Origin of the sequence: Desulfosporosinus youngiae DSM 17734, from assembly GCF_000244895.1 — a bacterium.
Taxonomy (GTDB): Bacteria; Bacillota; Desulfitobacteriia; order Desulfitobacteriales; family Desulfitobacteriaceae; genus Desulfosporosinus; species Desulfosporosinus youngiae.
This window is the reverse complement of record NZ_CM001441.1, coordinates 5,309,417-5,367,087: the sequence shown is the minus strand read 5'-3', so window position 1 is coordinate 5,367,087 and position 57,671 is coordinate 5,309,417. Positions and strand designations below refer to the sequence as shown.

Here is a 57,671-nt window from a genome sequence, read left to right as displayed (position 1 = left end):
CTGCGTTACCCTGCACAATGTGAGGGAGCTCCGATTTATCAGATTTTCTCCGAAGATATTTAATAAAGTGCGATATGAGCAGCTATCAGAGTGCTGCACTCTGATAGCTGCTTTTTGATAGAAGTCAAAGCGAGAAAGATCGCCGATACCTGAAAAATTGGGATGATAATGTCCATAATCACTGCAAAAGCTGTAAAAGCTGTAAAAGTGCTGATGTAGGATTATGTTTAGCTAGATACATCATTAATTTACGAGGAGTGGAGATTATGTCTTTGCAACAACTAAATTCGAGCCGTTTTGAAGAAATAATTTATGATAATTGTGAGCCTTGTTTGGTGATCTTTTCAAGAAAAGACTGTCATGTATGTAAAGAAGTTGTTCCCATGTTAGAAGAATTGCAGCCTCAATATGAAGGTAAATTTGGTTTTTATTATGTTGATGTTGAAGAAGACAAAAATTTGTTTCAGCGGTTTTCTTTAAAAGGTGTACCTCAGATCCTTTTCTTCAATAATGGTGAGTATCAAGGTAAGCAAGCCGGTGCAGCAGAGGAAGAACAAATTGAAGAGAAAATTGCAGAAGTTCTTGAAGCATAATCATTTAAAGGGATGTGGAAGCAGTGGCAAATAGTTTTGATTTGATTATTATTGGAGGGGGGCCCGCTGGACTTTCTGCAGCCATCTACGGCGGTCGTGCCAAGCTTAGAACCTTAGTTATCAATAAAGGCACCATTGGCGGCTTAGCGGATACCACAAGGGAGATCGTCAATTATCCTGGCTACATCCAGGTCTCCGGGCCGGATCTTATGAAGGATTTCCATAAGCACGCCCAAAGTTTTGGGGTCGAATTCTTAAAAGAAGAGGTCGTTAGTGTTGATTTTTCTAAGGAAGATAAAATCATCAAGACCAAAAAAGGCAAAGAATTCTTCGCCAAGGCCGTTATCATGGCCTGCGGCAGTGAGCCGAGGCTTCTGAATATCCCAGGGGAAAAAAGACTGCGCGGGAGTGGAGTAGCGTATTGCGCAACCTGTGATGCAGAGTTTTTCGAAGGGGAAGATGTTGTTGTTGTCGGGAGCGGTGACCAGGCTATCGAAGAGGGTATGTATATTACCAAGTTTGCCCGCAAAGTCACCGTGATTGTTTTACATGATGAAGGGATTCTCGATTGCAATAAAGTAAGCGCTGAAAGAGCATTTAATAACGATAAATTGAAGTTTATATGGAACTCAACCGTTGAGGAAGTCCTTGGAGATGAGAATGTAGAGGGAGTAAAACTTAAAAACCTAAAGACTGGCAGTACATCTGAACTACCCTGTCAGGGTGTATTCTTCTTCGTCGGAATGATTCCTTCTACCCGTTTCCTCAAGGATAGCGGACTTGATATGGACAAAAGAGGGTATGTTCCAGTTAATGAGAGCATGGAAACAAACCTTGAAGGAGTCTATGCGGCCGGAGATAATCGGGTGAAATATTTAAGACAAGTTGTCTCTGCAGCAGGTGATGGGGCGACAGCCGCTGTAGCAGCTGAACGCTACATTGAGGAACTCAAGGATTTTAACGCCAAGATTCTGCAAAACGATAAAAAAACATTATTAGTATTTTTTAATGTCCTAGTCAATGAAAGCCTGGAATTCGGCACTTTATTAGAAGGAATCTTTAACGAAACTGTTAACGATTACAAAATCTTCAAAGTCGATATGGCAACCAAGAAGACTCTTGCTCAAAAATATGGGATAGATAAGGTACCTGCAGTTGTTGTTCTGGATAAAGGGGAAGAAATTAAACGACTGGATTGCAGCATGGATAAAGAAAAACTAAAAGCCCAATTATTATGCTAGCTATAGTCTTTTTAGAGATAGGCAAAAAAGAGAGCTTAGCGAAGAACTACAGCTCTCTTGCCTGGCTTTAAAACAGAGATAATGCTTTTTGATTTAAGAAACAAACATTCCGGCTCAAGAGCGGAATTTTATATACAATTTGTCAAGCTCCAATAATTAGTTCTAAAAGCAATTATGTGTTTATTATTCCGGGAAACGTCTAAAATGCTCTAATATGAAGACCAAGTTATTATTGGTTAAAGGATTATTTATAAAGAAGAGGAGTTGTTTCGATGAAATACTCCGGAGAAGAGGCCTTAGGTCTTATTGAAACAAGAGGAATGGTTCCTGCTATTCAGGCAGCGGATGTCATGTGTAAAGCCGCTGATGTTGTTCTTGTTGCTTACGAAAATATGGGGTCAGGGCTTGTCACGGTCATGGTTAAAGGAGATGTGGCTGCGGTAAGGTCGGCTGTGGAAAAAGGCGCAGCAGCAGCAGCCGCTATTGGTGAGATGACCGCCTCCCATGTCATTCCGCGTCCCATTAGCAGAGTAGGAAAAATTGTTTCAAGACATGACATTGATGCGGACTGATATTGATTAGTGGAAAGGGGAGTCCGTGTGAACAAAAATGGTGCCTTAGGATTCATAGAAACCTATAGTCTGGTTTCAGTGCTGGAAGCTGCGGATGCCATGTGTAAAGCTGCGGATGTCGAATTGGTTGGTTATGAAAACGTGGCATCCGGTCTGGTTTCCGTTGTTGTTCGCGGGGATGTAGGAGCGGTAACAGCGGCTGTCGAGGCAGGTGTTATAGAAGCAGGCAAAGTGGGCCGGGTGTATAGCTCCCTTGTTATTGCCAGGCCGCATGCGGAAGTAGAAAAGATTATTGCTAAATACGTTCTTGACTGGTAATGACCCAAGGTTAGTTGATTGATTCTGCGGGTGGAAAGGGGGGAATTGAGCATGAATAGAATCGATAATGATCTGCTCTCCGTCCAAGAGGCTCGAATTCTCGTGGAAAATGCGCGCGAGGCTCAAAAGATACTGGCAGCTTTTCCTCAGGAAAAGCTGGATAAAATTGTCCGGCATATGGCTGAAGCGGCCTGCAAATCTGCCAAAGAGCTTGCTCTTTTGTCCCATGAAGAAACAGGGTTTGGCAAATGGCAGGACAAGCTTGTTAAGAATATCTTTGCCGGTGATTTTCTCTATAAGAAAATCAAGAACATGAACGTTGTCGGTATTATCAATGATGATAAAGTTAACAAGACCATGGATATTGGGGTTCCTGTTGGTGTGATCGCGGGCTTGCCTCCTTCCACCAACCCAGCATCTACGACAATCTATAAAGCACTGCTCGCCGTAAAATCCGGAAATGGGATTGTCTTTTCTCCTCATCCCAAGGCCAAAAAGACGATCTCCAAGACCCTTGATATCCTAATCCAGGCTGCGGAGGAAAGCGGATTACCAAGCGGTGCCATCGGCTATTTGCGTACCCTGGCTGTTGACGGTACGGTTGCCTTGATGAACCATCAAGACACATCCCTGATCCTGATTACCGGTGTGCCAAAGATGGTCAGGGCGGCCTATACATCCGGTAAACCAACCATTTATGGCGGCCCGGGTAACGGACCGGCCTTTATTGAGCGATCGGCCGACATAAAAAAGGCCGTAGAAGATATTATTTTCAGCCGGACCTTCGATAACGGGATTGTCCCTGCTTCGGAACAATCCATTGTTGCAGAGAGCTGTATCGCCGCTGAAGTAAGACGGGAGCTTAGGGAAAATGGGGCTTATTTTATGTCCGAACAGGAATCAGCCCGGCTTAGTAAGCTATTCTTCCGTTCTGATGACAGCTTAAATCCGGAAATTGTCGGTAAATCCGCCCTGGAGTTGGCATGGCGAAGCGGCCTGGCTGTCCCGGATGATACAAAAGTATTGATTTCCGAACAAAAATATGTCTCTCCAAATCATCCCTATTCCAGAGAGAAACTTTGCCCGGTTCTGGCATTTTACGTGGAAAAAGACTGGATGAATGCTTGTGAAAAGTGCATAGAGTTGCTGATTAATGAGGGGCGGGGACATACCTTGGTCATTCACTCCAAGAATGAAGAAGTGATTCGGGAGTTCGCTTTAAAGAAGCCGGTATCCCGAGTGTTGGTGAATACTCCGGCTGCATTAGGGGGTATAGGAGCCACAACGAATTTGTTCCCGGCCTTGACTTTGGGGTGCGGCGCTGCAGGGGGCGGGTTAACCTCGGATAATGTATCCCCCATGAACTTGATTAATATACGAAAAGTTGGTTACGGTGTGCGGCAGATAGAGGATATTACCGCTGGTGTACCGGCGGTTGAAACTGCGGAAATAAGTAAGGCTCCTGGCCCGACCAGTCGGAATTCCATTGAAAGTACACATGATCTGAAAGAGTTACTCCAGGAATTAATGAAGCAGCTTAAGTGGTACGGAGATTATTAAAGTAGAGGGAGGAAAGAACGTGGATATCAGAGAGTTTTCCAATAGATTTGCGGAGGCAACAAAACACTTATCCCCGGAGGAAACGGCTGCCATCATGAAGCTGTTTCAGGGAATTTCCAAGGAGTTGTCCGCAAACAGTCCCTCTTCGAACAGTGTGACGAAATCGCCTGCATTTGAAGGGGAAATCACCGGACTTACACCGCGCTTAGAACGACTAAGGGCAGCCTATTTAAAGGTTAAACCAAGTGTCAGCATTTATCGGGCCCAAGCCTTCACCCAAGTAACCAAAGAAAATCCGGGGCTGCCTAAAATTCTCCTCAGGGCCAAGTGCTTCAGAAAGGCCTGTGAGACCGCCCCATTGGTGATTCAAAAGGATGAATTGATTGTAGGGCATCCCTGCGGGAAACCCAGAGCCGGCGCCGTGTCTCCGGATATTGCCTGGAGATGGATTCGGGACGAACTGGATACTATGTCAACCCGGCAGCAGGACCCTTTTCAAATCAGTGAGGAAGACAAGCGGATTTTGCGGGAAGAGATCTTCCCCTTTTGGGAAGGCAAAAGTGTGGATGAGGTTTGTCAGACCCAATATGAGGAAGCCGGCGTGTGGTCATTTTCAGGCGAATCCTTTGTCAGTGACCTTTCTTACCATCAGGTCAATGGCGGCGGCGACACCTGCCCGGGCTATGATGTGATCCTGATTAAAAAGGGCATTAAGGGGGCTAGACAGGAAGCCGTCGATAGATTGAGCAAACTGTCCATGGAAAATCCGGAGGACCTGGATAAGATTTACTTTTATAAAGCGGAGATCGAGACTTGTGATGGAATTTTGGCTTATGCCCAAAGGCTTTCGGATTATGCAAGAGAGCTGGCCGAGAGAGAGCATGATTCAGCCCGGCAGAAAGAACTCTACAAAATTTCCGATTGTCTGACTTATGTGCCGGCCAATCCTCCCCGCACCTTCCAGGAAGCGCTCCAGTCCATCTGGACACTGGAATCCCTGTTTGTCGTGGAAGAAAACCAGACGGGTATTTCTCTGGGACGGTTGGATCAATACATTTATCCCATGTTCAAAGCTGACATGGAAGCAGGCAGAATAAATAAACTGGAAGCCTTTGAATTAATAAGCAGCTTTATTATTAAATGCTCAGAAGTTATGTGGTTGTCCAGCGAACTGGGAGCGAAGTATTTTGCCGGGTATCAGCCGTTTATTAACTTGACCGTTGGCGGACAGAAGCGAACCGGCGGGGATGCCACCAATGAACTGACTTATCTGATCATGGACGCCGTTCGTTTTACCAAGATGTATCAACCCTCTCTGGCCTGCCGGATTCATAATAAATCTCCCCAGCAGTATCTCAAGAAAATCGTGGATGTTGTCAAAGCGGGGCTGGGATTCCCGGCATGTCACTTTGATGATACTCATATTAAAATGATGCTGGCCAAGGGATTCGGTATCGAAGATGCACGGGATTATTGCCTCATGGGCTGTGTGGAACCGCAAAAATCCGGCAGAATCTATCAGTGGACATCCACCGGTTATACCCAATGGCCCATCGCTATAGAATTTGTCCTGAATCGCGGGATGATGAAATGGCATGGCACTTTGGAAGGGATTGACACGGGGGAGCTTGACAATATTAAGACCTATGAAGAATTTGACGCTGCCTGCAAAAAACAACTTGAGCATATCATCCGCTTGTCTGCCATCGGAACCATCGTCAGCCAGCGGATTCATCGGGACCTTGTCCCTAAACCCTTAATGTCCCTGCTGGTAGAAGGGTGCATGGAAAAAGGCACGGATGTTACAAACGGCGGCGCTCTGATCAATTGCGGCCCGGGACTGATCTTCTCCGGCTTGGGAACCTATGCGGATTCGATGGCCGCCATTAAGAAATTAGTCTTTGAGGACAAGAAATACACTCTAAAGCAAATCCGGGATGCCTTGGATGCGAATTTTGAAGGGTATGAAGCCCTTCGGACGGACTGCCTGAATGCACCGAAATACGGGAATGACGACGACTATGTGGATGAAATCGCTTCAGATCTCATTATCTGGACCGAACGGGTTCACAATACCTTTAAAATGCTCCATTCCCATTTCACTCATGGCACGCTTTCTATTTCCAACAACACGCCCATCGGGGAAATTACCGGCGCGACGGCTAATGGGCGGTTGGCCTGGACTCCTCTGTCAGACGGAATCAGTCCGACTCAGGGCGCGGATAAGCTGGGACCTACCGCCATCATTAAATCCGTCAGTAAGCTCAGCAACGAGTCAATGAATATAGGTATGGTCCACAACTTCAAATTGTTGCGCGGCATTCTGGAAACTCCGGAGGGAGAAAATGGCCTGATCACCTTACTTAGAACAGCGTCTATTCTCGGCAACGGTCAAATGCAGTTCAGTTATGTTGACAACGAAGTTTTGAAGAAAGCTCAAATCGAACCTGATAAATACCGGGATTTAATCATTCGTGTGGCTGGCTATAGTGCTTACTTCGTAGAGCTGTGCAAAGAAGTACAGGATGAAATTATCAGCAGAACCGTATTGGAGCATTTTTAAGCAGGATGTTTCGCGGGTGGAAGGTCCAGGGAGACCGGCTCTAAGTACTAAATAATAATAAGGAGGGAGTGCAGTCTTATGAGCATATCTGGAAATCAAACAGCCATTATAATGAAGGAAAAAATGAATGCCAAGTTTGCCAGAAAAGGCGTCTTCATAGGTCTTTTCAGCGGCTGTGCCTGGGGTTTGAACAGTGTACTCTTAGGGCTGGCTTTAAGTCTGGTGCCTGTCATGAGTGAAAATGCGGCTCTATTTGCTATCCCGCTGGCCGCAGCCTGTATTAATGATTCTTTGGCAGGCCTCTGGCTGCTCCTATATAACGTCGGAGCCGGGCGTTTAAAGGAAATCCTCCGCAGTCTTAAAACCTTTCCCGGGCTGATGGTTTGCGTAGCGGCTTTGTTCGGCGGACCTGTTGCTAATGGCGGATACCTGCTGGGAATCTCAATGGCAGGACCTGCTTATGCTTTAACAATAACCGCCTTATATCCGATTGTGGGCGCTCTGCTTTCTTGGATTTTCCTTAAGCAGCAAATTGTGCCCCGGGTTTGGGTGGGTATGCTTCTCTCGGTTACCGGTGCCATAGTTATATCCTATGTGCCGCCCGAAGGGGGGAACAGCGAAACCTTTTATCTTGGCCTGCTCTTCGCGGCGTTAGCTGCTTTGGGATGGGGGGCAGAAGCTGTCTTGGCCGTGTTCGGCATGTCCATGATTGACCCCAAAATTGCCATCAATATCCGTGAACTGACCTCCAGTCTTTTTCTGGCCATTTTCATTCTTCCATTCGTCGGCGGCTGGGCCGTGGTTTCCCAAGTTGTGACTCTGCCCGGAACCCTGGGGGCCTTTGCCATTGCTGCCTTAGTGGCTGGGACATCTTACCTGTCCTGGTATAGAGCCAACTCGACCATAGGAGTCGCCAAAGGGATGGCTCTGAATGGAACCTATGTCATGTGGGGAGTTATCTTCTCAGTCGTTTTCCTGAACTCGCCCCTTACCCGGAATTTGCTCATAGGCAGTGGCTTGGTACTAATTGGCGCTACCTTTGTAGCTATCAACCCCAAGGAATTTTTCAAAAAAGGCGGGGTGGCATAATCATGGCTGATACTTTACCCCTGCGCTTTAGGATACTGCATTATCTTTCCACGGTTGATAAAGCCTGCGCTGCTGAGATTATGCAGGCCCTGGAACCTGAGTATGGCACGGAACGACAGTTCACAAAAAAGGTTGTGATGTATCACCTGCTTAATATGAAAGCAAACGCCATCGTTGACGATAATGAAGTGGCACTTGGCCCTCAGGGAGAATTGATCATCTACTACTCGGTTAACGATCAAGGCAGGAGACTTCTTAAAAAATATCTGCCAAAACGTTGGAGTCAAAAATAAAGCTGGATGGGGACATTATGTGTGCAGAATCCAATACAGCGGCATGAGAGTCTACTACCCTGAAAAAAGACCCCAAAAACATTCAAACAATCCGCAGACCTTAAAGGAAGGCAGCTTCTCCCACAGGAGTGAACTCATCGCATGGAGAGGCGGTAAAAGCCCACAAGACGGTGCGGGGAAACGGAGCCACGGGTTCACATCAGGTATTACCCTGAGGTTTGGCGGAGTCCCGCACCGGTGAGTGGGCGAGCCTCGGAGTGCTGAGTAAATGGATGTGGGAGAAGCTGCCCGACCCAAGCGACCCCGTTTTCATCCTTTGCTGGTGCCACGGCAGGGAGCATGCAAGTCTATTCCATTAACGATCAAGGCAGGAGACTTCTTAAAAAATATCTGCCAAAACGTTGGAACCAAAAATAAAAGCTGGATGGGGACATTATGAGTACAGAAAGCGGCAGCATCTTAGAACGAAAAGCGAGAATCTTCAATGTCCAGAAATATTCCATCTATGATGGACCGGGCATACGCACATTAATCTTCTTCAAGGGGTGTCCTCTAAGATGCAAGTGGTGTTCGAATCCCGAGGGACTTGTAAGAAACTATCAGGTCATGTACAAAGAAGATTTGTGCGTTGACTGTGGTAACTGTCTTTCTGTCTGTCCCGTTCATATACATTATTTCCCGGATCAAGAAGAACAGCAGCAAAGGGATCTTACAAGATCCAGTCACAAAGTAAACAGAAGTCTGGACTGTATAGGTTGCCGAAAATGCGAAACCGTGTGTCCTAAACAAGCTATATCCATCGTTGGCTCCGATAAAACCATAACGGATGTCCTGGAAATCATCCAACAAGATACCCTTTTCTACCTTAGTTCAGGCGGGGGAGTCACTCTTGGGGGAGGGGAAGTTACAGCCCAGCCGGAATTCGCTGTCAACCTGCTGACGGAATGTCAGCGTTTAGGAATTCACACGGCCATAGAAACCAGCGGGTATGTAAAACTGGACTCCCTGCTTAGGATCGCTCAGTTTACCGATTTATTTCTGTATGACATTAAGCATATTGATCCTGAGCGGCATTATGAACTCACTGGTGTACCCAATGAACGTATTCTGGACAACCTGACCGAACTCATCCGGCGGGGGTTTGCGGTCAAGGTCAGAATGCCTCTCCTCAGGGGCTTAAACGCCAGTCAAGACACCCTTGGCAGAACTCTGGAGTTTCTGCAAACCTTTAAAGGTTATAAAAACTTTCAAGGCATCGATTTGCTTCCCTATCACAAATTAGGCATCAACAAATACAAGCAATTGGACATGAAGTACCCCATTGAAGAGGATTTAAGCTTCAGGGAAGACGAGTTAGATAAAATTGAAGAGTTTGTAAAGGGCTATAACTTAGCGGTCAAAGTTATTAAGCATTAGTGAACTCGTCTGACTAAAGATAATAATAGTGCGGAGGGATTTTATGAGCGTAGCCGATGAATTTGACAGAAAGCGAATAATCCAGGAATCTGTGCCTGGCAAACAAGTCACTCTGGCTCACATCATCGCTTCTCCCGCCCGGGACATCTATGAACGTCTGGGAATTGAAGAAACAGGAGCGCTGGGAATTTCAACCCTAACTCCGGGTGAGACAGCAATTATTGCTGCAGATATTGCCACCAAGACGTCTGATGTCGAGATCGGTTTTCTGGATCGCTTTACAGGGTCCCTGGTCATATCCGGTGATGTAGCCAGTGTTGAGGCAGCTATGATCGCTATTAATGAAACCTTGGAAAAATTGTTAGGCTTTACGCCGGCCAAGATTACACGCACATGAGAAAACGGATTATGGTCGTCGGACCCACCCAATCAGGAAAATCCACCTTGGCCAATGTCTTAAATGACTCCGTCAGACCTTTAAAAAAGACTCAGGATGTTGTTTATGGAAAGAATGCCATTGACACGCCAGGTTCTTATATTGAAAACACTTATACCTATAAATACCTGATAGCGACGGCACAAGCAGCGTCCCATGTACTCATATTAATTGATCAATCCAGACCCATTGAAGTCTATCCGCCTGCTTTTGCCAAATCCTTTAACTGTCCGGTCGTTGGAGTCATCACCAAGAGTGATTTAGCCCCCAATAATTCCGATGTGTGTATTCAGCAATTGAAAAAAGCCGGGGTTAGAGAACCTTATTTCAGGATTTCGTTGCAAGACAAAGCCGGTGTACGAGCCTTGAAAGACCATTTACTTGGAACGTCAAACCTCAAATAATGAAGTTTTCAGATAGGAAAAGGAGATTTCAAGAAGGGCAGGTGAGGCAATGAGATTCATCACGGAAATGGAATTGCGGGATTTATACAAAAGGGAACCCTTTGCAATCTATATACTGAGGGCAGATACAAAGATTACTCCGGGGGCCCGTCAGTTTCTTGTGGATAAACGAGTCAAGCTGGAACCGGATCGGTGTTGTGATGACAATCAATCCAACATCGAAGTACTGAACCAGGCACAAGCAGGAGCAAGCTGGGGCAGCCTGAGATTGCGGGCCGGAATGGAGTCAATTGAAGCACTATTTGTTTTGACTGCCGCTGAACTTTTAGATTCCGGAGAGGTTGTTTTGTCAGAAGAAGTTATGGCCCTGGGCAGATCCTTTCGCAACCTGCGAAATGCTGAACGGGAGCAGATCCCTCCAGACAATCTTCAATTTTGGGGATGGTCGGAAGAAGAAATCAGAGAACGATCGGATAATTTGGGAAACTATCTTGACATCAGCGAGTTTGATGGGGGATTGGAAAAGGGAAAAGGGATTGCTCGGTTGAACTACCTGCGCGCCTCCCTTCGAGGGGTCGAACCGGCCATCTTAGAGGCCTATTGGAACCGGGAGAAGCAAGTTTGCTCACGACAGGACCTGATTGATAAGGTCAATCTGATCATTAATATACTCTGCATGATGATGCGGAAGTGTCTGGGGGGTAAAGAATGGAAAGGGTAAATCCAGCTTTTCTATACTGCGATCAGCTTGTTCGTGATTTTGAGAAGGTTATTAAAACACCCATCTTGCATAAATCCTCGGTTTATTACACAGGCGTTGATTTGGGAACAGCCTATATTGTCCTGGCAGTTCTGGATGAGAATTATCAGCCGGTTGCCGGAGCCTATCGCTTGGCCAGTGTCGTCAAAGATGGGATGGTGGTGGACTATATCGGGGCAATACGCATCGTCAGAGAGTTAAAACAAGAACTTGAAGAAAAACTGGGTGCGGAACTGATCTATGCGGCAGCAGCGCTTCCCCCGGGAACCTTTACCCTTGACTCAGGAGCCATCAAACATGTAGTACAGGGGGCTGGTTTCGAAATCACCAACCTATTGGATGAACCGACAGCGGCCAATGCCGTACTTAAGATTAAAGACGGTGCGATTGTTGATATAGGCGGCGGTACTACGGGGACTGCCGTTCTGAAAGACGGCAAGGTCATCTATGTTGCCGATGAGCCGACAGGGGGTACTCACTTTTCTCTGGTTATTTCCGGTGCTTATAAAATGAGTTTTGAGGATGCGGATCAATATAAGCGTGATTTTAAAAACCATCGGGAATTAATACCCGTATTAAGACCGGTGATTGAAAAGGTCTCATCCATTATCAGCCGTCATATAGCTGAATACCCGGTCAACGAGATTTATTTGGTCGGCGGGACCTGTTGTCTGGATGGAATCGAGGATATTATCGCCAAACAAACCAACCTTCCCACTTATAAACCCAAGAACCCCATGTTTGTAACCCCTTTAGGTATTGCCCTTAACTGCACCCAGGAAATCCTTTAATCAGGAGTGACGTATAACATGGAGTATCGAATTATAAAATCCCCTTCCAGGGGGACTGTGGATATGCTCTTTCGGCGTAAAGGCTCCTCTTCAACAGTCTCTATTGAGAACTATGATGCGGTAGGTTTAGTTCAAGGGCGGTTAATTGATATGGTTTTTGCTGCGGATATTGCGGAAAAAGCGGCAGGGGTGGTTGTGGAAGACATTAAAGGTCAATGCCCCCAGAATATGATTATGATCGCTGTCTTCGGTGATACGGCATCAGTGGAAGCTGCTATCCAGGAAATAATCTATAAATTTAAAGAAGAGAAAACAGGTGAAATCCGATGATAGCTGCAAAAGTAATTGATAATATTTGGGCAACCAGAAAAGCGGATTCCCTTGTAGGGCTGAAATTCATGTTGGTAGAAATCCTGGGCGGTCTTGATGCCGGTCGTCTCATCATAGCCGCGGACACCATCAGTGCTGGCATAGGGGACCGAGTCCTGGTCAGTCTTGGCAGCTCGGCCCGCAAAATGATGGATCGGGAGGATGTACCCATTGATGCAGCCATTGTAGGCATTATTGACGAAGACTGCACATTTTAAAAAAACCGGAGGTGGGGAACGTTGGATCTGCTGAACTTAGTCAAGGAGGCAGGAGTGATTGGGGCAGGCGGAGCCGGATTTCCGACTCATGCTAAACTAACCTCTCAAGCCGAGTATATATTGCTTAATGGAGCTGAATGTGAACCCCTGCTTCGCGTGGACCAGCAATTGATGGAGCTGTTTCCTGATCAAATCATCAGAGGTTTGGAAGCGGCGGGAAGACAGGTTGAAGCCCGCAAAGCCATCATGGGTATCAAGGGCAAACATAAAAAGGTCATTGGCCTCATGCGGGAAAGAATTTCAGCTTTGGGACTTACAGATTATATGGAAGTGATGGAGCTTAGGGATATCTATCCCGCTGGGGACGAACAGGTTTTAGTTCATGAACTGACCCAACGAATTGTTCCGGAGGCAGCCATTCCTCTTAAAGTAGGGTGTGTGGTTATCAATTCGGAAACTGCCCTGAATATATGCAGGGCCATAGCCGGAAAGCCTGTCACAGAAACCTATATTACCGTAGCTGGAGATATTCCTCAGCGTATGACCCTTAAAGTACCCGTAGGCGTATCCATCCAAGAGGTCATCGGACAATGCGGAGTAGACAATCCGGATGATTATGCCGTGATCGATGGCGGCCCTATGATGGGTTCTGTCCTGAACCAGGTTAATGGGTATGTAACCAAAAAAAGCAAAGGCTATGTCCTGCTTAAAAAGGACCACTTTCTGATCCGGAAAAAATCCGTCAGCCTCGAGCGGGCCAGAGTCATCGGCAAGACTGCCTGTGAACAATGCCGCATGTGCACCGATCTGTGTCCCCGTTATCTCCTGGGGCACAATATGCAGCCCCATAAAGTCATGCGCGCTCTGAGCTACAATTTGGAGGATGTCAAGGACCAGCAAATCGCCCAATTGTGTTGCGAATGCAATGCCTGCGAATTATTTTCCTGCCCGGCTAATCTCCATCCCCGCTCGGTCAATAGCCTTTACAAACGTAAGCTGGCGGAACAAGGGATAAGATATCAGCCCCTGGAGATGGATTTCCAAGCGCGGCCGGCCAGAGACTACCGCCTGATTCCCAGTAAACGTCTCGTCATGAAACTTGGCTTATCAGCCTTCGATCAACCGGCCCCTATGACTCAGGTCGAGTTTCGCCCCGAATACATCCGGATTGCTCTGCAGCAGCACATTGGAGCGCCGGCAATCCCGGTGGTTGAGATCGGCGAGAAGGTGAAAGCCGGACAACTGATTGGCAAAATTCCGGACAACAGCCTTGGAGCCCCCGTTCACTCCAGTTTCGAAGGAACTGTGGCAGAGATTAAGGATCATTCTATTTTGATAAAGGTGGGTTCGTATGTATAGTGCAATAGGTATGATTGAGCTTACGAGTATTGCCCGGGGGATCCATGCGACAGACTTGATGCTTAAAACAGCCTACGTGGAAGTGGTCAGCGCAACCCCCGTCTGTCCCGGTAAATATATCGCCATCATCAAAGGAGATGTCGCCGCTGTAGAAAGCTCGATCAGCGTAGGGATTGAAACAGCAGGCGAATATCTGGTCGACAGCTTTATCCTCGCTAATGTTCATGAAGGCATTTTCCCAGCCATCACGGCCACAACCATGCCTGATGGAATCGGGGCCCTGGGAATTATGGAATGTTTTTCCCTGGCATCAATGATTATTTCAGCTGATGCGGTACTCAAAGCAGCGGATGTACAAGCTCTGGAACTGCGTTTAGGCAGTGGTTTGGGCGGCAAAGCCTACTTCACCTTCACCGGGGATGTCGGCGCTGTGGAAGCGGGTATTCAAGCCGGGAAAGCCATCGCTATGGAAAAAGGCTTGCTGGTTGATACAGAAGTAATTCCTTCACCATCGGACAGATTGTGGGCTTCGTTATTCTAACGTTGCAATAATCGACTTCTATACCTTAGAGGATTGAAAGGAGGTGCACCTTGAAAAAACTTGTTTCTGCAACCGAGGTAAAAGCAGCCGCAGAAAAAGGGCAAAAACGAATCTGCATCGACTGCAATACAATCATTACCATGGCGGCTAAAGACCTGGCCAGAGAGCTGGGTGTGGAATTTACAACAGACTCATCTGCTGAAGGAAGCCACATGGCTAAACCAAGCGGACTGCCGAAGAAAGAGAACCAGGAAAACGAGCTTGACCCGGAAATAATCCTTCAAGTGGTAAAAGCGGTATTGGGCAGCAGACGCCTGGCAAGTGTCCCTAACCCATCTCCTGAATCCCCCTTCCGTGCGGTTTATGGCGCAAAAACCGGACTGAAGATTGTACGCGGCAGGACTGTAAAATTCGAACCCTTTGATACAGGAGATCCCGGCACTGATGTAGCTTATCGTGAAGTGATCGGCAAAGATGATTCCAAAATGAGCGCAGGCTTTTTGACCATCGAAAAATCCAGCTTTGAGCGGGAATTATGCTGCGAAGAGATTGATATTATTCTCGAAGGAAGCCTGTCCATCACCATCGATGGTGAGACGTTTCATGCCCATCAGGGAGATGTCCTTTTTGTACCTAAGGGTTCTAAAGTAACCTGGAGTTCTTCGGATTATGTCAAATTCTTTTATGTCATGGCACAACAATAGGAGGGTAAACTATGCAGGCTCTTGGACTAATTGAGACCCGGGGACTCGTTCCTGCTATTGAATGTGCAGATGTCATGCTAAAAACCGCACAAGTAGAGCTCATGGGGAGGACCTTGACCGGTGCCGGCCTCGTTACAATTGCCATAACAGGCGATGTGGGAGCGGTTAAAGCTGCCGTGGAGGCAGGTGTAACTGCGGCTGCAAGGATGGGTTCCTCATTGGTTTCTCAGCATGTGATTCCCAGACCCCATCCTGCCCTTGAAAGCATGGTCTTTGAGAAAACAAGCGTTCTTTCAGACTCTGATCCGAACCCGAACCTGACCGATCCCTTAGGAAACTGTGACAAAGCTGCCGGAGAGGCAGAATCAGCCGAGATCATAAAAGAAGAATGTACTAAGTTGGAGCAAATAACGCTGAAGCGACTCTGCAAAGAGGAAGTCGATGCTCTCGTACAGGAAGTCGGCCTTGGCAAGAGCTTGAACCTCTTGCGATCCTTTTCCGTGGTAAAGCTTAGAAATCTGGCCAGAGACTACAAAGAACTTGGCTTCGCAGGGAGAGCCATTTCCAAAGCAAACAAAGACTTACTGATCCAGAAATTCAAGGGATATTACGAGCGGGAGATTGAGTAACTACGAACAATGTACCTGGAAACGATCGAGACAGTGGAGGAAGGGATAGTAACTTGGAAAACTTTGATTATGATTTACAATCCGTGCAAGAGACCAGAAATCTTGCCCGTCAGGCCAAGGTGGCTCAAACTCAGCTGGCTAAATTCAATGCCGAGCAGATTGATAAAATTATCCGTAATATGGTGAAAGCCGCGGAGGAGAATGCCGCTTCTCTGGCAAGATTGGCAGTGGAAGAAACAGGGTTTGGCAAAGTAGAGGATAAAATCTTTAAAAATCGTTTTGCTTCCACAGAACTCTATGAATTCATCAAACCCATGCAGACGATCGGAGTCGTCAAAAATGACAAGGTCAACAAACTAATGGAAATTGCCGAACCGGTAGGCGTGCTCATGGGGATTATTCCCTCAACCAATCCTACATCAACGGCCATCTACAAATCCATTATCGCCATTAAATCCCGGAACGGGATTGTGTTCTCCCCCCACCCTTCGGCCCTGAAGTGCACTTTGCAGGCAGCCAGACTGATGAACGATGCCGCCGTAGCTGCCGGTGCCCCGGCTAATATCATTGGCTGTATCTCAAAGCCTTCAATGAATGCCACCAATGAACTGATGAAATGCGACGAAGTGGCTATGATCATCGCCACAGGCGGCTCAGCCATGGTCAAGGCCGCTTATAGCGCAGGAAAACCGGCCTTGGGTGTCGGCCCGGGCAATGTTCCGGCCTATATTGAAAGATCCGCCGATATTAGGAAAGCGGTCAAGAATATCATTGCCAGTAAAACCTTTGACAATGGCACCATATGTGCTTCTGAGCAGTCCGTAATTGTTGAAGAATGCATTCGTGACCAGGTTATGGAAGAGTTCAGACGCCAGGGCGGATACTTCATGACCCCTGGGGAAACAAACCAAGTGGCCAAAAAGTTATTTGTCCGCGGTCATGCCATGAACGCAAAAATGGTGGGGAGATCAGCGGCTGTCATCTCAGACAGTGCCGGGATAACCATTCCTCCCGGAACAAAAGTCCTGTTGGGAGAACAACAGGGCGTGGGTGAAGAATATCCCCTGTCCTATGAAAAGCTGACGACGGTACTAGCCTTCTATACTGTCAACGATTGGCAGGAAGCCTGTGATCTGTGCATCAAACTTTTGCATAATGGCGGTGTCGGGCACAGCCTTTCCATTCATACAGAAAACCCTGAAATGGTCATGAAATTTGCCGAAAAACCTGTCTTCAGGATTTTAGTCAACACAGCCTCCAGCCAAGGGGGTGTGGGGGCAAGTACGGGACTGTCCCCGTCCTTTACCCTGGGCTGCGGTACTTGGGGCGGAAGCGCAACTTCCGATAATGTAACTCCCCTGCACTTGATTAATATCAAGCGTATAGCCTATGGAATCAAAGACGTTGCCGAAAACACGCCCTCTGTCTCTTCAGCCTGTGTGGGACAAAGCGGCAGCCCCAGCGCTGTCGGTGACGATGAGATTATGAGCGTGGTGAATGAAGTCCTTGCGCTGCTCAAACAAAGAGGTGGTAAATAACCGTGGGAAAGTATGATGATTTAGCAGCGCTTCTCTTGGAAGCAATTAGAGAAGGGGGGTATTTGCAAAAGGACGACCAATCCATACCCGTTGGCATATCCAACCGTCATATTCATCTTTCCCAAGCGGATTTGGAAACCTTGTTTGGTGCAGGATACCGATTGACAAAAGCCAAGGATTTATCCCAGCCCGGGCAATATGCCTGCAAGGAAACCCTGACCATAGCAGGGCCTAAAGGCGCTATTGAAAAAGTTCGCATTCTCGGACCGGTGCGAAGGGAATCCCAGGTAGAAATACTCCAGGCAGATTGCTTCAAACTTGGCATAACCGCGCCGGTGAAGTTGTCGGGAGATCTGCCGGGAACCCCGGGAATCACTCTCATTGGCCCCAAAGGAAGTGTCATACTTGGCAAAGGCCTCTTGATAGCGCAGCGCCATATTCATATGAGCCTGGAGGATGCCAAAAACTTTGGCGTAACCGATGGGGAACAAGTGACGATCCAAATAGATGGACTTCGGGGAGGAACTTACTCCAATGTCGTCATCAGAGCCAATAATACCTCGGTCCTGGAATTTCATATTGATACGGAAGAAGCGAATGCCATGCATCTCGCCTCAACTTCAAAAATAAAACTAGCAAACTAAAATTTTAGGAGGAAACAAAAATGAGTAGATCAGAAGCTTTAGGATTAATTGAAACCAAAGGTCTTGTAGGAGCAATAGAAGCGGCAGACGCCATGGTGAAAGCTGCCAACGTTCAGCTGATTGGCCGCGAATTCGTCGGCGGTGGTCTGGTGACCATTATGGTAAGAGGAGATGTTGGTGCTGTAAAAGCGGCCACCGATGCCGGAGCCGCTGCAGCTCAGCGTGTTGGAGAACTGATCTCCGTTCATGTCATTCCCCGTCCCCATGGTGACGTAGAAATGATTCTCCCCTCAGCTAAGAAAGAAGCATAATGCCCCCTTAAAAAGCTTACGGCAAAGGCCAAAATCTCTATGAGGTTTTGGCCTTTGTCTTTGTCTTAAATCCGGAACTAGTACATCCGCTTTACTCCGGTAACCTCTGCGCTCAAAGCGTCCAAGGCCACAAGGTCGTCAGCGTTAAGCTCTTTCAAGGATGCTTTGCCAAGAGCGCGCATGCCTTCTTCCATTTCTAAAACCATGGAGGTTATGGTGTTTACAACACTTGTGGCCGCTTGATCGATATCGAGTTTGCTCTTAGATGGAGAATCATAAAATACCAAAGTTGTTGGAGGTTCCCAGGGTATTACTTTACTAACTTGATTATGGGTCAGCGAAAAGAGGGGAACAGTTGCCATATAGATAGCATCCGCCCCTAAAGCAAGGGCTTTAAGACACTCCCCGGGAGTATAGAACCCACCGGCTATGATTAAACTCATCTGCTCACGGACCCCGTGTTTCTTTAAAAAGCGCACGGCTCTGATTAAGGCAAAGAGAGTGGGAATGCCAAAATCATCTTGTTTAACGGGAGTCGTCGCATGAGAGCCGCCTTGTGCGCCATCAATAATGACAGCGTCAAAACCTAAACGAATGGCGGCGTCTAAGTCTTCCTCCAGATGTCCGGTAGCCATAAGTTTTAAGGCGATGGGGACACCGTTTGATCGTTTACGCAGACTCTTCATGAAACCAGGCCAATCGCTTTGCTTTTGAATACCGGGCGGTGCCGGAAAGGCAATAGCCATTTCATCCGGGGCCAAGCCTGAAAGTTCTTGGGCCCGGCCTTCAAATTCGGCGGCCTCTATACTGACAGCCCCCATATCCGACCCTTGCCCCATCTGGACTTCCAACATGTTGGCAGAGTCAATTTGCTCCTGAGTTCTTGCCCCCCATGCCCAGCGTGATATTTGCAAGACATAGTTGCCCGCTTCCATGCGTTCTTCCGGCAAAAAAGGACCCTCTCCGGAACAAGTGGAAGTTTGCAGGGTTTTGGCTGCTCTAGCCAAAGCTTTTTTTGCTTCTTCGCTCAGAGCTATACCATAAGCCATAGCGCCGATCATAATGGGAATGTTGAGGGTCATCGGCTTTTTGGCTCTCGGACCGATTGTTACCTGCATGTTTATCTGAGCGTTTTCGGGTAAAGAAAGTCTTGTCATTAAGCGGGGAGAAAACATGAGGTTGTCAAAACCGGGAAACTTCTTAGGAGAACCGATAGGCCGTGTGACAATTTTTCCATTCTGCGAACGCAAACCAATTTCCAGGATGTTTAACACAGATATACGTTTTCCCGCCGGCCAAATTTCCATAAGGTTTTGGGTGTACTTATCCGAAAGCAATTTTCCCAGAAAATCTTTAATCTGTAGTCCAACAAGATAACGCAGAATTGGTTTAATGACAAGTATAAGTATTAAGAGCAATTGAAGTGCAAGCATCACTATCAAAAGAAACATCCAGAACGAACTCGTTATTGTAATCTGCATTGTTTGTCCTCATAGTTAAAGTTTCAGTTCAGGTTACCTATAGGACCGGGTTTCCTGCCAGGCTTTATAAATACGCCAGGAAAACAGCAGGTCGCCAAGCCCAAACATCACCCCGCCCAGCAATCGAATGATCAAATACGGTTTAAGAAGGGAATGCACTTCCATAAAGTCAACACCCAGGATTCTCCAGAGATAAGTCTGTATGGAACCGGCAATCAGCAGGGCAACGCCCATGGTGATCAGTCCGCCATTGAGCAAAAGTACTCCGATAACTCCGCCCCGGTACCCCTTGAGTGTGGGTTCACTGCCTTGGCTTAGAATGTAATAACACCCGGCTAAAACCGTGAAGCCTAAACTGCCGAATAAAGCCAAATGTGCGTGACCGGAGGTAAAATACGTTCCATGTGCATAAAGATTGACCCAGGGCAAGGTCATAAACAGGCCTAAAAGAGAGGCGCCGGTTATATGATGAAAGACACCGCTGAGTATCAGCCATAGGGTGAGCTTTTGCCGGTTGCTTCTAATTTTGACCGACTTAAGACCTTTATAGGTCATATGGGCCAGCATACCTACGGGAATGATCTCGACCAGGCTGACCAATGAACCAAGGACCAGCCAAAAAGCAGGGAAACCAATCCAATAATAATGATGTCCGGTACTATACAAGCCTCCAACGACCGCCAAAGCCGCTTCTAAATAAAGCCACTTTTCAATTTGTTTCCGGGAGGCCAGCCCCGAAACACTATAATAGGCGGCAATGAAACCAGCGGTGGTAAGCTCGAAGGCCATTTCTTCCCATAAGTGGACAACCCAAAACTTGGTGGCCTCATCGGCGATCGGGTTGCTGAAGGTTATGGCGTTTGGCAGCAAAAGCAGAAGGAGAAAGATAACTCCCACTGTCATTATCGCGGCAGCAGGGGTTATATTTTTTTTATCCATCAGCAATGTTCGGATAAGGTTGTAGGAGACCAGGGCCAGAGCCGAAGAGATACCGACATAAAAAACGGGCAGTCCTTCAAGATATTCCCGGCCGTTGCCAATCCCCAGGGCCAAGGTTCCAAAGATAGACAGGCTGAAAAACATAACCAGCCCAAACTGCCAGCGGACCAAACGGGGAGAATAGATTTCTCTGTTAAGTTCGGCAGTGATGAAAAAGTAAACCATGCCCAAGGTACCGATGAGAGGCCAAAGCACAGCTAAAGAAAGGTGAATTGCTCTGCCATACTCAAAGGGAATTGGAGAAGGAAAATCCGGTATCAGCAAATCCGATGCTCCTAGCAAAGCAACGATACTTTGCAAGGCAAATAAGCTGGCTGCCGTCAAACAATATCTTCGGCTGATCTTTTGAGCCATAAATTGCTGTTTTCGGCCTAGGGATTTATCAACTTTACCTGTAAAGGAAAAGCGCTTGAATAGCTTCATGAGTCCTCCTCCACATTTTTCGGCTGGGGAGGCCAACCTAAAGTCGGAATGGTGTGCACAAACTCCAGATAGTTTACTAAGTTATGGGCATCTTCTTCATTGAGGGACGGGTGATGAGTGTGTTTGTTAGGCCGCATTAGTGGCGGCTGAACAAGATAGTTGATAAGGTATGACGACTTAACCTTAGCAGTAATATGCGTTAAATCATCTCCTTCATACCCGCCATGTCCAAATAGAGTGTGGCAGCTTACACAATTGTTTCTTTGCCAGACGAGCTTGCCGGCCACAGCTGATTCAGGCATGGGGGATGGAAGTCTTGAGGATACCAGTGTAATCGCTACAAATAACACAAAAGATAGAGTTCCTAACAACAAAAAAGTTCGCAGCTTCAAGAGGATTCCTTCCAATTCTATCAGAATTATTATGGTAGTGTTTACCAAATCAATTAAACTATACGTTGTTTGGCAAAAAGAACTTTTTAGTTTTTATTGAGGAAGCAGGCAGGATTAAATTGAAAGATATAGAATAGTTTAGGATATTGTAAATCAAAGTGACGGGTTGGCGGATGAATAGGCCGTAATAGATTATAGAGAAAAGCATCGAAGAGGAGGGGGGAGATCTCAGAATTGTCGAGAAAGAAGAAACTGGTGATTTTAAGCGGTGCTCTATTGCTTAGTTTTTGCCTGATCTTATTGACCAAGCTGCCGGCACTTGGTCTGGATCGTCCTGAGTTTTGCGGCCAATGCCATGTCATGGATGAACAGGTCGGGACCTTTCTGCATTCTGCTCATAGCTTAGGAGCAAATTGCGGAGATTGTCATATTCCTCATAGTTTAGTTTCCGGTGCGATGTACAAGGCCTATACGGGAACCAAAGACGTCATTTCCGTACTCGCTGACAAAGACCCCTACGAAATCCGGATCAGCCCTATCGGCAGGAACATTGTTCAGGATAATTGTTTGCGCTGCCATGGGGACCTCCTTCAGACTGTTGGGGATACAAGTGAGGATGGAGGCAGGTATTGCTTTGATTGTCATCGCAGTACTCCTCATCAGAAATAAGCAAGGAGGGATAAATCTTGGATAACAAAACCTATTCCAGAAAGCATTTGGGGATTGCTGTAGTTACAACGACAATTTTGGCCGCGGTTATGTTTGCCGGAGCGTTTTTCTTTGTAACTCATAACCAGGAACCACGGAGAGAACAATTGGGGGAAATCGCTGCCAATGAAACCGACCCGGCTGTATGGGGGAACTATTACCCGCTGCATTATCAGACCTATCAAGAGAATTTTAACAACACGGAAAAGCCATCCCACTTTGAGACGAAGCCCTATATGAAACCGCTTTATGCCGGACTAGGTTTTGCGAATGAATTCAATGAGCCTAGGGGACATGTCTATACGCTGGAGGATATTCGAGAGATTGATCCTTCGAGATATAAGACGGGTGCCGCCTGCAATACCTGTAAATCATCCCAGATTCCGGGACTGATCGAGAAGTATGGTGATAAGTATTATACGATGTCCTTTGAAGAGATCAACTCTCAGTTGAAAGATCCAATTGCCTGTTTAAATTGTCACGATCCCAAAACCATGGAGCTGAAAATTACTCAACCGGCCTTAATCCAAGCCTTTGAACGGCAGGGAAAAGATATTACTAAGGCGACAAGGCAGGAAATGCGGTCCCTGGTTTGTGCCCAATGCCATGTGACCTATTATTTTAAACCTGAATCTAAAATCCTAACATTTCCTTGGGATAATGGAATTAAGGCTGATGAGATTCTAGCCTATTTTGATGAGGATAATTTTTCCGAATGGAAGCATCCTGATGCCGGTACAGGGTTGGTCAAGGTCAGACATGCAGAGTATGAAACTTTTATGGGCAGCACGCATCAGACTGCCGGCCTGGCTTGTGCCGATTGTCATATGCCCTATGTAAAAATCGGCAATACCAAAGTAAGCTCCCATAACTGGACAAGTCCCTTGAAGACGATTGATCAAAGTTGTGCGGTTTGTCACAGAGAAGGCAGTGAATGGCTCACGGCGAGAGTTAAAGATACCCAGGAAAAAACCAAAGAGGTTCAGGATCTCGCTGGTGAGGCAGTGGTACAGGCAATTAATGAGCTGAAAACGGCAGGTGAAACTCCAGGAGTTAATGCAGAGCTCCTTGCCCAGGCCCAAGAGATGCATCGCAAAGGGCAGTGGTATTTGGACTATGTCATGGTAACCAATGGTTATGGTTTTCATAACCCGGCAGAATCATTGAACAATTTAGGAAAAGCCATAGACTATGCACATCAAGCGAGACAACTGGCTAAGGACGCCAGAGTAAAAACAAGTGAATAAGTCATAAGATAATCAAGGGCGTAACGAAACTTTACTTTCGTTACGCCTTTTTAAAAGGATTTCTTTATCACTATTTATGGAAGGTTATGGGACCTGTCACCTCTGGTATTATAGTCGCAGAACGATTATAATCGGAGCAGGAGTGAGAGTTTTCTCAATAAGCAAACTCAAGAGGAGAGATTTTACTAGATGAAGTTAATATCATGGAACGTTAATGGAATTAGAGCTTGTGTAAAAAATGGCTTTATGGATTTCTTTCTGAAGGAAGATGCGGATATCTTTTGTCTCCAGGAAACAAAAATTCAAAAAGAACAGATTCCCTTTACTCTTGACGGCTATTATCAGTACTGGAATTTCGCTCAGAAAAAGGGCTACTCCGGGACAGCCATTTTCTCTAAGATTGAACCACTTAATATTGTCTATGGAATGGGTAAAGAAGAGCATGATAAGGAAGGAAGATTAATAACCTTAGAATTTGAGAAATTCTATGTAGTTACAGTATATGCCCCAAATTCTCAAAGAGGTCTGGCTAGATTAGACTACAGGATGAAGTGGGAGGACGATTTTCTGAACTATATTATAGGATTAGAAAAATGCAAACCTGTAATAGTTTGTGGAGATTTAAATGTGGCCCATAAAGAAATGGATCTTAAAAATCCAAGTACCAATAAAAAGAACGCAGGCTTTACTCCGGAAGAAAGAAGCAAATTTGATGAAGTAATTAACAAGGGCTTTGTTGATACATTTAGGTTCTTTTATCCGGATAAAACACAAGCCTATACCTGGTGGTCCTATATGTTCAATGCCAGAGCCAATAATGCTGGGTGGCGAATCGACTACTTTTGTGTTTCTGCAGAATTGAAAAGTCAGCTCAGAAATGCGGTAATATATCAGGATGTTTTGGGGTCGGATCATTGCCCGGTCGGGTTGGAGATAGACTGGAATCAAGAGGGGATGTCGCCTGAACAGTCTGAATAGGGCTGTTTTCTTTTAGGTATATCAGACTTCCATGCAGCTGCTGCGGCACCAGCAGAGGATGAAAATGCGAGTGTCCCGGGTCGGGCAGCTTCGTCCACATCCGTGCAAGATTAGTTAATTCGTGCGAAGACAGTGTCTTCGTACCGCAGCACTCCGAGGCTCGCCCACCCGCCGGTGCGGGACTACCTTCAGCGGATAAGTATTCTTTGGAGATAGCCGCTTCGGCGAAACTGTCCACCGGACACTTTCGTGCCAAACCTCCGGGTAATACCTGATGTGAACCCGTGGCTCTGTCTCCCCGCACCGTTTTGTGGGCTTTTACCGCCTCTCCATGCGATGGGTTCGCTTCTGTGGACGAAGCTGCCCTGCTTGAGGGTCTGGGAATTCTTCTGTATGTCTTTAGGGTCTTTTTGGAGCAGGGCATTCTTTTACTTGCTAATCCATATAGCGGTGATGCTTGTACCAAATTCCCAAACGTTTGGGAATTTGGTACAGAAACCTTGGCGTCAGCCAAGGTCTTCTAAGGCAGATTTGCAATCGATTGACAGGTAATAACAAAAGCTTTTCAATTTCTTAAGCAATAGTCTTAACACGCTAAAACTAAGCATGAAGCTATCTTAAAATAATTTTAAAAAACTTGGTTTTCCTAGCAGGAACTAGATAACACTTAGCGAATATATAATCCACGTTATACTTATAGTAGTTATTCTAAAAAAGTAATTTATCTAGGGAGGGGAGTTTATATTAGCAGCATAAGAGGAAAAATTGTATTGTATATTGGGGTGCTTTTGCTATTTGTTTGTGGAGGCTTAGGTGTAATTTCATATATAATGGCAGCCAAAGCGATAACCGCACAGGTTGAACAGGCACTCCCGCAGTTGGCAGGCCAAGGAGCAAAGGTTGTAACAGAAAGAATGAATGTCCTGTTAGGGGCTTTAGAAGTGGTAGCGAACAGGGATCGCATAAAAGACCTTAATAACCCTTGGGAGGATAAGAACGCAATTCTTCAAGATGAGACAACAAGAAGCGGACATACTTCGATGCTTATTGCTCTCCCGGATGGATCGGCAAAGATAACAACAGGAACGGAGCTTAATATTAAGGATAGGGATTATTTTCAGAAGGCTATCGCCGGTGAACGAGCGATATCTGAACCAATAATAAGCCGGGATGATGGTTCAATGATCATTGTTTATGCGGTCCCGATTAAACAAAATGGTGCCATAGTTGGTGTGCTGGCCGCTGTGAGGGATGGTAATAATTTAAGCCAGATAACCAACAGCATAAGGTTTGGAGAATCCGGAAAAGCATTCATGATCAATGGAATGGGTACAAAGGTTGCCCACTATAATGCAGATCTAGTGATGGAAATGGACAATGATTTAGAAAATGTTAAGCAAAACCCGGAACTTGTATCCTTAGCTGAATTGGAAAGGCAAATGACCGAGAGAAAAACCGGAGCGGGGGAATATAAGTATAATGGAGAGGCAAAATTTCTGGGCTATGCACCGGTAGAAGGGACTGACTGGTCCTTGGCGGTGGCAGCGCCCAAAGTTGAGGTTTTTGCCGAACTGCAGCATATGAAAATGTTAATACTGATTGCTTCCATACTATGTTTAGTGCTTAGTTTAGGAGTTGGGTACGTAATCGCGAAATTTATTTCAACGCCTATCGTGCTGGCCTCAGAACACCTAAAGATGGTTGCAACAGGGGATTTCACGAACGAAGTTTCCAAAAAGTATATGGAAACGAAGGATGAGATAGGGGTTCTGACAAAATCAATTGATATCATGCAGCAATCCGTCAAAGAAGTAGTAAAAGGAGTTATAGCGGAATCATATAACGTTACTGAGGCGGTGAAGACGACTGCGCAAAACATCAACGATTTAACCTACCAGATTGGGGAAGTGTCTGCAACCACAGAAGAACTGTCCGCAGGTATGGAAGAAACGGCTGCATCCAGTGAAGAGATGAGTGCAACAGCCACTGAAATCGAACGTGCGATTGAGTCCATTGCGCTAAAGGCGCAGCAAGGTGCAGAAGCAGCCGGTGAAATCAGCAGAAGAGCTAACGAACTAAAGCAAAACACTGTCTATTCCCAAAAGAGTGCCCGGAATGTCTATGTAACTACCCAGGATAAGCTGATCAAAGCAATAGAAGACTCTAAATCAGTGGATCAGATCAATGTACTCTCAGATGCCATATTGCAAATCACGTCTCAAACCAATCTTCTTGCCTTGAACGCTGCTATAGAGGCGGCAAGAGCTGGGGAAGCGGGAAAAGGTTTTGCTGTTGTTGCTGAAGAGATAAGAAAATTGGCCGAAAACTCAAAGGATGCCGTTAATCAGATACAGGAGATCACTAAAATTGTTGTTGCATCCGTCGGAAACCTGTCAGAAAGCTCAGCAAGTATTTTGGAATTCATAGACAAGCAGGTGCTTAAAGACTACGAAGCTATGGTCAGTATTGGAGAACAATACAATAGCGATGCGGAGTTTGTTGACAACCTTGTGACAGACTTCAGTGCCACTTCTGAGGAACTCACTGCTTCCATACAAGAGATGACGAAGGTCATAGAAGGGATTGCTGTAGCCGCTAATGAAGGTGCTGAAAGTACAACAAATATTGCTCAAAAAGCAACCATGGTCGTTGAGAAAACCGATGAGGTTATGAGGCAGGCAAATGTATCAAAAGAAAGTTCTGATCATCTTATTGAGATAGTATCTAAATTCAAAATTTAAAGGGATAACTTAGACAAACAGGCGAAGGATGATTAAAGTCCTCCGCCTGTTTGTTATCTCCTCTGGCTGCTTTTGTTAAGGCTTTATTAAGAAATAGTATTATGAGCTATTGAGAATAAAAGGAATTATAGTTTGTTTTAGCGAATAATAGATTAAAAACAGTGTCTTTCAGAATGAGGTGGAGATAGAATGTTTATCACTGACTATGAGATTGCTTTGAGACTGTTTTTAGCTTGTGTTTTCGGCGGGGTTGTAGGTTTTGAAAGAGAACGGAATGACAGTCCGGCCGGATTTAGGACTCACATCTTAGTCTCGTTAGGTTCTGCATTGATCATGATTTTATCCATGTATGGATTTAATGAATTTACCACACTTACCAAAGACCCTGCCCGTTTGGCGGCTCAAGTGGTTTCCGGCATTGGTTTTTTAGGAGCAGGGACTATCTTAAGAGATAAAACATCCGTTAAGGGATTAACAACGGCCGCTTCGTTATGGGTAGTGGCAGCGATTGGTTTAGCAGTGGGGGCAGGATTTTATTTTTCGTCATCGTTTGTTACTCTGTTGGTTTTTTTAACCTTGGAGCGTTCGGTGGAAACTTATTTTTTTAGAAATACTCAGACATTGATAGTTATCGCTATTAATGGAACCTGCAGAGTTAAAGAAATCAATCGGCTTCTGGATGCGCATAATATAGTTCCCCAGAACATTTCCGTGAAATTGTTAAAAGAGGAAGACAATCGAACTACCATTGAGTTTAGATTAAGAACTCCATTTCGCAAGATAAATATGGAACAGATTATTGATGATATTAATGAAATTGATGGAATATACTCAGCAGAACAAGCTGGTAACACTGATAAGCCGTTTTTTTCCTTCTTCACCCGTTTTTCCGGGCGTTTTAAAGGTCCAAATAAGCCTTCAATGTAATTCTAAGATTTCCGCCGTCGTTTCTATCGCCTAAGAAGTATCGTTCTGCGTTTTACGTAGGGACGATATTTTTTATGGAGTAAGCCCTATAATCAATGTGAAATCTTATTAGTCTGGCGTTCAACCATAAAATTCCCGAACCCCTTGCTATTGCTTGATTTCCTTAATAGAACCTAAATGTAGTCGAGACTTTCCGTGAGTTTAAACCCGCTTGGAGCAAGACTTTTTGGTCTGGAAATAAATGTTGATTGAACTCCGGATTAACTTAAAGATCTGCTTCGAAAAATGCAGGAATACTAATTGCCCACGTCGAAATATGTCAAGCTAGTATGGCGGCTGGGTCGAACTAAAGGGTTTGAACAAAGGAGGACAAACATGTTTGACGATAAGATGCTCATGAATTTACAAAGTACATTAAGTTCCAGTGGAATCCTCATCAGCTTTTCCGGCCGTTTTTCTCAAGGGATTATTGAGGAGCTTGGAGAGGCTATCATGAAGCACATGGAAGCAGAAGACCGACCTCGTAATGATATATATAATGTTTTTGCAATTTTTGTTGAAACGACACATAATATTAAAAAATATGCCCTATCCAAGGAAGGGAGCAAATTTTACGATCCTATCTACAATTCTGGAATTGTAACGATTGGCAGAAATAACGAAGGCTATTATATTTGCGCAGGAAACTTAATCGAGAAAGCAGATGCTGACAGGTTGGCGGCTCAGCTGGACTCCTTGATCCACTTAGATAAGGATCAACTAAAGAAGCGGTATAAAGAACAAATGAAGAAAGCGCTCCCTCCCGACAGTAAGGGGGCAGGACTTGGTCTTATTGATATAGCCAGAAAGTGCAGCAAACCTATGAGTTATTCCATGCGAAGCATACAGGATTTATCCTTCTTTACCCTAACGGTGACGGTATAAAACGAGGTGAATGAAATGGAAAAGTTATTTTTTGAATCGACAAAAGCCACCCCTTTAATCGATTTTGATGCGGATAAAAGATTCCTTATCTTAAAAGGGCAATCTTACCCTGAGAATGCCTTTAAGTTTTATGATCCGGTTCTTAATTGGATGGAAGGCTATTTAGCGACAGGTCCCAGTGAAATACGGTTTGAGGTAAGGCTCAGCTATGTGAATACAAGCAGTTCCAAATGTATGATGATGCTTCTGGAAAATCTTGAGGAAGCCTTCAAACGGGGTGTTAGTATTCAACTTAGCTGGTACTGTGATATGGAAAATGAAAGTGAAGTGGAATGTGCCGAGGAATTTAAGGAGGACATATCCTTTCCATTTGAGATTATCCCGGAAATAGTCAGGGACTAATTTAGAGGCTATTTAACAAGCGCTGAGGATAATTGCCTGGTTAGGAACGGGGGATGGGGCAGGAGTCAATGGATAATATCAAGAAAACTGACCTGTATGACAAGAGGACTATATGGGTAATTTTGCTGGCCTGCCTTAGTATTGCGATTGCAATGCTTTTGACAGGCTCTTTAAGCTATAACATCACTAAGAAGGCGGTTATTGAAAAGCTTAAAACTAAGGATTTATTTTTTATCGTTCAATCTGCGGCCAGCAAAATTGACGGAAGGATAGCAAGGGCCAAAGAAACCTCTTTGATCATGGCCCGGGATCCTTTCTTAATGGAATGGGTTTCCGGAGGAGAACGTGATCTTCATGCTCAAAAATTAGCGGTGGAAAAATTGAATAAGATTGCCACTGAATACGACTACAGCAACACCTTTTTGGCCAGTACCAGCACGTATAATTATTGGACGGAAAGTGAAGTGGTAGGTAAGCTTTCCGAAGCGAACCCGCAGGATGGGTGGTTTTTTCATACGATTCAATCGAAAACTCCAATCGCAGTGGTTATTGAGTACAATAAAGAACGGAAGAATACCTTTGTTTTTGTCGATGCCTTAATGGGTGATCCTGAAAAACCACTGGGGGTAACAGGGGTTGGCTTGGATCTCAAGGATATTTCCGACGAGTTCTCATCGTATAAATCTGGGCAGATCGGAACTATCTGGCTGGTAGATCAGTCAGGTAAAATTCACCTGGCGGCAGATTTAGAGGACCGTGGTAAGCTGCTGGGCGACTTATTGCCTTCAGACATTTGTAAAATGGTTTTAAGCAGAGACAGCCAAAGCCAAGGTATAGACGGACCAAAGGTTTTAGAGTATAAGAACGTTGACGGTGAACTTATTGACTTAGTTCATCAGAGCCTGCAGTCTACGGACTGGGAGTTAGTCATACAAGTTCCGAGAAAAGAAACCATCGGGTTTTTGACGTCGATTATGACGAATACTATTTTATCCGCTTTATTGGCCCTTGTTTTAGTCACCCTTGTTTTTTATCTGATCTCGACCCGAATCGCCAATCCTTTAAAACGGGCCATTCAGTTAAGCGATGAACTGGAACGAAAGGTCAATGAACGTACTCAAGAGCTTAAGGAACAAAACATCAAGATAATAGACAGTATAGACTACGCTAAGAAAGTTCAAGAAACGATCATTGCCTCAGACCAAGAGATGCGTGAAGCGTTTAAGGATTGCTTCGTTCTGTGGCAGCCAAGAGATATTGTGGGCGGAGACTTTTATTGGCTGAGAACCATCAATCATAAAGTTATTCTGGCAGTGGCGGACTGCACCGGACATGGGGTGCCGGGCGCTTTAATGACCATGGCTGCGGCTCCTATACTTAACCATATTGTTCAGGAAGGATTTAATACCAGCCCCGGAGAGATTATCAAAGAACTGAATCTTAGAATGAAGTCGGCCATGAATAAGCAAGCGTCCCGAATTACGGACGATGGATTAGATATAGGGATATGCGTGATTGAACAAAATCGCTTAGTGTTTGCCGGAGCTAAAATTGATCTTTATCATAAAAACCAGGAAAGGATTCTTAGGATTAAGGGAGAGCGCCAGAGTGTTGGCTACCTGACATCAGATGATAAACGATTTCAGGATACAACGATTGAGCTGGGTAAGGATGATTTCTTCTATATAACGACTGATGGATTTCTCGATCAGAACGGAGGACCTAAGAATCATTCCCTGGGCCGCGGGCGTTTTATTTCCCTGATAGAGGAAAGCAGTAACCTTAACTGTCAAGAACAAAGCAGCTTTTTTAATCAGGCTTTAATTCAGTACCGGCAGGAAGAGCCTCAGCGGGATGATATTACGGTTATCGGCTTTAGGGTTAGATAGCTTAAAATGTAAGGGTGTCATAATGAGTTAAAACGAGAAAGGACTTTCTGTATGATCGAAAGAGACTTTCAGCGACAATTATTTAATCTGGAACTGCAAGTCCTGGAACAAGCACTGGTAGACATTGCCGGGGGAAAGTACGAAGGAAATGAATTTCTTGCGGATTATAAGCTGATCGTAAAAAGTTATGAAAGGCTGTTAACATTTACCCGGCGAATTTTTAAAATCAGCGATATTCAGGCAGGCAATCTAATGCGGAGAGAAAATGAACTTAAAAATATTCTCGATAATGTGGGTCAAGGATTTCTAACCTTTGGACAGGATTTAATGGTTGACAGAGAATATAGTGCAGAGTGTGAAAAACTCTTCGGATTCAAGATTAGCCGCATGAACATTCTTGACTTGCTTAAGAGTGACGACGGAAAACTGAATGCCCTCTTTTCAGAGGTTTTCAGGAGTATTTTCGAAACCACAGATAGAGAGGTACATCAACATTTAATTAATAAATTACCTAAAGTGATAGAACGGGAAGGCTGCTACATCTCTATTGAGGTTAGACCAATTCCTCCAAACTATGCGGATGATGATCTTCTATGCATGTTAATCCTTACAGATGTCACGGAAAGGCATAAGGCCCAGGAGCAAATAGCTTTTTTAAGCTATCATGACAAACTTACAAGTTTATATAATCGGGCTTATGTCGATAAATGGCTAGAAGAGGTTTTGTCGGAAGGGGATTATCCCCTTAGTGTAATTATGGCCGATTTAAACGGTCTAAAGTTGGCCAACGATGTTTTTGGCCATTTTCAGGGAGATAAGCTGCTGATAAGCCTGGGAAAGGTCCTGCTCCAAAGTACTCGCAAATCAGATATTATAGCGCGTTGGGGAGGGGATGAGTTCCTGATTCTATTGCCTGGTTCTGATAGGGCCGCCTGTCAAAAGGTTGCTGAACGGATCACAGAAAACTGCAAACTCCAGGAAGGCCTGCCCACAGAACTCAGCGTCTCATTAGGAATGGCAACTCAAAAAACCCCGGATAAAACTATTTTTAATTTCTTAGGTATCGCCGAAAATAGAATGTACAGCGATAAATTGCATAAGAGAAAAGAAGTGCGGCGCAGACTTATACTAAGTGTTGAGAAGGAGCTTCATACGAGATTTTTCGAAAATCAAGGGCACGTTAAGAGAGTTGAAAGTCTCGCAGCTCAGCTCGCTCAGGTCATAGGTATAAATGAAGGATCACCTGAATTGGATAATTTGAGATTGATGGTGAGGCTGCATGATATCGGTAAAGTGGGTATTCCTAAAGAAATCCTGGGAAAAGACTGCGGGTTAACGAGTTGTGAATGGGAAGTCATGCAAAGACATAGTGAAATCGGCTTTCGTATGGCACAATCAATCGATGAATCAGTGGTTGCGGAAGGGATTCTGGCTCTTCGTGAACATTGGGATGGAACAGGTTATCCAAGAGGATTGAAAGGAGATCAAATACCTCTGCTTTCCCGGTTGGTCGGACTAGTCGATGCTTTTGACGTCATAACCCATGACCGGCCTTATCGTTTAGCCCGGTCTCAAGAAGATGGGATTCGAGAATTAGAAAAAGGAAGCGGAAAACAGTTTGATCCGCACCTTACCAAGCTATTGATCACAAAGCTTCTTAGCTAGGATAAAGCCCTTACTCCAAGGTTTATGAAGTAAGGGCCCGTTATTTATCCCGTCGTTTACACAGAGGAATTCTTAGCTTCCTGAGCTTTACCTGCATATCGTTCGGCAGTTTTAAGCATAGCTTCTACTTCCGCATCACTAAGCTCTCTGACCACCCGGGCCGGTACTCCCATCAGCATAACCCGGGGGGGATAAGTTTTATTGCCCGGAACGATGGTTCCGGCAGCGATGGATGTTCCCTCACCGATAATGGCATTATTAAGAATAATTGCTCCCATTCCGACAAGAGAGCCTTTGCCAATCTTGCACCCGTGAAGGATAGCAGAATGACCAACGGTAACATAGTCTTCGATGATTACGGGCTGATTTTGGGCTACGTGAATAACAACCAAGTCCTGAATGTTGGAACACTTACCAATCCTGATTTTAGCCAGGTCTCCCCGGATGACCGAGTTAAACCACACACTGGATTGCTCATCAATATGGACATCCCCCTTTACAATACAGCCTTCAGCCAGATAGACTGTGCCCGCTATCCGGGGTTCTTTGTGAGTATCAATCATATAATTCTTCCTCTGTAAAATAATTCAAAGCTCTGGGGGATTTGTTTAACAGGCTTTGTTTTGTCTAATTAATTATAAGGTAGCATAAAGTTAAATGCTAGTTTCGAGCAACTTAGTGTGACTTTTCTCACACCTAAACATAAGCCACAATCACAGTGCATTTCCCGAAATTACTATAAACTAACCTTAGTCAACTTGCTTATACAAACATTTAAATAAAAAAATTAGGGGGAAACAAAAAATGAGTATGTTTTGCTTTCAATGTCAGGAAACGGCTAAAGGAACTGGTTGCACAATCAAAGGAGTCTGTGGAAAAACCGAAAATGTCGCTAATTTGCAAGACCTTCTAATCTACACACTTAAAGGAATCGCCGTTTATGCGGTTCAAGCCCGTGAACTTAGTATTGTCCGGCCGGATATTGATAAATTCATTATGGAAAGTCTCTTTTGCACGATTACCAACGCCAACTTTGATAAAAATCGTTTTGTAGAGCGCATCCAAGAAGGCCTCAGCTTACGTGAAGGACTCAAACAAGAAATCATTAAAGCCGGCGGCACAATTCCGGCAGACTTACACGATGCGGCTACCTGGAACGTGCCTGTAGATCAGTTTGACGCAAAAGCCGCTTCTGTTGGCGTTTTGGCTACGGAAAATGAAGATGTCCGTTCCCTGCGGGAGTTGCTCACCTATGGATTAAAAGGAATGGCTGCCTATGCGGAACACGCCTATAATCTTGAGTATCAAGAAAGCGGTATCTTCGCCTTTATCGAAAAGGCTTTGGCTGCGACCCTGAATGATACCCTTGAAGCCGGTGACCTGGTAGCCCTTGTCTTAGAAGCCGGGAAACACGGTGTGGATGTCATGGCCCTTCTGGATAAGGCCAACACCACAACTTACGGAAACCCGGAACTCACTAAGGTTAACATCGGGGTCAGAAATAATCCGGCCATCTTGATTAGCGGTCACGACCTGAAAGATCTCGAAGAATTGCTTATTCAAACCGCAGGAACCGGTGTGGATGTTTATACCCACGGCGAAATGCTCCCGGCCCATTACTACCCAGCCTTTAAGAAGTACGATCATTTTGTCGGCAACTACGGAAATGCCTGGTATAAACAAGACAAAGAATTCGACTCCTTTAACGGACCCATTTTCTTAACCACTAACTGCCTCGTTCCTCCTAAAGATTCCTATAAAGACCGTGTCTACACCACTGGAGTAGTGGGATTTGAAGGAGTAAAACACATCCCGGACCGTGCAGACGGCAAGGCCAAAGACTTCTCTGCCCTGATTGCCCATGCCAAGAGCTGCTCGGCCCCAACGGAAATTGAAACCGGCGAAATCATCGGCGGATTTGCTCACAATCAAGTCCTGGCCCTTGCCGATAAAGTGGTGGATGCCGTAAAATCCGGAGCCATTAAGCGTTTCTTCGTTATGGCAGGGTGTGACGGCCGCATGAAGAGCAGAGACTATTACACGGATTTTGCCAAAGCCCTACCTCAAGACACTGTGATCCTGACAGCCGGATGTGCCAAATACAAATACAATAAACTAAACCTGGGCGACATCGGCGGCATCCCCAGAGTGCTTGACGCAGGACAATGCAACGACTCCTACTCCTTAGCGGTAATCGCCTTGAAACTCAAGGAAGTCTTCGGACTTGATGATGTGAATAAACTTCCGATTTCCTATAACATTGCCTGGTATGAGCAAAAAGCGGTTATCGTGCTGCTGGCCTTGCTTTACCTAGGAGTAAAGAACATTCATTTAGGACCAACCCTTCCAGGCTTCTTATCCCCGAATGTGGCCAAAGTCTTAGTTGAAAACTTCGGCATTGCAGGCATCTCCAATGTTGAAGATGATCTCAAACTATTCATGGCGTAAAAACACGGAAGATCCTGAAACCCTTAGGCCCTCGTTACTGCATCTGCAGTAACGAGGGCCTTTATGGGTTGCTGTCAGGAACCATAGGATCAGTTGCTCTCTTTGATCAAATCCCGGATAACTTCACCTGCGATCAGCAGCCCAACCACTGAGGGAACAAAGGAAATGCTCCCCGGAATTTGGCGTTTTTCCGCACAGTGGGCATCCCCGCTGGGACAGATGCAGTTAGTCCGGCAATCCGCACCAGAGGAGAATGGAGTAAGAGGCAGGTCCGGGCTAAACACAACCTTTATCCCTTTGGTAATTCCCTCCTTGCGCAATAGTTTGCGCATGGCTTTAGCCAGCGGATCCCCGCTGGTTTTAGAGATATCTGTGACCTTGTAGTTTTCCGCGGTCAGTCGATTGCCTGCCCCCATACTGGAGATAAAGGGAATTTTACGGTCTAAACATTCTTTCGCTAAATTCACTTTACTCGAAACAGTATCAATGGCATCAATAACATAATCCAGGTTCCTATGCAGAAAGTAGTCTGCTTCATCCCCTGTATAGAACTTCTTAATCGTTTCGACATTGGCTTTTGGATTGATTTCCAAAATTCTGCGTTTCATAACCTCAACTTTCGCCATTCCCACGGTGGAGTGAAGGGCGTGCAATTGGCGATTAATATTTGTAAGACAAATATCGTCAAAGTCAACAAGGATTAAATGACCAATACCCGCACGGGCCAAAGCTTCCACAGTGAAAGAGCCAACCCCTCCAATTCCGAAAATCATGACTGTACTATGGCTAAGTTTTTCCAGACCTGTATTACCAATCAAAAGCTCTGTCCTGGAGAATTTATGTTGCATAGTTTCCTCCGTTAAATTTTCTTCCTTAGTTTATTATACCCCGTGCCAAGAAAAATCAAAGAGCTAAGAGCAATGACAATGCCGAAAGAAATAGTCTTACATAGAAAACTATTATTCGACAATAAGTTCCTTGACGTTTACGTAAACTGGTGTCAGAATATTTACAAAAGTACCAAGATAATTAGGAAAGGGAGTGTAATTGCAGCTGTGGAACAGTCACTCGTGAGCATTTCAAAACTGGCTCAAGAATTGCTGATCACACCAAGGACTATTCGTTACTATGAGGAAATGGGCTTGTTAACCCCAGTGCATCACGAGAAAATGAGTCAGAGATTATACGGGCCGCGCGAGAGAGCCCGCTTAACCTTAATCCTGCGCGGGAAAAGGTTAGGGTTTTCTCTGGCTGAAATCAAAGAAATGATCGATCTGTATGATATTGATCGTACAGAGGGTCTCCAATTGGAACGAGCTGTGGCCTACGGTGAAAAACGTTTGCAGGAGCTTGATGAGAAGATCAGGGAGCTCACCCTTCTGAAAGGGGAATTACTGGACTATCACCAGCAGTTTACAGAGCTGCTGAGGGAACGCAATACAGAAAAAAGAGGAGGATAAAAATGTTCGATTTCCTTTTAACAGAAGCCCAAAAAGAATTGCAGAACGAGGCGGGTTCCTTCGTCAAAGAAAAGGTTCCTAAGCAATTAATCCTGGATATGGATGCCGAGAACGTGGTTTATCCTGTGGATTATATTAAAGACCTTGGAGAAGCAAATCTGTTAGGTTTGCGTTTTGCTCCGGAGTATGGCGGCCGAGGGCTAAGCTGGGTTGATGAAGTCGGAGTTTTGGAAGAAATCGGGATTTTAGGGACCAGTCTGGCCTGCCTTTACTCCCTGCCCTCCATCGTTGGGGAAGCGCTCGCTCGTTTTGGTTCGGAAGACTTAAAACAGCGCTACTTAAAACCCACGCTGGAGGGAAAAATCTATACAGCCGAGGCGCTGACCGAACCCCGGGGCGGATCGGACTTTTTCGGTGCCACCACAGTCGCTGTGCGGGATGGAGAGGATTTTATCCTTAACGGTCAAAAGCGGTTTGTGGTGGGTGCTGAAGGAGCAGATTACTTCATGGTCTATGCTAAGACCAACCCCGAAGGCAAATCTCATGAAAGCATGAGTGCTTTCATCGTTGACAGGGGCCCGGGCGTTGAAGTGGGGCATGTGTACGGACTGATGGGAACCAGAGGCGGCGGAGCAGGGCGGGTCGTCTTTAAGGATGTGCGGATTCCCGGCAAAAACCTGTTGGGCAAAGAAAACGGAGCCGCTGAGATCTTCTATCAGATGATGATTCCGGAGAGAATGACGAGTGCAGCCGGAGCCTTAGGCATGGCCAGAGCTGCCCTGGAGGTAGCAACAGCATACAGTACTAAGCGCAAAGCTTTTAACCGCACGATCAAGGATTTCCAGGCAGTAAGCTTCAAGGTCGCAGATTCTATCACCCGTTTGGACGCTGCCCGCGCCCTGGTCTATGCGGCTGCACGGGCTATTGACTCAGGAGTGCCGGCGGCTCAGGGAAGACGCCTGGTTTCCGAGGCTAAAAAATTTGCCACCAATACAGCCTGGGAAGTTGTTAATGATGCCATGCAAATCATGGGGGGAATCGGCTATACCAATGTATATCCGGTGGAACGGCTTTTGCGGGATACGCGTTTAATTATGATTTGGACGGGTACCAATGAAGTCATGAATCTCATTATTCAGCACGAATATTACAAAGAATTAAAAACTCACATGGCTAACCGCCGGGCGATTGAAGAAGATGCTCTCAACGCCCATTTAACTGAAGAGAAAGTTTATGAATGATCTCAATGAAACGTAAAGAATTCCTTGCAAAGAAGACCCGGGCTCATGACGAAGGAGCTTGAGTCTTCTTTTCAATTTGCATATAATCAACAGAAACAAGGATCGGCAGGCATAAATACAAAGCCTGCTGGCAGAAAAATAAAAAATAGGCTAGAATAGAGAAGAAGTTTTAATGCAGGTGAAAGAATATGATGAAAAGAAATAATACTCAGAGTGCGAATCTAACCCTGGGAGGTATAACCTTGGGTTTTTTGGTGAGCTATCCGTTTTATTTGCAGGGAAGTTTTATCGGGGGACTGATCTCTAGTGGATGCAGTGCAGGAATGATCGGGGGGCTTGCGGATTGGTTTGCGGTAACAGCTCTTTTTCGGCGTCCGCTGGGTATCCGGCCAAGTAAAGTGGTGCGGACCGAGATTATTCCCCAGAATCGAGAACGGATTTTTTCTGCCTTAGCAGATATGGTACAGAATGAATTACTTTCTCAAGACCTGCTTAAACGCAAACTGTCGGGATGGGATTTTTCCGGGCTGCTGATTCGGGTTTTTCAAGAGCGTGAGGTCCAGGAAACTGTCAGCCTGATGCTTGTGAATTTTGCAGAGGATATTCTGGACCATCAAGAACCGGAAGAGATTAGGCGGCAGATTAAAGGTTTACTTCGAGAAAACATCGGAGGTTTGAATCTCCCCCAAACTCTTGCGGAAGTCGTTGAATTGTCGGTGGAACGCGGGGATGTCGATAAAGCCTTGGCAGTAATCTGCCAGGTTATCACTGAATTTGTAGAACAGCCTGAAGTCAGTGCAGCTCTGGAGGATATGATTGAAGCGGCTTTGACAAGGTATGAAGAAAACAATACCACGCGCAAAATGGTGGGGATGTTCCTTCCCTCACCTTCCGTACTTGCTCAGGGTCTTCAGGAAAAGGCCAAAACAGTGTTGCAGGATGGAACGGCAGCCCAGTGGATTAAGGACGCACTGCTCAGGTTAGTGCTCGAACTCAAGACAAACACTTCGCTGCAGGAACGATTCAATCTCATCATATTGGAGGGCATGGATAAAGCTCTGGAAACTACTGAAGTAAAGCAGGCAATTAGGACATTAACGGGGACAAGCATGGATAAAGTTCCGAATCATTGGCAGGAGGCCCTGGAAAAAATCGCTCAAAATAGTCCCTTAAGATCTCAGATAAATGAAGGAATTAAAGGTATGCTGGAAAAGCAGATAAGATCTCACCATAATGCCATCGGCCGCATAGTACGCGAAGGCTTAGACCCTTTGACGGATGACAAGCTGGTTGCGCTGATTGAGGATAAAGCGGGCAATGATCTGCAAATGATCCGGATTAACGGTTCTGTTGTGGGTGCTTTGGCTGGAATGACGATTTACTTGCTTGGGATGGTGTTTAAGTAATGAATTATCATAAAAAGGCGAACCTGATCTTAAGCATTGTTTTTATTTTTTTCCTGGGCGCAGCGGTCTTAGAATACTATTATCCCCAGAACTTGGGAATCAGGCTGATGTATTTCGTCTTAGAGGCCGCCTTAGTAGGCGGAATCGCCGATTGGTTTGCAGTAACCGCGATTTTCAGAAAACCGTTGGGCTGGGGTTTTCATACTGCCCTGATCCCCAGGAATCGGGAGAAGGTCATCAAGGCAGTAGCATCCATGGTGCAATCAGAGCTCTTGCGCATGGATTTGATCCGCAAGAAAATTGAAGGAGTTCCCTTTAGCGAGTCACTCTTTAATTATATCGCAAAGCAAGGCGGGTCACTGTTCTTAACGAATAAGCTGGTTTCCTATCTTCAGCGTTATTTAGAAAGACAACAGCCGGACCTGCTCGCCAGGAAGCTTGCCGGGTATCTCCGCCAGGATGCGCAGTCCGGGAACTTAAGTCCTAAGATTCAGGCTTTGAGCGGTTGGGCTTCAGCCCAAGGATATCTCGATCAAGGGCTGGACCGGTTAGCAGACGGATTATGGGATAAAGCAGCGGAAGGAGAAACACGGCAAATCTTTGTCCGATATTTTGAAGAAATCAAACAGGAAAAGGTCAGCAATGGCGGTTCATTATTCCGTACCCTGATGGGTTTTGTTGAATTGTCAGATGGGCTTAATCTTGATGAAGCAGCGGATGCCTTGCAAGTTGAGTTACTATTAACCTTGCGTAAATTCAAAGATCCCAGCGATCCCTTGCGGGCCCTTCTCAAGGACAGCCTTTTAGCTCAAATCGCCGAATTAGCAGAGGATCCAAACTTCGAAAGACAGGTACGGCAGTGGACGGAAGAGGTTCTGTCAGAGCCTTTGTTCGAGAGGCTTTTAGAGACTGTCATAGGGGCGGCCATTAACTCCGCGACGTCACCATCAAGCATGGAATCCAATGTCTTGTCTAAGATGCTATATCCTTATATTGAAACATACTGGGACAGCATTCAGGAGAACAGGGAACTTCGGGAGAGAATCAATTCATTTATTGCAGATATCTTATGCCGGGTGATCAAAAATGAACATGATGTCATTGGAAACATGGTCAAGGAAACCCTTGACTCATACACGGACCAGGATCTCAATCAGTTTGTTCAGGATAAAGCGGGTAACGACTTACAATGGATTCGGATCAACGGATCCATGATTGGCGGAGTCGTAGGGCTCATCTTATTCTTATTCTTGGAGTTTATCTACAACCCTTTCATCATGCCGGCGTTAATGAACTTAATTCAATGAAGTTCCGGCAGGTATACAAGATTCATAAAGAGAAGGTATTGTAATCGGGTTAGTCCCTGTGCTAGAATACCAAACATAAGGTGTGCACAACCGAAAGCCCATGGGTAAGCAACTATAACGACAAAGCAACGACGCTTTGAGAATACTCGCAGGAGTAGCTCAAAGCGTCGTTTGTTTTTACTTTTTGAGGAGGAATAATTATGGATACGGGAGATACATCCTTTGTATTGATTGCGGCGGCGATGGTTTTTCTGATGACCCCTGGTTTAGCGCTTTTTTATGGTGGTATGGTCCGTAAAAAGAATGTGCTTAGTACCTTCATGCATAGTTGGATTATGATCGGTATTATGTCTTTGCAATGGATTTTAGTGGGATTCAGTTTAGCGTTCGGAACAGATCATTATGGTTTGATCGGCGGCTTAGACTGGCTGGGCTTAAATGGAGTTGGAATGGAACCTAATCCGGATTACTCAGCCACGATTCCGGCCATTGTCTTTATGGGTTTTCAAATGATGTTCGCAATCCTTACTCCCGCCCTAATAAGCGGCTCGATCGCAGAACGGATGCGTTTTCCGGCATTCGTGGCCTTTATGCTTCTATGGGCTACATTTGTTTATGATCCTCTAGCCCATTGGGTTTGGGGAGTCGGCGGTTTCTTAAGAAATCTTGGAGCCTTAGACTTTGCCGGAGGAAATGTAGTGCATATTAGCTCAGGCTACTCCGCATTAATAGCGGCTATAGTGCTCGGAAAGCGCAAGGGGCTGGGCAAAGAATCTATGGCGCCCCATCATGTTCCCATGACAGTTTTAGGCGCAGGGCTCCTTTGGTTTGGCTGGTTTGGTTTTAATGCAGGGAGTGCTCTGGGCGCAAATGGTTTAGCCGGTATCGCCTTAGTGAATACCAATACTGCTGCTGCTGCAGGGGCAGTTGCCTGGGCAGTTGCGGAGCGCATCCATAGAGGCAAATCCACAATTCTGGGGACCGCGAGCGGTGCTATCGCAGGATTGGTAGCCATAACTCCAGGGGCCGGATTTGTGACACCGCTTTCTTCCATAGTTATCGGCTTAGTTGGCGGAGCAATTTGTTATCTGGCGATCAGCGTAATGAAAGCCAAATTTGGATATGATGATGCCTTGGACGCTTTTGGTTGCCATGGAATTGGCGGGACCTGGGGGGCATTAGCTACTGGGGTTTTTGCCACTACGAGCATCAATTCAGCCGGTGCGGATGGATTATTTTACGGGAATGCTTCACTCTTAGGGATTCAAGCCATGAGTGTTTTAATTACAATAGTGTTTACCATGCTGGCAACCTTTATCATATTGAAAGCTATTAGCCTGGTAACCAAACTACGTGTTAGTGAAGAGCAAGAATCGAGTGGTCTGGACTTATCCTTACATGGGGAAACCGCCTATACTGAATTTGTTTAATTGAGCAAAAAATTAATCAAGCGGAGGATATGATTATGAAGAAAATTGAGGCGATCATTCGACCGGGCAAGCTGGACAATGTGAAAGATGCGTTGGGTAAACTTGGGGTTAATGGATTGACGGTGACTCAAGTGATCGGATGTGGAAAACAAAAGGGAAATACTCAGGTCTATCGGGGGGTTGAATATACCATTCATCTCATACCAAAGGTGAAAATCGAAGTTGTAGTGATGGATAAAGACAGTGATAAGATTATCGAAGCTATCACAAATGAGGCCAGAACGGGAGAGATAGGAGATGGCAAGATCTTTGTGACGACCGTTGATAATGTGTATACCATAAGAACGGGAGCCAGCGGAGAAAAGGCATTATAACAAAATGAGAAGGGATACTAAATAGACCGCTCTCTAGTGAACTAGGGAGCGGTCTATTTGTTCTAGAAAAAATATCTATTAATACCAAAAAATGTTAACCTATTTCAAGAATCTCCGTATACTGTTACAAAGAGGAAAGGGGGATTTAAAATGGCATTAGGAGCTGGCGGATCTTGTGGCAGCGGCGTTGGTGCTGGCATTGCGATCGTAGTTGTAATAATTTTGCTTCTCATTGCGATGGGTATTGTATTCTAAGACCTGCGCAAGTTTAAGTCATTTATATTAAAGGAGGTAATAATATGTTTGGATATGGCGGTTGTGGGTGTCCTGTTGTTCCGGTTGCTCCCGGTGCAGGTGCAGGTGTAGGCGTAGGAATTATTGCTATCGCTATATTAATCCTTATAGCTTTAGGTGTAATCTTCTAAAGAATCATCTCATGATACAGGGCTTCCTATTTATAGGAAGCCTATTAAGTTTTGATCCAAGATAGCAGGAGGTGGATAATAGTTGAGCAGAGGACTTAAGTTGTTTAACAACCCAAATACCCTTAATCTGATGCAGAGCTTGGGACAAAACCCATTTCCTCTAAGAGGGGTTGAACGTTTTATGCAAAAACGCGGAATGGATTCCGGTTTCTTTGATACCCTAAAGGTACAAGTGCCGCCCGGGGGAAGCGGCGGAATAAAGGCATTCCTAAACAGTTTCACCGGCAAATTTGGCCGGCGCTAAGCCTTAGCGAGAGAAATCCCTTAGTTCAACCATATAAACAGGCACCCTGGTATTCAACCAAGGTGCCTTAACTTAAATCTAAGTTGAGAAACTACGGATTAGTAGGCAATTCCCTGAGCATACATCGCGTTAGCAACTTTGATAAAGCCGGCAATATTAGCACCAACGACAAGATTATCTTCCTGGCCATACTCTTTAGCGGCTTCACTTGCGCTTTTATAAATGTTAACCATAATGTCTTTAAGTTTGGCATCAACTTCTTCAAACGTCCAGGAATATCTCATGCTGTTTTGGGACATCTCAAGAGCTGAAGTTGCAACTCCACCTGCATTGGCAGCCTTTCCAGGGCCAAAGATTACTTTTTTATCAATAAAGAGGTTAACTGCTTCAGGAGTGGAAGGCATGTTGGCTCCTTCCCCGACAGCATAGCACCCATTGGCGATCAGAGTCTGAGCAGATTTTTCGTCTAATTCGTTTTGTGTTGCACAAGGAAGCGCAATATCGCACTTAATGCTCCAGATATCTGCACATCCATCTTGGTAAGTTGCACCTGGATGGACCTCAACATACCGGCTGATTCTTACTCTGTCTACTTCTTTGAGTTGTTGAACAGTAGCTAATTTGATTCCTTCAGGATCATAGATATATCCGTTCGAGTCACTCATTGCTACGACTTTTCCCCCTAATTGCTGAACCTTCTGGGCTGCGTAAATAGCGACATTACCTGACCCGGAAATAGCAACCGTCGCATCTTTAAAGGATTTCCCCTTCGCATTGAGCGCCTCTTCCATAAAATAGCAAAGGCCATAACCGGTTGCTTCAGTACGTGTTAAGCTTCCGCCGTAGGTTAAGCCTTTGCCGGTAAGAACCCCGGTAAATTCATTGCGGAGCCTTTTATACATTCCATAGAGATAACCAATTTCACGGCCGCCGACACCAATATCGCCTGCCGGGACGTCAGTATCTGCCCCAATATGTTTTGCCAGCTCACACATAAAGCTCTGGCAGAATCTCATGATTTCTCCGTCTGATTTCCCTTTTGGATCGAAATCACTTCCGCCTTTACCTCCGCCGATTGGAAGACTAGTCAGTGAGTTCTTGAAGATTTGTTCAAATCCAAGGAACTTGATGATGCCTAAATTAACGGAGGGATGAAATCTCAAACCGCCTTTGTAAGGACCAATCGCACTATTAAATTGTACTCTGAACCCACGGTTCACTTGAACGTTTCCATTATCATCAACCCAAGATACTCTGAACATAATCTGTCTCTCAGGCTCAACAATCCGGCTGAATATTCCCGCCTTCACCCATTCAGGATGTTTTTCAGCGACGGGGTCAATCGATTCTAAGACTTCTTTTACGGCTTGAAGAAATTCGGTTTCGTTAGGATTCTTTTTCACAACTTGTTCCATAACATCGGCTAAAACATTCATCTTTAAATTACCCCTTTGTAATTTTTTAGATTTTATTCGCCTTTTATATTACATCTATTCTTGTTCAATTATAAGTGTCTTTATTAATGAATTCATAATACATGATCGGAAAACCATATTTAAGTAATAAAAAAGGATAGTTTTGTCAAACCATCCTTACGAGTTAGCCCTTCTGAGCAAGGAGCAGCTGAATTCCGGCTGCCAGGACAAACAGGTTGAATGCTATTTCTGTGGCAATCAACAAACGGGGGGTAGTATTTGTGGGTAAGATATCCCCCAAGTCAGCGGTGGCTAGGGTTGTGACGCTGAGATATAAGAATGAAATAAATTGGATGACAATGTTTTCCCCCAAGTAGCCTTTAAAGCTGGAAGGGAAGTATCGGTAAAGGACGAGATACTCAGAAGCAAAAAGCAAGATGACAGAGACCATTGCCCCGCCAATGGGATAAACAAGATTTTTGCAGGGGGGCTTAAAATTGGATATGATATCGGATATTGCGAAGGCAACTGCCACTGTGGCCCCGATTCCATATCCTACAAGAGCTAATTTAAAGAGGCTTCCTCCAAAAGGTTCAATGCTATCATCTTCTTCTTCCCCAGATTTTTCCCCGGAAAACAAACTCAAAAAAAGCGCCCCGGCTGTCCCGAGAAGAGCGGGAGACAGTAATTCCCAATAGCCGAGTTTGAGCGGTGGTTTCAAGGGAAGAATCGGCAGGTAAGGAGGGGCGCAAGTTTGATTTTTGGAAAATGAAGGTTTATACCCTCTGATGCTGTTTGAATTCAGGGGATAAGGTCCATAGGGCGGATAAGGGGAGAGCTGAGTCTTGTTTTGATCCACGTCTGAATCGACCGCCTTTCAGAGAAGTGCATATTCCATTATATTCCGGTTAGTGAATTTGGTTAAAGTATTGACTATCGTGTAAATACGCGATCCTGCAAGGAAAAGAAGGATTTTTGGTAATTTTAGAGAATTAGAATAATGTTTTAAATATAGATCGGTTGATATTAAGGACTGGATGTGGACAAATGAAGATTATAAAATTAAATAAAAAGGATCTTCTCACGGAATTACAGGAAGAATTCTGGTCCGATCAATTTTATTCAAATTTTAGGCACCTCAGAATCCTATCGGCCATCTTGCTCTTGTTAGGCTTGATCTGCTTTTTATTTGATTATATTAATTATCAAAAGGGACTGTGGAGCATCACTCCGGGTTATAAATGGTTGTTTCTTTCTCATGTAGTATTTGTTCTGGGGATGGCTTTAATTACGTTTACTTATTGGCATATAAGCTTTCAGTCTGTGGACGAAATGGGATGGATTAATAAATTTCAAAATAATTTTTTTGCTTTATTTTTTTTATTAACTTGCGCATTTATCACTGGATGGGTTGATCAGAGAATTCATGGAGAATTAACTGTTTATGTTACAGGGTGTTTTATCATTGCAGTGTTTTTTTCGTTAAAACCCAAAGTTAGTTTTGGAATTTATTTGATATCCTACATAATTGTGATGATAGGAATTCAGCAGAATCAAACAAATTCTTTAGTACAAAATGGTCATTATCTTAATACAATGTTACTGATTTTTGTTGCTTGGTTTTTATCCGTAACTCTATATAAATCAAGAGTTCAAGATTATTTGCATAAAACCCACCTTGAGAGCTTAGTTAAAGAACGGACGAAGGAATTGGAGGAAATCAATAAACAGCTGTTGAATGAAGTCTGCGAACGAAAACAAATAGAAGAAAAGATTTTCCGATTAGCGTCGATAGTCGAGTCAACTGAGGATGGTATTATAGGGATGACTTTAGATGGAATAGTTATCGATTGGAACAGGGGGGCAGTGTGTATATATGGTTACTCAGAAGAAGAGATTATTGGCTTGTCGGTTAGAAAGCTGTTCCCTCTAGACAAACAATTAGAGTTAGATAATATCTTATCAACGATCTCCCAAGGGAACGCTGTTTCTCATTACGAAACTATACGTCAAAGGAAAGATGGTAAGCTTATTGATGTCCATCTTACGGTTTCTCCGATAAAGAATCATAATGGAAAGATTATAGGAGCATCCACGATTGTTAGAGATGTCACCAGTCAGAAAAAAATAGAGAAAGAAATGGCACGTATGGACCAGATGAACCTGGTCGGTGAATTGGCTGCAAGCATCGGCCACGAAGTAAGAAACCCAATGACAACGGTTCGAGGATTCTTACAGCTGCTTGGAGAAAAGAATGACTCTTCTAAATATAGGGACTATATCCCACTTATGATCAGTGAACTTGATCGTGCAAATCAGATTATTACAGAATTTCTCTCCATCAGTCGTACGAAAGTTACTGAGGCTGCCAGGCATAACCTCAATAATATTATTAATAGCATCCTGCCTCTTATTCAGGTGGATGCTATTAAAGATGAAAAGCGGGTAACTATCCAACTTGATGTGGTACCAGATTTAATTTTAGATGATAAAGAGATGCGTCAGATGATCCTTAACTTAGCGCGAAATGGACTTGAAGCAATGACTAAAGGTGGATGCCTTACAATAAAGACTTACTTTAGTGACAATAAAGTGATCTTAAGCATTCAAGATGAAGGGATGGGTATTAAGCCAGAACTAATAAACCGTTTAGGTACACCTTTTCTTACCACTAAGGAGACGGGTACAGGGCTAGGGTTGGCAGTCTGTTATGGAATTGCTGAACGGCACAATGCAGCAATTGCAATTAAATCCAGCCTGCTTGGGACAACATTCTTTGTAAAATTCAATGTGCCAATGTCAAATGACTAAGCATAGTTAAATGATTCAATAAATGCTTGAACAATAGCGGGATCGAATTGAGAACCCTTCCCTTTGGCTAATTCTTCCAAGGCATAATCGATAGTTCGGCTCGGCCGATAGGAACGCTGAGAGGTTATTGCATCGACAGCATCAGCGATCGTAATAATTCGGGCTAGAAATGGAATTTCCTCCCCACATAAACCATCTGGATATCCTGTTCCATCGAAACGTTCATGATGATGGCGAATAAGGGGTAGGAAATCGCGAGCAAAACTGAGTGTAGAGCAAATAGTTTCCCCCATTTCAGGATGCGAGCGCATAATTTCCCATTCCTTCTCGTTCAGTTTACTGGGTTTATTCAAGATTGCATCAGGTATACCGATTTTACCGATATCATGTAATTGAGCCGCTCGCCAAACAGTTTCTTGGTCTTTCACTGAAAGTCCAAGGGTATGTGCTAGTTGAAGGGCATAATTGGCAACACGTTCGGAATGTCCTCGCGTATAGGTGTCCTTCGATTCTAGGGCTGAGGCTAATGTAAAGATTACATTCTGAGATTCATCTAAAGCTTGAAGAGACGCTTCAAGCCGGTTGTTGATCTCGATGAGTTCGTTATTGGAGGCTTCTACTTCTTTGCTCTTTTGTTCAATAGTTTTCCGATTAATAAAATCTTGAATCTTCATTTTGTATAGGGTTAAAGATAGAAACCATGAATAAACGATTAGGATCGTGCCATTGATATAATGCCCCTTGAGAACATCTAAATCAGATTGGAAGTACATAATACCAAGTATAAATAATATCCAGGAAAAAGTATAATTAATTAGACTGACGAGGGGTTTCATGTAGTTATTAGCTGCAATCAGTATACAACCAAGAATAAAGACAGTGATTTGATTATGGAGGAGTTGATCATTAATAGATATGCAGCAGCTGAAAATTATAATAAAAGAGGAAAAAAAGATACCTAGGTAAGTATGCCAACAATTCACCTTTTGGTCTTCTGACTTAAGATCATGGACCCATGATAATAGAAGGAATCCCGTTAAAACAAAGCCCAGGAATACATGAAGATAGAACAATTTCGAATATCCTGAAAGAGTACTCCAATACCAAAGGCCTTCTTGATAATTAACTATATCGAAAATGATAAAGAGAATATTAAGAAGGAAAAGAACCAATGCAAGATTACGCGAACGAAAAAAACTCAGGCGAGCAACTTCATCAAGGAATTCTTGTTTATGCATATCCGGGACTTTTATAAAAGGAGAAGGCATCGGCAAAAAGCCACCTTTCAAAATCGTTGTACTTAAACACATTATAGTTCGACATAATGCAACATCATTCCTTCATGACAAGTGGAACTTCAACCATTTTCCTTCAAGATACCTGTTAAATTAAAAAGTTGCTATTTTATTGTTAATTAAAACAAAGAATGGAAAATTAAACAATACCTTTAAATTTAAGGAGAATGAAGATGAATCATCCATTGTATTTCCCTCTGACCTTTTCTCAGCAATCCATCTGGGATATTCAGACATTTTACGGAAATTCCAGCTATGCTAATTTAGCAGTTGGAGTGATAATCCAAGACGAACTGGATATCGATGTGCTTCAAAAAGCAATTAACATAAATATTCTAAGGAATGAAGCTATTCGTTTGAGGTTTGTGATGATTGATGGCGAACCTCGTCAATATATATCTGAGTTCAGGGAATACCAGCTCGATCAATTGGACTTTAGTCATTCAGAAGGTCTAAAGGAGTTCGAGGACTGGAAAGATCATCAAACAAGAATAATTTATAAGCACTTAGACAGGGATTTATTTTATATCGCTTATGTGAAACTATTTAACTCCCAGGCAGCGTTATATTTTAAATTCCACCACCTTATTTCTGATGCATGGAGCCTAAATATGATCATAAATGACGTGTTAAATACTTATAAGGCTTTAGTAAACCATGAATCTTTTTTGACTGAGCAAAAACCCTCTTATTTAAGTTACATTTTAGATGATATGGATTACTGCAATTCTCTTAAATATAAGGAAAGAGGAGTTTTTTGGGAAAAGCTATTTGAGACAATGCCCGAGTTTACTCTTTTTGATGAAAGAACGCGCGGGAAGAGAGATAGTCAGGCCAAAAGAAGGACAATAACTATGTCGAGTAATCTTTGTGAAAAAGTAAAACAATTTTCGGCGAGACATAATAGTTCTGGTTTTATAATCTTCTTCGCTGTTTTTGCCTTATATTTATCAAAAGTGACAGCTAAACATGACATTGTGATTGGGACACCAGTACTAAACAGGTCCAATCATCAACAAAGGAACACAGCGGGAATGTTTATCAGCAATATTCCATTTAGAATAACCATTGATCTTGAATGGGATTTTTTATCCTATCTTAATCATATTTCTAAGTCATGGAGGCTGTTATTGAAAAACCAGCGCTATCCTTATAAGGAAATTTTGAAAGAACTTAGGGCGAAGCATGGTTATTCAGGAGCTTTAAATGATGTTGCTTTTTCATATCAGATTTCCAAATTTGACATTGAAAATATGGATTTCGAAACCTTTTGGGATTTTAATGGTCATGAAATTAATACTTTATCCCTTAGCATAAGTGATTGGAAAAATGATGGAATGTTAAGATTTGATTACGATTACTTAATTGGAGCACTAAGCGATCAAGAAGTGGAGCAAGTTCATCATTATCTTGTAACGCTATTAATAGATGCAATTGCCAATCCATCCAAAGCATTGTTCCAACTTTCGCTGTTGTCCAGCCAGGAAAAAACAGCCCTAATCCATGAGCTTAACTTAACGAATTTAAATTATCCTAAAGAAAAAACAATCAACCAGTTATTCGAGGAGCAGGTGGAGAGAACACCTGAACGAATTGCTTTAATTGTCAATGCGAAAACGTTAACATACAAACAACTAAATGAACGTGCGAACCAGCTGGCCAGGGTACTCAGGCAGAAAGGTGTAAATTCAGATAGTATTGTTGGCCTTATGCTCAAGCGTTCCCCTGAACTGATGATCGGAATACTAGCCGTACTCAAAGCAGGAGGCGCCTATCTTCCCATAGACCCGCAATACCCAATTACCAGGATTGAAGATGTCTTACGAGATAGTAAGACCCATATGTTACTAACGAACGCCTCAAGTATTGAGGAAAAAGAAGTCACCGGATATTTAGAAAAAACATTGAACTTAGAGCAGATTGATCTAAATGATTCATCATTATACACAGGACCTTCTTCAAACCTGCTCAGGATTAATAAGCCAAATAACTTGGCCTATGTTATCTATACTTCAGGATCAACAGGTACTCCTAAGGGCGTTATGATCGAACACCGCTCGGTTAATAATTTAATTCATGCTCTCGGGAAGAACTTTTACTTCTTGGAACCAAGGGTGATCGTTTCCTTGACCACCGTGGCTTTTGATATCTTTGTAATGGAGACTCTTGTGCCCCTGTCCTATGGGTTATGTGTTATCCTGGCCAATGAAACTGAACAAAAAATTCCCAGCACCTTGTTTGATCTTATCAAGAAGTATAATATTGAAATGCTCCAGGCCACACCCTCAAAAATTCAGTCTTTGTTAAAAGATCCTAACTGTTCTGCGGGCTTGGTATACTTAAGGGATATTTTTATTGGAGGAGAACCGCTCCAGGAAGGCGTGTTAAAGAAATTACAAAAACTCGCTCCTTCTGCCAAACTTTACAATATGTATGGCCCTACTGAAACGACAGTATGGTCTATGTGTAAAGAAGTAACCCGGGAAGAACATGTAACCATCGGGCGGCCCATTGCCAATACTAAGATTTATATCCTTGATGAGGCCAAAGAGCCTGTGCCTAAGGGGGTAACCGGGGAGATTTATATTGGGGGAGAAGGGCTGGCTCGCGGATATCTGCATCGTAAAGATCTTACCCAAGAACGGTTTATGCCTGATCCCTTTTATGAAGGAGAAACCATCTACAAAACCGGGGATCTTGGACGCTGGACAGATGAAGGGGAGATCGAATGTTTAGGCCGCAATGATGATCAGGTCAAGGTTCGAGGTTTCCGCATTGAATTAAGGGAGATCGAAAAGTGTTTAACAGACCATGAATTAATCGAAGAAGCGGCTGTCATAACCCGTGAGGATGGGAACAAGAAAAGTTATCTTTGTGCCTATTTGGTAGCAAACCAGGCTTTATCCGCCTTGGATTTAAGATTATATTTAGAAAAACGTCTGCCGGACTACATGATTCCTGCAAAATTTGTTTGGCTGGACGCTATGCCTCTTACCCCTAACTTAAAGGTGGATAAAAAGAGCTTGCCTGATCCAATTTATCAAGGAGAGTTAGAAGATACAGAAAGGATACCCCCCAGAAACTCAACAGACGAAGAATTAGTTGGATTATGGTCTAAAGCATTAGATATAGAACATATCAGTATTGATGATAACTTTTTTCTGCTTGGCGGGGATTCTCTGGCGATTATCGAGGTGCTTACCGGGACATGGCTGCGGGAGTGGGACTTAAATGCTCAGGATTTTTACGATTATCCTACGGTTCGCCTCCTTTCAGATAAACTTAGGGGGGAAATAATTGGACAAGAGGATTCAGGTAAGTCAGATCTGGATTTTCCACGCCCTAAGGGTCACTTTGATGACCAGTCCCAAGACACAATGCCGGCTCTGAAAGGGAATGTACTTTTAACAGGAGTGACAGGTTTTTTAGGGATGCATTTACTTTGGGAGCTCTTGAATACTACTGCAGGAACAATTTACTGTTTGGTACGCGGTCAGGAGACTGAGCAGCGGTTTCAACGCTTATTTAAAAGCTATTTTTCTGGATCAGAGAAGTTTGACTTTAGCCGGGTAAAAATTATCAAGGGAGATGTTACTCAGAAACTGCTGGGACTATCCTCTGAAGACTATAAGGCGCTGGGAGAAAACGTATTAACCGTGATTCATGCGGCAGGGTTAGTTAAACATTATGGTGAATACTCAGAGTTCGAGAAGGCAAATGTGCAGGGAACCCAGGAAGTTATCAAATTCTGCCTGACGTTTGGAAGAACTTTGAATCACATATCGACCGTAAGTATTGCCGGAAATCGATTGCTGGGCGGGCCTACGGGCGGACGATTCAGTGAAACAGAACTATATATAGGCCAAAATTATCGCGACAATCTCTACATTCGAAGCAAATTTGAGGCAGAGGTTCAAGTTCTTCAAGCAATCTCCTCAGGACTGGAAGCAGCGATTTTCAGAGTAGGGATTTTGACGGGAAGATATTCAGATGGTCATTTCCAAGGAAATATTGAGGAGAACGCTTTTTATCAAAAATTAAAATCATTACTTGAACTGAAGGCTTTACCCCTTGATAAAGTAGATCAAGACTTGGAATTTACTCCGGTGGATTTCTGTGCTAAAGGGATTATCAAGATTATGAAGGCAAATACCCTGACAGGCCGGGTCTTTCACATGTTTAATCATAAGAAACTTGAGATGACTCAATTAATCGAGATCCTTTATGCTCAGGGCATAGATATTAAACTATTGGAGATGGAGGCATTTTATCAATTAATAGACCAGGAGCTGCCAACATTGAACTCGCTCAGCGGATTAGTTTTGGACCTTACCGAGGAGCGTCCAATAGACTCAGAATTGAGAATTAAGATTGAGAGTCATATCACGCAAACCTATTTGTCTCAAAACGGTTTTGAATGGCCGGATATTACCGAGGCATATATTAGGAGTATTTTGGGACATATGATAAAAGTTGGGTTTTTGCAACAAATTATTTGACCTTAACTGACCTTTGTACTAAAATATAGTTATTCGGCAAGAATATAATAAGTTTTAAGGCAGCCATTAATAAAAGTGAATAGGGGGAATTGTGAATGGGTTATCTCGTCCCAATGGTAGTAGAACAAACTAATCGTGGTGAGCGCTCCTATGATATTTACTCTCGTCTTTTGAAAGATCGCATAATTTTCCTTGGAGGAGCAATTGATGCTGATGTGGCAAATCTAATCGTAGCTCAAATGCTTTTCCTGGAAGCAGAAGATCCCGAAAAGGATATTAATCTGTATATTAACAGTCCTGGTGGTTCGATCACTGCTGGAATGGCTATTTATGATACTATGCAGTACATTCGCTCTGATGTCCGTACAATCTGTATCGGAATGGCTGCCAGTATGGGGGCTTTCCTGCTGGCAAGCGGGACAAAAGGAAAACGTGTTGCACTGCCTAATTCTGAAGTTTTGATCCACCAGCCTTTAATCGGTGGGGGCGGGCTTTCCGGACAAGCGACTGAGATTGAAATCCATGCTAAACAGTTGCTCAGAACTAAAGCCAAGATGAACAAAATTCTTGCCGAGAGAACCGGGCAGCCCATTGAAAAGGTTGAGAAGGATACAGATCGCGATTATTATATGACGGCTGAAGAAGCCAAAGAATATGGTCTTGTCGATCAGGTTCTGGAAAAACTCGATAATCTCTCTTTAGAAAAAAAATAAACAGGTGTATTATAAGGTCAAAACGCAAGGGCGGTTAATCGTTCTTGCGTTTTTGAATTATTTTAATCCACTCACTAAAAGTTAATAGGCAAGTGGAATAGTTGGACGGTTCTCCTATATAAATGAGCATAGAGAGTTTTTTATTATAAAGGGGAGGCGTAGCATGCGTAAAATCCGTAAAGGAGTGATACCGGCGGCCGGCTTGGGGACCCGCTTCTTACCGGCAACGAAAGCCCAACCCAAAGAGATGCTGCCGATTGTGGATAAACCAACCATTCAATACATTGTTGAAGAGGCTATTCAATCCGGAATTGAAGATATTATTATTGTGACAGGGCGGAATAAGCGAGCCATTGAAGATCATTTTGACCGTTCGATGGAGCTTGAGGTTTTTTTGGAAAAGAACTCTAAAGATGAACTGTTGGATTTAGTTCAGGATATCGCCCGGCTGGCAGATATTTATTACGTTCGGCAAAAGGAAGCATTAGGCTTGGGACATGCAATCTACAGCGCCCGGAAATTTATTGGTAACGAACCCTTTGCTGTTCTTTTAGGGGATGATGTTATTTATTCCGAAGTCCCCGCTTTACGGCAAATGATAAATCACTACCATCGCTATGGAGCGAGTATTGTAGGGGTTCAGGAGGTCCCTCTTGAGGATACTGTCAAATACGGGATCGTGGATGGAGAAAAGTTTGCGGACCGGCTTTATCGTGCCAAAAATATGGTGGAAAAACCCCCGTCGAAAGAGGCCCCGGAAACCCGCTTAGCTATCATGGGACGCTATATTTTAAATCCGGAAATCTTTGATATCTTAGAGCACCTGCCGGCCGGCAGGGGTGGTGAGATCCAGCTTACGGACGGTATTAAACAGCTGGGCCGGTATCAGGAAATATTAGCCTATGAATTTGAAGGCCGCCGGTATGATGTGGGAGATAAGCTTGGTTTTGTGGAAGCCACCGTTGATTACGCTTTACGGCGGGAAGACCTTTCAGAGGAATTATTTAAGTATCTTCGGAATTTGGTAGGAGATAAATAACAAGTAGAAGTCTGACTAAATATCTGCACTATACACAATAGATCTCTGAATTATTTTCAACAATGCTGCTTGATTATCGCGAATTATATGAACAGCAAGAAGGCTTTTGGCACTTTCTGAGTATAGGGAACGGAAAATGAACTCAACTCTACAGTTAAAACGACACCCTTTTCTCCTAATAATTGGTAAAATGCTTTCGTACCATAAAAAGACTAAAGGAGGGAAGAGACTAATGATACCACTAGACAAAAAGAGGATAGTGACCTTAGCAGGGACGTTGGTTCTTGCGGGCGCTGTTGTTGCCGCAGGGGTTTATGGCCCCAGCGTCTGGAAAGTTTTCAGGCAACAAAGCGCTATCACAGACCAGGTAGTCATTCAAACCCCAGCCGTCGATGAGGCTAATAGTATTAACGGCAGCAATGGCACGGTGTTGCCTGAGGGCACCGCTCCGCCTGCTGCACAGGGAACGGCACAAGGAGAAACGCAAGGAGAAGCCCAAACAACAACTACAGCACCTCCGGCCATTAATGCACCTCCACAGAGTGATACCGGAAATAAGAGCAAATATAAGGAACCGGACACTAAGCTGATCGACATGGCGCCGTCTATCAGTGGATACTTCGGAGAGGCTGCATTAAGCAACGATGCCAAAACCTTAGTCTTTGGCTCTGCATGGAATATCCATCAGTACGTAGATGGTTATCTCTACGGGCCGGCAGCAGGTCCTCAAATGAATGAAGAGGATATTAAAAAGTATATCGTATTTCACAAAACCTTACTGGACAAGCAGTACAAAAATGAAGCGAATGCCTCCAAAGCAGCGACCTTCACCGGGTACTTGGATGTCCTTTTGAACAGCGGGATCGATGCCTTTGATTCGAAGGATAAAACTCGAATCGAGCAGTTCCACCAAGGCATTCACGATTTCGATACCCATCTGATGCGTAATGATGCAAGTTCAAAAATCTACGGGGCGACGCCATTTGCAACCAAAAGGACATAATTCAGGCCTCAGTTGATGCAATACACATAGGAATGGAATGAAGTTCAGATGCAGTAGTATATATGGTAGTAAATTCACTGAATTATATCCATGGTGCAAATGGCTGCTCTTGAAGTTAAGAACTCATGATAGAATTTTATATAAAATGATCCATTATATTGGTTATTTAATGGATCGGCATTTCGCAGCGCAGAAGGGAGCATTGCCCGAAAAACATAAGTTTTTGAGTGGACTGTTTACGTCACAATTTAATAGGCAACAAAATCCAGTGACTGTGATCTTGTTTTTACAAGGTTGAACGCTGGTTGGGTTGTTGAAAAACTGAATAAGAATAAAGAAACAAGGCCGCCTGAAGAATGGACAGGCCTTGTATTTTTTTGATAAATATAATCTCAAATGTCTAACATCTTCTTCCTTTGGTCAAGATAGTAATAAAAATCATTTGAAGGAGATTTTGGTCTTTATGCGTAAAATGAATTATCTATTTGGAGCACTGGCTTTAGGTCTGGGTATACTGGTAGGGACACTAGGTGTGTCTTTACTCACGAATTCGGGTTCTCCAACGTCATTTATCTCCAAATTACGTGGCCAAGATAAGATACAAACAGTTTCAGGTACGGTAAGTAATCCTTTGCAAACTCCACCTGATACAAATCCGGTGGAAGATGGGCTGCCTGGAAAGGACACAACCGATAGTTTGGATGTAACGGAAAAAGATCATGATTCCCTTACCGGCAAAGAATCTCTCTTGGCGCAACAAATCATCACAGATTATAAGCAGAATATCGGGACTTTTTTCGGAGCTTGGAAATCCACAGACATAGCTGCCTTCCGTACGAAATTGGCTAAAGCATATACAGGAGATTTATTCGAAAAACATGCTCGCCGGGCGGAAGAATATTTAGTACAAGGGATAGGGCTGGACGTGAGTCAAATAGTCTTTGATCAGGTCGATGTAGAAAGTGTCTCTGATAACGCGGCCACATTGCGGGTGGATTACCGCTACACGGCCAGGGATTATAATCTTACCGACGGCGCTCCGGTCGGAGAGGCGCACGAACAGATCGTGCAGGTTCGTGTTAATCTGATAAAACAAAATTCCCGCTGGGTAATTACAGGAGAAAGTACAATTCAGTAGGGTAAAAGGGCTACGGTCAAAAAATGACTAAGTGGTCCTTTTTTTATATATCAGAGTAGCCTGCCATGCCGCTGCGCAGCACCATCAGAGGATGAAAAAGAGAGTGCTCCCGGGTCGGGCAGCTTCGCCCACATCCGTGCAAGATTAGTTAATTCGTGCGAAGACAGTGTCTTCGTACCGCGGCATTCCGAGGCTGGCCCACTCGCCGGTTCGGGACTTCGCCAAACCTCCGGGTAAT

The 57,671-nt window shown here is 44.4% G+C and carries 56 protein-coding genes (1 of these 56 cut by a window edge); 48 read left to right on the top strand and 8 right to left on the bottom strand.

Going from position 1 to position 57,671, the window contains the following annotated elements; translation table 11 throughout:
* From DESYODRAFT_RS24885 to eutM, 23 genes are all read left to right on the top strand, one after another.
* Nucleotides 1–63 carry the 3' end of an alkaline phosphatase family protein gene (locus DESYODRAFT_RS24885; protein WP_007787291.1) on the top strand. The gene continues 1,986 nt to the left of window position 1, outside the view, so 63 of the gene's 2,049 nt are visible here — the last part of the coding sequence; its start codon lies off the left edge, out of view; the stop codon is at nucleotides 61–63.
* A gap of 203 nt (nucleotides 64–266) precedes the next feature.
* Nucleotides 267–593, top strand: coding sequence for a thioredoxin family protein (locus tag DESYODRAFT_RS24880; protein ID WP_007787289.1), 327 nt, complete (start codon nucleotides 267–269; stop codon nucleotides 591–593).
* Nucleotides 594–616: 23 nt separating this feature from the next.
* Nucleotides 617–1,834, top strand: coding sequence for a thioredoxin-disulfide reductase (gene trxB / locus DESYODRAFT_RS24875; RefSeq protein WP_007787287.1), 1,218 nt, complete (start codon nucleotides 617–619; stop codon nucleotides 1,832–1,834).
* Between the two features lie 272 nt (nucleotides 1,835–2,106).
* Complete coding sequence (locus DESYODRAFT_RS24870; RefSeq protein WP_007787285.1) at nucleotides 2,107–2,406, top strand: BMC domain-containing protein; 300 nt, start codon at nucleotides 2,107–2,109, stop codon at nucleotides 2,404–2,406.
* Between the two features lie 27 nt (nucleotides 2,407–2,433).
* Entirely contained in the window at nucleotides 2,434–2,724 is a 291-nt protein-coding gene (locus DESYODRAFT_RS24865) for a BMC domain-containing protein (protein ID WP_007787284.1), read from the top strand.
* A gap of 51 nt (nucleotides 2,725–2,775) precedes the next feature.
* Entirely contained in the window at nucleotides 2,776–4,284 is a 1,509-nt protein-coding gene (locus tag DESYODRAFT_RS24860; protein ID WP_007787281.1) for an acetaldehyde dehydrogenase (acetylating), read from the top strand.
* Between the two features lie 19 nt (nucleotides 4,285–4,303).
* Nucleotides 4,304–6,847, top strand: coding sequence for a choline trimethylamine-lyase (gene cutC / locus DESYODRAFT_RS24855; protein ID WP_007787279.1), 2,544 nt, complete (start codon nucleotides 4,304–4,306; stop codon nucleotides 6,845–6,847).
* 78 nt (nucleotides 6,848–6,925) lie between these two features.
* Nucleotides 6,926–7,936: a DMT family transporter gene (locus DESYODRAFT_RS24850; RefSeq protein WP_007787278.1), complete on the top strand. Its 1,011-nt coding sequence runs from the start codon at nucleotides 6,926–6,928 to the stop codon at nucleotides 7,934–7,936.
* A gap of 2 nt (nucleotides 7,937–7,938) precedes the next feature.
* Complete coding sequence (locus DESYODRAFT_RS24845) at nucleotides 7,939–8,229, top strand: helix-turn-helix domain-containing protein (RefSeq protein WP_007787276.1); 291 nt, start codon at nucleotides 7,939–7,941, stop codon at nucleotides 8,227–8,229.
* A gap of 435 nt (nucleotides 8,230–8,664) precedes the next feature.
* Complete coding sequence (cutD, locus tag DESYODRAFT_RS24840; RefSeq protein ID WP_007787274.1) at nucleotides 8,665–9,645, top strand: choline TMA-lyase-activating enzyme; 981 nt, start codon at nucleotides 8,665–8,667, stop codon at nucleotides 9,643–9,645.
* Nucleotides 9,646–9,688: 43 nt separating this feature from the next.
* Nucleotides 9,689–10,042 (top strand): ethanolamine utilization microcompartment protein EutS, encoded by a 354-nt coding sequence (gene eutS / locus DESYODRAFT_RS24835; RefSeq protein ID WP_007787273.1) that lies wholly within the window; start codon nucleotides 9,689–9,691, stop codon nucleotides 10,040–10,042.
* Nucleotides 10,039–10,485, top strand: a complete 447-nt coding sequence (locus DESYODRAFT_RS24830; RefSeq protein WP_007787271.1) for a EutP/PduV family microcompartment system protein — start codon at nucleotides 10,039–10,041, stop codon at nucleotides 10,483–10,485. Before eutS ends, DESYODRAFT_RS24830 begins: the two co-directional genes overlap by 4 nt.
* Before the next feature lie 49 nt (nucleotides 10,486–10,534).
* Nucleotides 10,535–11,206 carry a hypothetical protein gene (locus DESYODRAFT_RS24825; RefSeq protein WP_007787270.1) on the top strand — a complete coding sequence of 224 codons (672 nt, stop codon included), beginning with the start codon at nucleotides 10,535–10,537 and terminating at the stop codon, nucleotides 11,204–11,206.
* A complete protein-coding gene (eutJ, locus tag DESYODRAFT_RS24820; RefSeq protein WP_007787269.1) occupies nucleotides 11,194–12,036 on the top strand; it encodes an ethanolamine utilization protein EutJ in 843 nt (280 codons plus the stop codon). Before DESYODRAFT_RS24825 ends, eutJ begins: the two co-directional genes overlap by 13 nt.
* A gap of 18 nt (nucleotides 12,037–12,054) precedes the next feature.
* Entirely contained in the window at nucleotides 12,055–12,366 is a 312-nt protein-coding gene (locus tag DESYODRAFT_RS24815) for a BMC domain-containing protein (RefSeq protein ID WP_007787268.1), read from the top strand.
* On the top strand, nucleotides 12,363–12,623 hold the full coding sequence (locus DESYODRAFT_RS24810; protein ID WP_007787266.1) for a EutN/CcmL family microcompartment protein: 261 nt from the start codon (nucleotides 12,363–12,365) through the stop codon (nucleotides 12,621–12,623). The genes DESYODRAFT_RS24815 and DESYODRAFT_RS24810 overlap by 4 nt, the downstream gene beginning before the upstream one ends.
* A gap of 21 nt (nucleotides 12,624–12,644) precedes the next feature.
* Nucleotides 12,645–13,982: a 4Fe-4S dicluster domain-containing protein gene (locus tag DESYODRAFT_RS24805; protein ID WP_007787265.1), complete on the top strand. Its 1,338-nt coding sequence runs from the start codon at nucleotides 12,645–12,647 to the stop codon at nucleotides 13,980–13,982.
* Nucleotides 13,975–14,523 (top strand): BMC domain-containing protein, encoded by a 549-nt coding sequence (locus DESYODRAFT_RS24800; protein WP_007787264.1) that lies wholly within the window; start codon nucleotides 13,975–13,977, stop codon nucleotides 14,521–14,523. Before DESYODRAFT_RS24805 ends, DESYODRAFT_RS24800 begins: the two co-directional genes overlap by 8 nt.
* Nucleotides 14,524–14,573: 50 nt before the next feature.
* Nucleotides 14,574–15,227 (top strand): cupin domain-containing protein, encoded by a 654-nt coding sequence (locus DESYODRAFT_RS24795; RefSeq protein ID WP_007787263.1) that lies wholly within the window; start codon nucleotides 14,574–14,576, stop codon nucleotides 15,225–15,227.
* Nucleotides 15,228–15,238: 11 nt separating this feature from the next.
* Nucleotides 15,239–15,856, top strand: coding sequence for a BMC domain-containing protein (locus DESYODRAFT_RS24790; protein ID WP_007787262.1), 618 nt, complete (start codon nucleotides 15,239–15,241; stop codon nucleotides 15,854–15,856).
* 53 nt (nucleotides 15,857–15,909) lie between these two features.
* Entirely contained in the window at nucleotides 15,910–17,394 is a 1,485-nt protein-coding gene (locus tag DESYODRAFT_RS24785; RefSeq protein ID WP_007787261.1) for an acetaldehyde dehydrogenase (acetylating), read from the top strand.
* 2 nt (nucleotides 17,395–17,396) lie between these two features.
* Nucleotides 17,397–18,038 (top strand): phosphate propanoyltransferase, encoded by a 642-nt coding sequence (locus DESYODRAFT_RS24780; protein ID WP_007787260.1) that lies wholly within the window; start codon nucleotides 17,397–17,399, stop codon nucleotides 18,036–18,038.
* Between the two features lie 20 nt (nucleotides 18,039–18,058).
* Nucleotides 18,059–18,349, top strand: a complete 291-nt coding sequence (gene eutM, locus DESYODRAFT_RS24775; RefSeq protein ID WP_007787259.1) for an ethanolamine utilization microcompartment protein EutM — start codon at nucleotides 18,059–18,061, stop codon at nucleotides 18,347–18,349.
* 77 nt (nucleotides 18,350–18,426) lie between these two features.
* Here the strand turns inward: eutM and DESYODRAFT_RS24770 are convergent, their stop codons facing one another.
* Genes DESYODRAFT_RS24770 through DESYODRAFT_RS24760 form a run of 3 tightly spaced genes read right to left on the bottom strand, consistent with a single transcriptional unit; the run spans nucleotide 18,427 to nucleotide 21,644 of the window.
* Complete coding sequence (locus DESYODRAFT_RS24770; RefSeq protein WP_007787258.1) at nucleotides 18,427–19,830, bottom strand: FMN-binding glutamate synthase family protein; 1,404 nt, start codon at nucleotides 19,828–19,830, stop codon at nucleotides 18,427–18,429.
* Between the two features lie 33 nt (nucleotides 19,831–19,863).
* Complete coding sequence (locus tag DESYODRAFT_RS24765) at nucleotides 19,864–21,252, bottom strand: cbb3-type cytochrome c oxidase subunit I (protein WP_007787257.1); 1,389 nt, start codon at nucleotides 21,250–21,252, stop codon at nucleotides 19,864–19,866.
* Nucleotides 21,249–21,644, bottom strand: coding sequence for a c-type cytochrome (locus DESYODRAFT_RS24760; RefSeq protein ID WP_007787256.1), 396 nt, complete (start codon nucleotides 21,642–21,644; stop codon nucleotides 21,249–21,251). Before DESYODRAFT_RS24760 ends, DESYODRAFT_RS24765 begins: the two co-directional genes overlap by 4 nt.
* A 234-nt stretch (nucleotides 21,645–21,878) precedes the next feature.
* On the opposite strand from DESYODRAFT_RS24760, the gene DESYODRAFT_RS24755 reads away from it, so the two are divergent.
* From DESYODRAFT_RS24755 to DESYODRAFT_RS24715, 10 genes are all read left to right on the top strand, one after another.
* A complete protein-coding gene (locus DESYODRAFT_RS24755) occupies nucleotides 21,879–22,313 on the top strand; it encodes a NapC/NirT family cytochrome c (RefSeq protein ID WP_007787254.1) in 435 nt (144 codons plus the stop codon).
* Nucleotides 22,314–22,330: 17 nt separating this feature from the next.
* A complete protein-coding gene (locus DESYODRAFT_RS24750) occupies nucleotides 22,331–23,599 on the top strand; it encodes an ammonia-forming cytochrome c nitrite reductase subunit c552 (protein WP_007787252.1) in 1,269 nt (422 codons plus the stop codon).
* A gap of 189 nt (nucleotides 23,600–23,788) precedes the next feature.
* Nucleotides 23,789–24,577 (top strand): exodeoxyribonuclease III, encoded by a 789-nt coding sequence (locus DESYODRAFT_RS24745; protein WP_007787251.1) that lies wholly within the window; start codon nucleotides 23,789–23,791, stop codon nucleotides 24,575–24,577.
* Nucleotides 24,578–24,927: 350 nt separating this feature from the next.
* Nucleotides 24,928–25,101 carry a hypothetical protein gene (locus tag DESYODRAFT_RS28505; RefSeq protein ID WP_157137245.1) on the top strand — a complete coding sequence of 58 codons (174 nt, stop codon included), beginning with the start codon at nucleotides 24,928–24,930 and terminating at the stop codon, nucleotides 25,099–25,101.
* A gap of 306 nt (nucleotides 25,102–25,407) precedes the next feature.
* On the top strand, nucleotides 25,408–27,318 hold the full coding sequence (locus tag DESYODRAFT_RS24740) for a methyl-accepting chemotaxis protein (RefSeq protein ID WP_083842270.1): 1,911 nt from the start codon (nucleotides 25,408–25,410) through the stop codon (nucleotides 27,316–27,318).
* Nucleotides 27,319–27,507: 189 nt separating this feature from the next.
* On the top strand, nucleotides 27,508–28,245 hold the full coding sequence (locus DESYODRAFT_RS24735; RefSeq protein ID WP_007787249.1) for an MgtC/SapB family protein: 738 nt from the start codon (nucleotides 27,508–27,510) through the stop codon (nucleotides 28,243–28,245).
* Nucleotides 28,246–28,620: 375 nt separating this feature from the next.
* Complete coding sequence (locus tag DESYODRAFT_RS24730; protein WP_007787248.1) at nucleotides 28,621–29,169, top strand: SiaB family protein kinase; 549 nt, start codon at nucleotides 28,621–28,623, stop codon at nucleotides 29,167–29,169.
* 15 nt (nucleotides 29,170–29,184) lie between these two features.
* The gene (locus DESYODRAFT_RS24725) at nucleotides 29,185–29,571 is read left to right on the top strand and encodes a DUF1987 domain-containing protein (protein WP_007787247.1); all 387 of its coding nucleotides are present in this window, start codon (nucleotides 29,185–29,187) and stop codon (nucleotides 29,569–29,571) included.
* A gap of 68 nt (nucleotides 29,572–29,639) precedes the next feature.
* Nucleotides 29,640–31,460, top strand: coding sequence for a SpoIIE family protein phosphatase (locus DESYODRAFT_RS24720; protein ID WP_042339123.1), 1,821 nt, complete (start codon nucleotides 29,640–29,642; stop codon nucleotides 31,458–31,460).
* Nucleotides 31,461–31,511: 51 nt separating this feature from the next.
* Complete coding sequence (locus DESYODRAFT_RS24715; RefSeq protein ID WP_007787245.1) at nucleotides 31,512–33,125, top strand: bifunctional diguanylate cyclase/phosphohydrolase; 1,614 nt, start codon at nucleotides 31,512–31,514, stop codon at nucleotides 33,123–33,125.
* 56 nt (nucleotides 33,126–33,181) lie between these two features.
* Here the strand turns inward: DESYODRAFT_RS24715 and DESYODRAFT_RS24710 are convergent, their stop codons facing one another.
* On the bottom strand, nucleotides 33,182–33,688 hold the full coding sequence (locus DESYODRAFT_RS24710; protein WP_007787244.1) for a gamma carbonic anhydrase family protein: 507 nt from the start codon (nucleotides 33,686–33,688) through the stop codon (nucleotides 33,182–33,184).
* Between the two features lie 241 nt (nucleotides 33,689–33,929).
* Between DESYODRAFT_RS24710 and hcp the strand changes: the two genes are divergently transcribed.
* Nucleotides 33,930–35,573, top strand: coding sequence for a hydroxylamine reductase (gene hcp / locus DESYODRAFT_RS24705; RefSeq protein WP_007787243.1), 1,644 nt, complete (start codon nucleotides 33,930–33,932; stop codon nucleotides 35,571–35,573).
* A gap of 89 nt (nucleotides 35,574–35,662) precedes the next feature.
* Here the strand turns inward: hcp and DESYODRAFT_RS24700 are convergent, their stop codons facing one another.
* Nucleotides 35,663–36,421 (bottom strand): tRNA threonylcarbamoyladenosine dehydratase, encoded by a 759-nt coding sequence (locus tag DESYODRAFT_RS24700; RefSeq protein ID WP_007787242.1) that lies wholly within the window; start codon nucleotides 36,419–36,421, stop codon nucleotides 35,663–35,665.
* Nucleotides 36,422–36,628: 207 nt separating this feature from the next.
* Between DESYODRAFT_RS24700 and DESYODRAFT_RS24695 the strand changes: the two genes are divergently transcribed.
* The 8 genes from DESYODRAFT_RS24695 (at nucleotide 36,629) to DESYODRAFT_RS24660 (ending at nucleotide 43,520) form a co-directional block, all read left to right on the top strand.
* On the top strand, nucleotides 36,629–37,033 hold the full coding sequence (locus DESYODRAFT_RS24695) for a MerR family transcriptional regulator (protein ID WP_157137244.1): 405 nt from the start codon (nucleotides 36,629–36,631) through the stop codon (nucleotides 37,031–37,033).
* Between the two features lie 2 nt (nucleotides 37,034–37,035).
* Nucleotides 37,036–38,274: an acyl-CoA dehydrogenase family protein gene (locus DESYODRAFT_RS24690; RefSeq protein WP_007787238.1), complete on the top strand. Its 1,239-nt coding sequence runs from the start codon at nucleotides 37,036–37,038 to the stop codon at nucleotides 38,272–38,274.
* A 188-nt stretch (nucleotides 38,275–38,462) separates the two neighbouring features.
* Nucleotides 38,463–39,680, top strand: coding sequence for a DUF445 domain-containing protein (locus DESYODRAFT_RS24685; RefSeq protein WP_007787236.1), 1,218 nt, complete (start codon nucleotides 38,463–38,465; stop codon nucleotides 39,678–39,680).
* Nucleotides 39,680–40,987, top strand: a complete 1,308-nt coding sequence (locus DESYODRAFT_RS24680; protein ID WP_007787235.1) for a DUF445 domain-containing protein — start codon at nucleotides 39,680–39,682, stop codon at nucleotides 40,985–40,987. Before DESYODRAFT_RS24685 ends, DESYODRAFT_RS24680 begins: the two co-directional genes overlap by 1 nt.
* A 200-nt stretch (nucleotides 40,988–41,187) precedes the next feature.
* On the top strand, nucleotides 41,188–42,417 hold the full coding sequence (locus DESYODRAFT_RS24675) for an ammonium transporter (protein ID WP_007787233.1): 1,230 nt from the start codon (nucleotides 41,188–41,190) through the stop codon (nucleotides 42,415–42,417).
* A gap of 35 nt (nucleotides 42,418–42,452) precedes the next feature.
* Nucleotides 42,453–42,791 (top strand): P-II family nitrogen regulator, encoded by a 339-nt coding sequence (locus DESYODRAFT_RS24670; RefSeq protein ID WP_007787232.1) that lies wholly within the window; start codon nucleotides 42,453–42,455, stop codon nucleotides 42,789–42,791.
* Nucleotides 42,792–43,090: 299 nt separating this feature from the next.
* Complete coding sequence (locus DESYODRAFT_RS29670) at nucleotides 43,091–43,216, top strand: hypothetical protein (RefSeq protein WP_007787228.1); 126 nt, start codon at nucleotides 43,091–43,093, stop codon at nucleotides 43,214–43,216.
* 82 nt (nucleotides 43,217–43,298) lie between these two features.
* Nucleotides 43,299–43,520: a hypothetical protein gene (locus DESYODRAFT_RS24660; RefSeq protein WP_007787226.1), complete on the top strand. Its 222-nt coding sequence runs from the start codon at nucleotides 43,299–43,301 to the stop codon at nucleotides 43,518–43,520.
* A gap of 98 nt (nucleotides 43,521–43,618) precedes the next feature.
* Here the strand turns inward: DESYODRAFT_RS24660 and gdhA are convergent, their stop codons facing one another.
* Nucleotides 43,619–44,956: an NADP-specific glutamate dehydrogenase gene (gene gdhA, locus DESYODRAFT_RS24655; protein ID WP_007787224.1), complete on the bottom strand. Its 1,338-nt coding sequence runs from the start codon at nucleotides 44,954–44,956 to the stop codon at nucleotides 43,619–43,621.
* A gap of 163 nt (nucleotides 44,957–45,119) precedes the next feature.
* Complete coding sequence (locus DESYODRAFT_RS24650; protein ID WP_007787223.1) at nucleotides 45,120–45,794, bottom strand: membrane protein; 675 nt, start codon at nucleotides 45,792–45,794, stop codon at nucleotides 45,120–45,122.
* 188 nt (nucleotides 45,795–45,982) lie between these two features.
* Here DESYODRAFT_RS24650 and DESYODRAFT_RS24645 point away from each other — a divergent pair, with 188 nt between their 5' ends.
* Nucleotides 45,983–47,746 (top strand): two-component system sensor histidine kinase NtrB, encoded by a 1,764-nt coding sequence (locus DESYODRAFT_RS24645; protein WP_007787222.1) that lies wholly within the window; start codon nucleotides 45,983–45,985, stop codon nucleotides 47,744–47,746.
* Here the strand turns inward: DESYODRAFT_RS24645 and DESYODRAFT_RS26785 are convergent.
* Nucleotides 47,743–49,014 (bottom strand): HD-GYP domain-containing protein, encoded by a 1,272-nt coding sequence (locus DESYODRAFT_RS26785; protein WP_007787220.1) that lies wholly within the window; start codon nucleotides 49,012–49,014, stop codon nucleotides 47,743–47,745. The two genes, DESYODRAFT_RS24645 and DESYODRAFT_RS26785, sit on opposite strands and share 4 nt — an antisense overlap.
* A 200-nt stretch (nucleotides 49,015–49,214) precedes the next feature.
* On the opposite strand from DESYODRAFT_RS26785, the gene DESYODRAFT_RS24635 reads away from it, so the two are divergent.
* The 5 genes from DESYODRAFT_RS24635 to DESYODRAFT_RS24615 all read left to right on the top strand — a co-directional run bounded on the left by DESYODRAFT_RS24635 (nucleotide 49,215) and on the right by DESYODRAFT_RS24615 (nucleotide 57,433).
* Nucleotides 49,215–53,540, top strand: coding sequence for a thioester reductase domain-containing protein (locus DESYODRAFT_RS24635; RefSeq protein WP_007787219.1), 4,326 nt, complete (start codon nucleotides 49,215–49,217; stop codon nucleotides 53,538–53,540).
* Between the two features lie 95 nt (nucleotides 53,541–53,635).
* Nucleotides 53,636–54,253, top strand: coding sequence for an ATP-dependent Clp endopeptidase proteolytic subunit ClpP (gene clpP, locus DESYODRAFT_RS24630; RefSeq protein ID WP_007787218.1), 618 nt, complete (start codon nucleotides 53,636–53,638; stop codon nucleotides 54,251–54,253).
* Nucleotides 54,254–54,416: 163 nt separating this feature from the next.
* Entirely contained in the window at nucleotides 54,417–55,292 is an 876-nt protein-coding gene (gene galU, locus DESYODRAFT_RS24625) for a UTP--glucose-1-phosphate uridylyltransferase GalU (protein ID WP_007787217.1), read from the top strand.
* Nucleotides 55,293–55,524: 232 nt separating this feature from the next.
* Nucleotides 55,525–56,295 carry a hypothetical protein gene (locus tag DESYODRAFT_RS24620; protein ID WP_007787216.1) on the top strand — a complete coding sequence of 257 codons (771 nt, stop codon included), beginning with the start codon at nucleotides 55,525–55,527 and terminating at the stop codon, nucleotides 56,293–56,295.
* Between the two features lie 463 nt (nucleotides 56,296–56,758).
* Entirely contained in the window at nucleotides 56,759–57,433 is a 675-nt protein-coding gene (locus DESYODRAFT_RS24615) for a hypothetical protein (RefSeq protein ID WP_007787214.1), read from the top strand.
* Nucleotides 57,434–57,671 lie beyond the last annotated feature (238 nt).

What these genes read in the sequence shown, in the direction of transcription:
- DESYODRAFT_RS24620 (WP_007787216.1), top strand. Translation starts at nt 55,525, where the DNA reads ATGATACCACTAGACAAAAAGAGGATAGTGACCTTAGCAGGGACGTTG.
- DESYODRAFT_RS24700 (WP_007787242.1), bottom strand. Translation starts at nt 36,421, where the DNA reads ATGCAACATAAATTCTCCAGGACAGAGCTTTTGATTGGTAATACAGGT.
- DESYODRAFT_RS24615 (WP_007787214.1), top strand. Translation starts at nt 56,759, where the DNA reads ATGCGTAAAATGAATTATCTATTTGGAGCACTGGCTTTAGGTCTGGGT.
- DESYODRAFT_RS24745 (WP_007787251.1), top strand. Translation starts at nt 23,789, where the DNA reads ATGAAGTTAATATCATGGAACGTTAATGGAATTAGAGCTTGTGTAAAA.
- DESYODRAFT_RS24810 (WP_007787266.1), top strand. Translation starts at nt 12,363, where the DNA reads ATGATAGCTGCAAAAGTAATTGATAATATTTGGGCAACCAGAAAAGCG.
- DESYODRAFT_RS24800 (WP_007787264.1), top strand. Translation starts at nt 13,975, where the DNA reads ATGTATAGTGCAATAGGTATGATTGAGCTTACGAGTATTGCCCGGGGG.
- DESYODRAFT_RS24675 (WP_007787233.1), top strand. Translation starts at nt 41,188, where the DNA reads ATGGATACGGGAGATACATCCTTTGTATTGATTGCGGCGGCGATGGTT.
- DESYODRAFT_RS24680 (WP_007787235.1), top strand. Translation starts at nt 39,680, where the DNA reads ATGAATTATCATAAAAAGGCGAACCTGATCTTAAGCATTGTTTTTATT.
- DESYODRAFT_RS24715 (WP_007787245.1), top strand. Translation starts at nt 31,512, where the DNA reads ATGATCGAAAGAGACTTTCAGCGACAATTATTTAATCTGGAACTGCAA.
- DESYODRAFT_RS24860 (WP_007787281.1), top strand. Translation starts at nt 2,776, where the DNA reads ATGAATAGAATCGATAATGATCTGCTCTCCGTCCAAGAGGCTCGAATT.
- cutD (WP_007787274.1), top strand. Translation starts at nt 8,665, where the DNA reads ATGAGTACAGAAAGCGGCAGCATCTTAGAACGAAAAGCGAGAATCTTC.
- DESYODRAFT_RS24825 (WP_007787270.1), top strand. Translation starts at nt 10,535, where the DNA reads ATGAGATTCATCACGGAAATGGAATTGCGGGATTTATACAAAAGGGAA.
- DESYODRAFT_RS24790 (WP_007787262.1), top strand. Translation starts at nt 15,239, where the DNA reads ATGCAGGCTCTTGGACTAATTGAGACCCGGGGACTCGTTCCTGCTATT.
- DESYODRAFT_RS24635 (WP_007787219.1), top strand. Translation starts at nt 49,215, where the DNA reads ATGAATCATCCATTGTATTTCCCTCTGACCTTTTCTCAGCAATCCATC.
- DESYODRAFT_RS24850 (WP_007787278.1), top strand. Translation starts at nt 6,926, where the DNA reads ATGAGCATATCTGGAAATCAAACAGCCATTATAATGAAGGAAAAAATG.
- DESYODRAFT_RS24720 (WP_042339123.1), top strand. Translation starts at nt 29,640, where the DNA reads ATGGATAATATCAAGAAAACTGACCTGTATGACAAGAGGACTATATGG.
- DESYODRAFT_RS24725 (WP_007787247.1), top strand. Translation starts at nt 29,185, where the DNA reads ATGGAAAAGTTATTTTTTGAATCGACAAAAGCCACCCCTTTAATCGAT.
- DESYODRAFT_RS24645 (WP_007787222.1), top strand. Translation starts at nt 45,983, where the DNA reads ATGAAGATTATAAAATTAAATAAAAAGGATCTTCTCACGGAATTACAG.
- eutJ (WP_007787269.1), top strand. Translation starts at nt 11,194, where the DNA reads ATGGAAAGGGTAAATCCAGCTTTTCTATACTGCGATCAGCTTGTTCGT.
- clpP (WP_007787218.1), top strand. Translation starts at nt 53,636, where the DNA reads ATGGGTTATCTCGTCCCAATGGTAGTAGAACAAACTAATCGTGGTGAG.
- DESYODRAFT_RS24685 (WP_007787236.1), top strand. Translation starts at nt 38,463, where the DNA reads ATGATGAAAAGAAATAATACTCAGAGTGCGAATCTAACCCTGGGAGGT.
- DESYODRAFT_RS24830 (WP_007787271.1), top strand. Translation starts at nt 10,039, where the DNA reads ATGAGAAAACGGATTATGGTCGTCGGACCCACCCAATCAGGAAAATCC.
- eutM (WP_007787259.1), top strand. Translation starts at nt 18,059, where the DNA reads ATGAGTAGATCAGAAGCTTTAGGATTAATTGAAACCAAAGGTCTTGTA.
- DESYODRAFT_RS26785 (WP_007787220.1), bottom strand. Translation starts at nt 49,014, where the DNA reads ATGCCTTCTCCTTTTATAAAAGTCCCGGATATGCATAAACAAGAATTC.
- eutS (WP_007787273.1), top strand. Translation starts at nt 9,689, where the DNA reads ATGAGCGTAGCCGATGAATTTGACAGAAAGCGAATAATCCAGGAATCT.
- DESYODRAFT_RS24710 (WP_007787244.1), bottom strand. Translation starts at nt 33,688, where the DNA reads ATGATTGATACTCACAAAGAACCCCGGATAGCGGGCACAGTCTATCTG.
- gdhA (WP_007787224.1), bottom strand. Translation starts at nt 44,956, where the DNA reads ATGAATGTTTTAGCCGATGTTATGGAACAAGTTGTGAAAAAGAATCCT.
- DESYODRAFT_RS24670 (WP_007787232.1), top strand. Translation starts at nt 42,453, where the DNA reads ATGAAGAAAATTGAGGCGATCATTCGACCGGGCAAGCTGGACAATGTG.
- DESYODRAFT_RS24815 (WP_007787268.1), top strand. Translation starts at nt 12,055, where the DNA reads ATGGAGTATCGAATTATAAAATCCCCTTCCAGGGGGACTGTGGATATG.
- DESYODRAFT_RS24845 (WP_007787276.1), top strand. Translation starts at nt 7,939, where the DNA reads ATGGCTGATACTTTACCCCTGCGCTTTAGGATACTGCATTATCTTTCC.
- DESYODRAFT_RS24740 (WP_083842270.1), top strand. Translation starts at nt 25,408, where the DNA reads ATGGCAGCCAAAGCGATAACCGCACAGGTTGAACAGGCACTCCCGCAG.
- galU (WP_007787217.1), top strand. Translation starts at nt 54,417, where the DNA reads ATGCGTAAAATCCGTAAAGGAGTGATACCGGCGGCCGGCTTGGGGACC.
- DESYODRAFT_RS24770 (WP_007787258.1), bottom strand. Translation starts at nt 19,830, where the DNA reads ATGCAGATTACAATAACGAGTTCGTTCTGGATGTTTCTTTTGATAGTG.
- DESYODRAFT_RS24765 (WP_007787257.1), bottom strand. Translation starts at nt 21,252, where the DNA reads ATGAAGCTATTCAAGCGCTTTTCCTTTACAGGTAAAGTTGATAAATCC.
- DESYODRAFT_RS24880 (WP_007787289.1), top strand. Translation starts at nt 267, where the DNA reads ATGTCTTTGCAACAACTAAATTCGAGCCGTTTTGAAGAAATAATTTAT.
- DESYODRAFT_RS24735 (WP_007787249.1), top strand. Translation starts at nt 27,508, where the DNA reads ATGTTTATCACTGACTATGAGATTGCTTTGAGACTGTTTTTAGCTTGT.
- DESYODRAFT_RS29670 (WP_007787228.1), top strand. Translation starts at nt 43,091, where the DNA reads ATGTTTGGATATGGCGGTTGTGGGTGTCCTGTTGTTCCGGTTGCTCCC.
- DESYODRAFT_RS24870 (WP_007787285.1), top strand. Translation starts at nt 2,107, where the DNA reads ATGAAATACTCCGGAGAAGAGGCCTTAGGTCTTATTGAAACAAGAGGA.
- DESYODRAFT_RS24730 (WP_007787248.1), top strand. Translation starts at nt 28,621, where the DNA reads ATGTTTGACGATAAGATGCTCATGAATTTACAAAGTACATTAAGTTCC.
- hcp (WP_007787243.1), top strand. Translation starts at nt 33,930, where the DNA reads ATGAGTATGTTTTGCTTTCAATGTCAGGAAACGGCTAAAGGAACTGGT.
- DESYODRAFT_RS24690 (WP_007787238.1), top strand. Translation starts at nt 37,036, where the DNA reads ATGTTCGATTTCCTTTTAACAGAAGCCCAAAAAGAATTGCAGAACGAG.